Raw genomic sequence first — 57,671 nt, 5'->3', positions numbered from 1 at the left:
AACCCAATCAATCACCGTAACAATGATTTCTAAGAAAGCGAAGTATGCCATCAAAGCCCTCAAGGTTTTGACTGAAGAGTACGGCAAAGGCCCCGTACTAATCTCCTACATTTCTGCCAAGGAGAACATCCCTAAGAAGTTTTTAGAGGCTATTCTTCTTGAATTGCGAAACCACGGAATCCTGCAAAGCCAAAAGGGAAAAGGTGGTGGTTATTTGCTTCGTGTAGATCCGGGCCGGGTAAATCTGGCACAGGTACTACGGGTTATTGATGGTCCCATTGCACCAACCCCCTGCGTTTCGTTTAACTTCTATGTTAAATGCGATGATTGCAATGATGAAGTGACCTGTGCGCTTCGGCCCATCATGGAACGTGTTCGGGATGCGAACTTAGGCGTGTATGAGAACACAACCCTGCTGTCGTTTCAAAACCTGAGCTCAATCGAAACCAAAGAAGTAGCCATTGGCGCTGAGTTAGTTGATACATCCGTTAACCGGATGTCGGCTTAGGCTTAGTGAAGTAGTAAAATGGTGGCGTGGTAAATTAGTGAAATGGATGGTTTACAAGCCATTTCACTAATTTACCACGCCACCATTTTACTACCTGCTACTCTTCAACAGGCTGATGCTCTTTCCGCAGCAAATCGTTGACTGTCTTTACGGGGTTGAACGTAATAAGCGGAACTTCAACAAATATCGTGTTCCAGTCGGCCATAGCGCCGTTCCACAAGCCGGGCAACTCCTGTGCTTTAAGGTCTTTTCCATCTTTCGATTTGGCCGTTATGAATCCCGTGAGTGGATCCCGGTAGGCAGGTAGATCGTATTTCTTGCCGGCATGGTCTTTCAGGCCGCAAACCAGATCGACGGGGTTGAAGTGCGTCGCTTCGTCAAAAATGGCTTTCTGATCGGCATCAGTCAAATCGATCTGCGCCGATTCAACCACTTGCAGCGATATCGATCCGTCCTGGTTTTTCGCCCAGAAAGGCCCGCCACCCGGCTCTCCCACGTTTTTGACCATGCCACAGGTCCGGACCGGACGATCCAGTTTCCGGCGGAGGTAATCCAGTTTTTCGGCTTTCGACAAGGCATCAAAGCCCGCCGGAGGTAACGTATATAAGGTACGTTGGAGCAATTCGTCCGCTTCGGCCAGATAGCCGTCGCTTACTTCTTCCGAATTTAACAATCCCTGTAAACGGGCAATCTGCTGCTGTGCATCGAGCAATACAGAGGCCAGTACTTTTTTGTAAGTGATGGTTGGCTCCTTAATTTCATCAGGAACCACGTTGTCAATATTTTTAATAAAAACGATGTCAGCATCGATATCATTGAGGTTCTCGATTAGCGCACCATGGCCTGCCGGGCGGAACAACAGGGAACCGTCCCCGTTGCGGAACGGTGAATTGTCCATGTTGACCGAAATGGTATCGGTCGATTTCTTTTGCTCCGAAAAGCTGATGTCGAACGTTACGCCGAGCCAGGCTTCGTAATCCGCTTTCTGCTCCTCAATCAGTTTCTCAAAGCGGCTGCGGTGTTCGGGCGAGACGGTAAAGTGGATTTTTACCAGGCCGTCGGAGTTGGCATAGGCCGCCCCTTCAACCAGGTGCTCTTCTACAGGCGTGCGTGCACCATCGGCATAATTATGAAATTTCAACAGCCCTTTTGGTAAACTGCCGTAGTCCAGCCCATTTTCGGTCAGAATAAACTTCAGGACGGTAACCCGATCGTTTTCGGCAACGGCTTTATCCAGGTCCTGCCCTTTAGCCGCCATAGCCGCTTTCAAATCTTCGTAGAAAGCGAAATCCGTTATGCGGGCGAACACTTCATCGACCGATTTATCGAATTTGCCATCCAGCCCTGCAAACAGCGATTTGAACATCCGGGTTGCTGCTCCCGACGCTGGCACAAATTTTACCAGAGTGCGCTCGTGAGCGGCTACGTCGAAACGATGAATATAAGCGGGCAATTGGTCTTCGTCGATGCGGACGATGCCATCGCCTATGGTTGCGGCTTTAATAACGTTTAGATAAGGAAAGCCGTGAACGAAATAATTTATCTGCTGATCGATCTGGTCGAGTGAAACGCCCTGAACCAAAATCTGGTCCTGATCCTGCTCTGTGAACTGCATAGAGATGACGGTAATAATTGCGTTAAGAACGGGGGCAAATTGCGGAATTACCGCATGGTACGCAAATCAAATTAATGCAATGGCTGGTAACTGAATAAGATTCTGGCGAGTGGCTATCTTTGTTGCGCTATCCTGTTAACCGAGACGTCCATGAAACTAATCGCTTTTGATGCCGACGATACCCTGTGGGTCAATGAACCAAATTACGTGGATGTGAAACAAAAGCTCTGCGAAATGCTCTCCCATCATGTGGATGAAGAGACGCTGGCCACGCGCTTTTACGACGCTCAAATTCGTAGCCTCAACACGTTTGGCTACGGAGCCAAGAGCTTTATGCTCTCCATGATCGAAACCGCTATTGAACTTACCAACGGGACGATTACGGGGACGGAGATTCAGCAGATCATCGATGCCGGCCGTAAACTACTGGACTTCCCGATCGAACTGCTCGACGGAGTGGCCGAGGTGCTGGAATCGCTTTCCAAAAAATTCGATTTGATGGTGCTCACGAAAGGCGACTTATTCGATCAGGAAAGTAAAATTGCCCGGTCGGGGTTGGGGCATTACTTTAAACACGTCGAAATTGTGAGCGAGAAAAACGAACAGGCCTACCTGCGGATTTTACAAAAATACAATGTACAGCCCGCCGATTTTCTGATGATCGGGAACTCGCTTAAATCGGACGTCCTGCCGGTGGTTCATATTGGTGCACGAGCCATTCATATACCCTACGCAACAACCTGGGCCCATGAACAAGTGGCTGACGAACAGTTACTCGGAAAGTCGTTCACTACGCTGAACAATGCGCGGGAGTTACTGGAATTACTCGAAACGATTAAAGGGACAGCGTAAACGAGTCGGCATCGAGATTGGCCGGGAATTTGGTGCGGAAAGCGCGTAGCTCGTCCAGCGAGAGGGTTTGCTGATGAGCCGTTTCAATGTCCGTTTCCCTGAATAGCACTTCGCCCTTAAAGTCGACAACGGCGGAGTCACCGCTGTAAGGATGTCCGTTTCCATCCTGCCCAACCCGGTTAACGCCAACCACATAACTCAGGTTTTCGATGGCGCGGGCTTGCAACAGCGTGTTCCAGGGATTTCGGCGGGCGGCTGGCCAGTTGGCTACATATAGCAGCAAGTCGTACTCGAAGTCAGTAGACGGGCTAAAGTCCACCGGTACGTGGGTTGGTATAGATACATTACGGCTCCAGACGGGGAAACGCAGGTCGTAACAGATAAGGGGGCAGATACGCCAGCCTTTCCATTCCTTAATGATTCGGTGCGTTCCGGCGGTATAGACGCCTTCTTCGCCCGCCATGCGAAACAGGTGGCGTTTGTCGTAGGTGTCGAACTGGCCGTCGGGCTGCATCCAGACGAGCCGGTTGAAGAAGCTGCCGTTCTCCTTGACCACGTAACTGCCGGTTACGACTGCCCCCGTTTGTGCGGCCATCTGCTTCATCCACCGAAATGTGGTCAGATTCATCGGTTCGGCTACTGCGCGGGCGTCCATCGTGAAACCCGTCGTGAACATTTCGGGCAGCACGATCAAATCCGTTGGCTCCGCCAAATTGAAGATACGCTCCTCCAGCATGGCACGGTTCGCCACCGGGTCATGCCAATACAGGTCAGTTTGGAGGAGGGTGATGTTCACGTTTATTTAGAGAACTTCATCTTGTATTCTGCATCCGTTTTCCCTTTCGAGATGTCGGCTAGTTTTTTCTTGATGAGCGTCCGGCGAAGGGAAGGCAGGTAATCGGTGAATAGCTTCCCGTCGAGGTGATCGTATTCGTGCTGGATGATCCGGGCGGCCATGCCGTCGTATTCTTCTTCGTGCTCGTTCCAGTCGACATCGAAATAGCGGATCACGATAATTTCGGGACGGAACACTTCACCCCGAATACCGGGAATACTCAGACAGCCTTCTTCGAACCCCCAATCGTCGCCAGCTTCTTCAATGATTTCCGGGTTAATGAATACCTTCTTGAAGCCAACCAGACTCTGGTCGACGTCTTCCTCTGGCTCATCTTCGTTCAGCGGTTCACCATCAACAACAAACATCCGTACGCTCTGCCCGATCTGCGGAGCTGCCAGGCCGATGCCGGAAGCTGCATACATCGTTTCGAACATATTCTGGCTCAACGTTTTAACGTCGATACTGCCGGGTTCAATATCTTTGGCCCGCTTCCGTAATACCGGATCGCCGTAGGCAATAATTGGGAGAATCATAATCGTATGTTGTCTGAACCTGGATTTGTGGAATTAAACCGATTTACCTGATTTCGTCATGAATCAAAAGGTGATTGAATCATGTAAATCAATAAAATCTTATAAATCCCGATTCAGACGGTTGCTTTCCATGTATGACTGAAGAATAATAGCGGCACTGACCTTGTCAATATTGCCTTTCTCACGTCTGTCTTTTTTTGTGCTGCCGCCAGCAATCATCGCTTGTAGCGCCATGACGGAGGTAAACCGTTCGTCATGCCAATAAACCGGAATATCGGGAAATGCGTTCTGCAAATGCGTCACGAACTTCCTGACCCGTGGGGTGTTATCGGTATCATCGCCGTCCAACCCTTTGGGGAGTCCAACAATAAATGCTTCGACCGGCTCCCGCGTAAGGTAGGCTTTCAGGAATTTGAGCACCTCATGAGAGGCCACCGTTTCCAGTGCCGACGCAATGATCTGTAAAGGGTCCGTAACGGCTATGCCGGTCCGCTTCATTCCGTAATCGATTGCCAGGAGTCTTGCCATTCTGTCGGCAAAGGTACAAAGGGCATTGGCAAGGGGCAAGAGATGGTAAAGGGAAGAGGGGGAGTGGAGGGAGGAGGGGGAGTGAAGAACGGAAAATGAGGGCTGTTATTTTCCTTTCTTCACTCCCCCTCTTTACGCTCCGTTTTTCTCCAGTTTTCTACATCCTGCCAGGTATCGAGGTCGATAGTAGCCAGGGGAAAGGAAATTTCGGCGCAGTCGTTGGCGTATAGTTGAATAAGCTTGCGGGCACCCATATCGCCGGTCAGGCGCATGAACTCCGACTGGTAGCGGATGTCGAACAGGGCAGGAACGCCAAGGTGGCCCATTTCGCCGTATCGGGAGGCAACAATGCCGCGTCCTGTTTCCTGCTGGGTGGTAATAAGCTGACGAAGCCGGTCTGTCGTAACGTGCGGCTGATCGGTCAGCACTACCAGAAAAGCGTCGAGGGGTTCGTCCGATAAGGCAGTAAGCCCCACACGCAGCGACGAAGCCATTCCTTCAGCCCAGTTTGGATTGACCAACCAATGAAGTGGTAAGTCGCTGATTTCGGCTTGAATCCGATCCGAATTGGCACCCAGCACAACAATGACCGGGCCTGTCTGCAGCGAAAGAACGGCTTCGGCCATGTGCCGAACCAACGTTTTCCCGTTGGTGGTAAGCAGCTGCTTAGGCTCGCCCCCCAGGCGGGAGGAGGCACCGGCGGCCAGAATAATGGTAGCAATACGCATGTTCAGACCGTATCCAGGTCAATGGCATCCATGCCAATCCCGTTGGTGTGCCGGTGATGGTCATTGGTGTTTCCCGAGAGCCGTTCATGAATAGGGCCGACTTTATTTTTCAGGAAGCCAGCCGCTCCACGGGTGAAAAACGCTTTGATCTCGGCCATAATGGACAGCGCAATCTCATCGGGCGTTTCGGCGCCCAAATCCAGGCCGATGGGGGCATGAACCCGGTCAAGAGATTCCTCACTGAAAGCCAGACCGTCTTTTTTGAATTCGTCCTGCATCTTGTCGAACCGTTTGCGCGGCCCCAGCATACCAATGTAGGGCACATCGGTAGCGAGTAGCTTTTCCAGCACCGCCCGGTCGTAATTGAAATTATGCGACATCAGTACGGCGGCCGTTCGGTTCGTGATCGAAAGCTGGTCGATCACCACCTGGCGGTCTGCATACAGCACGCAGGTAGCCACCGGAAACCGTTTGGGCGACAGGTGCGCAATGCAATCGTCGGTAACGGTAACCTGCCAGCCCAGTTCACGAGCCAGTTTGGCCACGGGAATAACGTCGTAGCCTGCCCCGAAAATAATCAGTTCTATACCGGGGTCGATGCGCTCGATGAACACCTCCGCGCTTCCCGACAGAACCGGATAAGTGCGGGTTAACGGCTTGCCGGTCTCAAAGACCGTACGCATGTCGTCGTGCAGCCAGCCGGGGATCGACTCCGCGCTATCTTCGGTAAGGGTAAAGCGATTGCCGGGGACAAGACCGGTAAAGTCGTTGCTTTTGAGCACGGTAGCCAGTGCCCGTGCATCGCGTTTCTGCGTGAATTCTTTCAGGAGAGCAACGGGGTTTTGATCACTCTCGGGCGCGATGGGTTCAATCAGTACATCAATGATGCCGTTGCAGCCCAGCCCAACGCCGAAGCTATTGGCACCATCGTCCATGGTATCGTAAGTGACAACGATCGGTTGGCCGTCGAGCATCACCTGCCGGGCTTTGCGTAAGGCATCGCCCTCCAGACAACCCCCGCTGATAGCCCCTTCCCAACGCCCATCATCCGTAATGAGCATACGCGCACCCGGACGCCGATACGACGACCCTTCGACCCAGACAACGGTTGCCAGAGCGGCTTTTCGCTGCGAAAAATCGATTTGTTCGAAAACCTCAACAATACGACTGATCTCTTTCATAGTTTTTGGTTTGCGGGGTAGATTGTGAGTTGTCAGGTATGCCCGAAAACCCACAACCTACTCCGCCAGAAATTATACTTTCTCCAGATCAAAGGGCAGCTTACAGATGCGCTTGCCGGTGGCGGCAAAAACAGCATTCGCCAGGGCAGGCGCAAAAGGAGGTAAACCCGGTTCACCAACACCCTTGATCGTGGGACCACCTTCGGCCAGAATGTGGACTTCTACCGTAGGCATCTCATTAATACGAAGCATTCGGTTGACGTCGAAGTTCTTCTGCACGGCCTGGCCATTTTCAAACGTAATGCCATCTTTCGTAGCGGCTGTCAGCGCCATAGCGATCGATCCCTCAATCTGGGCTTTTACCGTGTCCGGGTTCACCACCGTGCCGAGGTCAATTACGCAGTAAACTTTATTAACCGTAATACCACCGGTCTTGTTCTTGGAAACTTCGACCACCTGCGCCGACAGGCCGGCGAAGAACTCCCATTGGGCAATACCGCGTCCTTTTCCGGCGGGTAGTGGGTTATCCCAACCCGAAACCTCCTTTAATTTCGTCAGTACCCGTTTGGCATCGCTGTCTTTCGTGAGCATGCTCATCCGGAACGCCAGCGGATCTTTCCCGGCTTTCTGAGCCATCTCGTCGATGAAGCACTCGTGCGAAAACGCCAGCGTCGAACTCGTTACCGAGCGCCAGTACGTGAGAGGCACGTGAATATCAGCGTGGACGTAGCGCGTATTCAGATTCGGAATTTCGTACTTCTGATCGCCCGTGCCTTCCAGCATGGTGTCGTCGGCCTTCGTCTTGTCGTATTTTTCGTTCATCGTCGCGTCGATGGACGGCGAGATGACCTTATGCTGGAGCGCAACCGCTTTGCCATCCGCCGACAACGCGCCCCGCATGGCCGAGAACGTCATGGGTCGGAAAGGACCAAGCTGGGTATCATCTTCCCGCGTCCAGATAACCTTTACGGGTTTCCCGATTGCTTTGGAAAGCGTGGCTGCTTCGGTGGCAAAATCCTGCGTGATACGCCGACCGAAACCACCGCCGTTGAACAGAATATGAACGGTGATATCATCTGGCTTTACGTTGAGCACTTTGGCAACATCGCCCCGAACGAGGTCACCTCCCTGCGAAGATACCCAAAGCTCCACTTTGCCGTCCGGCTTGTAATGAGCCAGTGCATTCATGGGCTCCATGGTCGAGTGGCTCACCATGGGCGTTTCGTAGAACGCTTCGACTTTGTTCGGGGCATCGGCAAACGACTTCTCGAAATCGCCGGTATTATGCCCCTGTACGCCATCCGTTTTAGCCAGATCGCGAAGTTTGTTCTCGAAACTGGCCGAGCTGAAGGTATCGAACTGGTTATGATCCCAGGTTACGCTGAGTGCTTTTCGGCCCTGTAGGGCTGCCCAGTAGCTATCGGCGATGATGGCTACGCCTTCGTAGCGGTTCTTGCCCACCACGCGTTCCACTTTCACGGCTTTCTGAACACCTTTGACCTTCAGGGACTTGGACGCATCGAAGCTGACCAGTTTGCTGCCCAATACCGGACATCGTTCAATAGATGCGTAGACCATGCCGGGTACTTTAGCGTCTATACCAAAGGTGGCTTGTCCGGTTACTTTGAGCGGAACATCGGGTCGGGGCGTCGACTTGCCGAGCATCGAAAACTGCTTGGGGTCTTTCAGCACGGGCTCTTTAGGAACGGGCAGTTTGGCGGCTACCTCGGCGAGCTGGCCATAAGTGAGTTTTTTGCCGCTGGGCTTATGGACGATGGCTGCATTTTCGGCCATGCATTCCTCAATGGGCACTGCCCATTGCTGGCTGGCGGCTTGCCGAAGCATCTCGCGGGCGGAGGCTCCCACTTTGCGCATCTGCATGTAGCCGCCCCGAACGGAACCGCTGCCGCCGACCGCCTGCGACCACATACCGCCGTATTTGGTTTCGCCACCGGTTTGCCGGATGGTAACCTTGTCGAGCGATACTTCCAGTTCTTCGGCAATAAGCGCCGGAATGGATTGGTAGGTTCCCTGGCCAATTTCGGGCCGTGGGTTCATCAGGGTAATACGCCCCGATTTGTCGATAAGAATATAGGGGTTCAGTTCAACGGATTCCGGTAGTGCCATACCCGGCTGACCACTCAGGTTCAGTACAGGACTGGCGAAGGAATCGGCCGACGAAAAGCCCAGCGCAAAAGCGGCTCCGGTAAGACCCGCAGCTTTCAGAAAATTCCGGCGACTAGTGCCGGTTTCAGTTCCGGTAGGGGTAGGTTTCGTGCTCATCGCTTGCCAATTTTAGGGGTGGACTTAGGCATTTTAGGGGCGCTGGCCATCTCTGCCGAAGCCGAGTGAATGGCTTTGCGAATGCGCTCGTACGTGCCGCAACGGCAAATGTTGCCCTGCATGGCAGTATCAATATCCTCGTCGGATGGTTTGGGGTTTTGCTTCAGCAACGCCACCGCCGACATAATCTGTCCGGACTGGCAATAGCCGCACTGCGGAACCTGGTGTTCGATCCAGGCTTTCTGAACCGGGTGTTCGGCGTTTTTCGATAACCCTTCGATGGTGGTTATTTTATGCCCCGCAGCGGCTGATGCCGGATAGCTGCACGAACGGATAGGGGCTCCGTCGAGGTGAACCGTACAGGCCCCACATTGGGCAATGCCACAACCAAATTTGGTGCCGGTCAGGCCAACGACATCACGAATGGCCCAGAGAAGCGGCATCTCGGGATCCACGTCGATTGTATGTGGCTGATTGTTAATAGTTAATTTCACTAAAGCCATAGCATGGGAGGATAAGGTATAAATGGGGGAGTCTTTTTGTGTGTAGGTAAGACCGAAAAAATCTGAACTAAAATTAACGTTTTCTACTGACAAATCACCTATTGGAATAGGCAACGAAAAGGCGCGGGAATACGCACCCGTTACGCAGCCTATGTACCCTTGCTATCTGCATCCTCAGGACCTGGAGCATTGAAAGAGGATTGGCCATTTGTGGGCTAAGGCTCCTGACAGGCTATCGACAAAGGTTGGCTAATTCAGAAAATACCAGTAATTATACACGAATTCATTCTCTATGTGTACGATTAACATAAAGAAAGTTGCCTTTGCGTATGACCTACTCCGACAAGCTTGTTTCGTATTACAAAATCATAGCCAACGAATGTGTCCTGGGCGTATCGCTCGACTGTGTCATCTTTGGATTTCATGATACCCGACTGAAAGTGTTGTTGTTGCGCTGGAAAGAAACGGACGAGTGGTGTTTGCCGGGTGGATTTATTTATAAGACAGAGTCGGTGGACGACGCAGCCAGTCGGGTGCTGTACGAGCGGACAGGCCTGAACCAGTTGTTTCTACAGCAATTTCACTTATTTGGCGAAGCCAATCGGTATGACCGGGAGGACACCTGGAAACGGCAGAAAATGCCTATGCCTTTTTCCGGAGCCTGGCCCGAACGCACCATTACAATGGGCTATTACGCCCTGGTCGATTACACGAAAGTGACTCCCACCGCCGACTTCCTGTCGGACGCCTGCGACTGGTTCGAAGTAGGCGAGTTGCCTTCGTTGCTGTTTGATCATTGCCGGATTATTGATGTGGCGCTTCAAACGCTTCGCCTGCAACTGAACTGGCAACCCATTGGCCTGAATCTGATGCCCGAGAAGTTTACGATTCCGGAACTACAGCGCCTGTACGAAACGGTGCTCGGCCGACAGCTCGATTCCCGTAATTTCCACAAAAAAATTACGGGTTTAAGCATCCTGACCCGACTGGACGAACGCCGGACGGGTAAAGCGCATAAATCACCCTATCTCTACCAGTTCGACCAGTTAAATTACCAAAAAGCCCTAATCAATGGCAATTTGATCTTTTTATGAGCAGAATAGCCGGAAAGCCAGTCTAAAACAGGGCATGCATTTAGGCTTCATGCCTTATCTTTGTCCGTTAACCTTCGCATTTCATGACTGCTTTTGATACCGTTTCCAAGTACTACGACGCGTTTAATCGTAAAGATTGGGATACAATGCTTGACCTGATTCACCCCGATGTTCGTCACGACAGCAACCAGGGTGATACACGAATCGGGAAAGATAAATTCAGCCAGTTTCTCCAGCACATGGACGACTGTTATAACGAAACGCTGACCGATCTGGTCATTTTGACGGAGCCATCGGGCACACGCGTCGGCTGCGAATTCGTTGTGAACGGGATATACAAGAAAACCGACGGCGATTTGCCTCCGGCAACGGGGCAAAGCTACGTGTTGCCCGCCGGTTCATTTCTTGAACTATCAGACGGGAAAATTACCCGGATTACAACCTACTATAACTTGCCGCACTGGGAATCACTGGTGTTGAAAAACCAATAAATTACCCATTGCTTTGGCGGAATCAGCTCCTTCATCACTCACATACATCCGGCTTGAGGGTGCCGCGTTTCGAACGGTTTTCGACGAGTTAGCGGCACTGCGTATGGCGGTGTTTTACGACTTCCCGTATTTGTATGAGGGGTCAATGGCGTACGAGAAGACCTACCTGGAAACCTACGCCATTTCGGAACGCTCTTTCCTCTTTGCCGTCTACGATGGTAAGCAGATGGTTGGAGCGACAACGGCTATTCCACTTTCTGACGAAATGCCTGAGGTGCAGGAGCCTTTCATTAAGGCGGAATACGATCGCGACGCCGTCTTTTACTTTGGCGAAAGTGTTCTGCTGCCTGCTTATCGGGGTCTGGGTATCGGAAATCAATTTTTCGATGAACGGGAAGCCCACGCCCGGAAATTTGTACAGTGTACAATGACCTGTTTCTGCGCCGTACAACGTCCCGAAGACCACCCGCTGCGTCCGGCCGACTATCGGCCTCTCGACGAGTTCTGGCAGAAGCGCGGTTACCAGCGAGATCGTAGTCTGCAAGGTGAAATGATTTGGCCCGACCGCAACGAGACCGTGGAAACGGCCAAAACGATGATCTACTGGACAAAGAAGCAGGTAGTTAAAAAAGCCTAAAAACCCGAACGCCTTACAACCAATAGTATCATGCCAATGTCTCTTGACAAACTAAAACATGATCATGATGAAATATTGTGTAGTACTGATAGGCCTTTTCTTTCCCCTGCTCGGATTCGCCCAGATAAATCCAGACAGACATCAGCTGGACTTACTGGGAAAGGGGCACCTGCATGTAGGATTGTCTGCTGGCCGGGGTTACAAAGGAAGTTATTCGACAACTAACGTCTATACCCCCCGAATCCACTATTTTCTTGCCGATGGATGGTCGGTAGCACTCGAAGGGCGTTACATACAGTCGAACTCGTTTTATTCCTTCTCTTATTTGGGCGCTGGGTTGTCAACCCGATATTACTTCTTGCGGAGTGGCCGGTTTGCGCTTTTTGCTCAACTCGGCGCAGCGTATGGGCAGAGCAAGTATGATAAGTATGATCCTGCAGACCCAGCCGCTTACAGGAACGGGATACACAATAACAATTGGCAAACCAGTGCCGGTTTGGGAGCACATTACCGATTAGGAAAGCGCTGGTCTTTGGAGGCAACAGCCGAACGAAGCTGGTTACAGTCTTCTTATTTAACCCCCGATTACAACCGCTGGCAAACCAGCATCGGTATAAATTATTGGTTGAAGTAAGCTCAAGGTAGATGCTGAAGAGTAATTCAGCATCTACCTTGAATCCATCGCTCCGGTGGTCCGATGTGTTCAATCCTGCAATCAATAACCGGGGCTATGCAAGCCAACAAGGGTATACTGCCAGGTACAGAATCTGTAAGAATGCGCCCAACGGTCAATACAGGCAGACAGCCTATATGACTAAAGATCGTATGAATAAAATTAACTACTCGTTTCAGGCACGATGAGAAGACTACGTTGTCGTTACCGATTGCTTCAGCAGGCTGGCTTCGCTACCCAATTGGAGCTGTCGTAAAGCGCAAAGCGTATCATTCTCCTAACATAAGTAGCATACAGGCGGTTGTTTTCACAGACACAACCTAAAATAGTATGGAAGCAAACGCGCCAAACGAACGCGAAATCGGAATTGGAGTCATTGGTATGGGCGGCTTTGGGCTGTTTGCCGTTCAGCAGTTCCTGCAAACACCGCATACAAGATTAGTTGCCATTGCCGGTTCGAAGCGGGAAGAAGCCATTCGAACGGCTAAACGGTTCGGAGCCGAACAATTGGCGAGCCTCGAGGAACTGGTCAATCATCCCGACGTCGATATCGTTTACATTGCCACCCCTCCCTTTCTGCATTACGAACAGGCTATGCTCGCCCTCAACGCCGGTAAGCACGTTATCTGTGAGAAACCACTGGCCATGAATCCCGAGGAGGGAGCCGAAATGCTGGCGCTGGCGAAAGAAAAGGGATTGCTGATGGTAACCAACCTGATGCAGCGTTACAACCCCATGTTTGCCCGCATTAAACACCTGATCGATAAGAACCTGCTTGGCGATTTCCTGCACGGCTATTTCGAGAACTACGCCGGTGACGAAGGCCTCTCGCCCGAACACTGGTTCTGGGACCGGAGCAAGAGTGGCGGTATCTTCATTGAGCACGGGGTTCACTTCTTCGACATGTTTGAGGGCTGGTTTGGTCATGGGACGGTAAAGGCGGCTCAGGTAATCAAACGGCCCAACAGCAACGACGTAGAAGACCAGGTACAGGCTGTTGTTGAATACGGGGATGATGAAACCGGGCGTAAACTGGTCAATTTTTACCACGGCTTTACACAAACGGGGCGTATGGACCGTCAGGAAATGCGGCTCGTATTTGAACGGGGTGACATTACCCTGTTTGAGTGGGTGCCAACCCGGATGATTCTCCGCTGCGTGGCCGACGAAGAAACCAGTCGGGCGTTAATGGATCTGTTTCCGGGAGCTCAGCTCAATGTAACAGCGAATGTGAGTGGTAAAGATTTACCCCTTCGCGGACGGCACAAGGAATTCAATGCCTATCAGCAGATAGAACTTCGCTTTGGTTTTGGGGAGGAGAAACAGCATCTCTACAGTGAATTGCTGCGGCTCATGTTCCGGGATCAGGTCAATGGAATGCAGTATCCGGGTACGCACCGGCTTATTACCGAAGATAACGGCTTGCATTCCCTGCAAACCGCAACCCTGGCCGATCAGCTGGCTCGTCAATGAACAAGCTGAGAAAGAGAAGAGTGAGTTAATAAAAAAATTTAAAAATATTAGCTTGCGGTAGAAGATCAGGTAAAAACTACCTGATTTTTTTCGACCTTTGCAGCATCTCATCTTTTTCTCCGCACAGCGCAACATGATTACGGAGTCTTTATTACTCGACAACCCAGACGGGCAAATTCCGGGTGCAGCAGCCAATGGCGGACCTATTCAGTCGGCCATTACCTACGAGAAAATCCCTACCCACATTTACGCCGATGCCAAAGATGCATCGCGGGCGGTGGCGCAGGAGATTGCAGATCTGATCCGTCAGAAACAACGCGAGGGTAAGCCCTGCGTGTTGGGCCTGGCAACGGGCTCATCGCCCAAAACGGTTTATGCGGAACTCATTCGGATGCACCGGGAAGAGGGTTTGAGCTTTAAAAACGTTGTTTCCTTCAATCTGGACGAATATTACCCCATGGAGCCGGACTCGTTGCAGAGTTACTGGCGATTTATGCGGGAGCAACTGTTCGACCATGTGGATATTGAACAGGGGAACTACCATGTTCCCGATGGTACGATTCAGACCGATAAGGTAGGCGAGTTCTCGAAACAGTACGAAGCGGCTATTGAAGCGGCTGGCGGGCTGGATTTTCAACTGCTGGGGATTGGCGGTAATGGCCACATTGGGTTCAACGAACCCGGTTCGCTCATTAACTCGCATACCCGCCTGATGATGCTCGACAACTCGACGCGGGCTGCCGCATCGGTCGACTTTGGCGGACTGCCCAAGACGCCCCGCAAGGCGATCACAATGGGGGTTGCGAGTATTCTGGGTGCCCGCCGGGTGGTGCTGCTTGCCTGGGGTGAGCGGAAAGCCCCCGTTATCCGGGGTGCCGTTGAGGGGCTGGTAACGGAGCTGAACCCAGCCTCGTACCTGCAAACCCACCCCAACGCACTCTTCGTGATTGATGCTGCTGCAGCCTCTGAGTTGACCCGCATGAAAACACCCTGGCTGGTGGATTCGGTTGAGTGGGACAACAAAATGAAGAAGAAGGCCGTCACCTATCTGTCTCTGGCGCTCGGTAAGCCCATTCTTAAGCTAACCGACCGCGATTATAACGACAACGGGATGAGCGACCTGCTGGCTCAGTACGGCCAGTCATACGACATTAACATCGACGTTTTCAACCAGCTTCAGCATACCATTACGGGGTGGCCGGGCGGTAAACCCAATGCCGACGATACCAACCGGCCGGAACGGGCACTGCCAGCTACAAAGCGCTGCCTGATCTTCAGCCCCCACCCCGACGATGACATCATCTCGATGGGCGGTACGTTCCAGCGTCTGCGCGATCAGGGCCATGAGGTACACGTAGGCTACCAAACATCCGGTAACATTGCCGTGGCCGATGATGAAGCCCTGCGTTTTGCCGATTACGTGGTTGATTTTAACTCGAAATTTGGCATCGACAGTCCCGAAGCAACCCGGATTTTCCAGGATGCGGCTCAGTCCCTGCGGGATAAGAAAGACTCAGAAATGGATACCGCCGAAGTGCGCTATGTGAAAGGCCTGATTCGGATGGGTGAAGCTAAATCGACCTGCCGGTTCGTTGGTATTCCGGTTGAGAACGCACACTTCCTGAACATGCCGTTCTACGAAACCGGCACCGTGGCGAAAAAGCCCCTGAGCGAAGAAGATATCAAGATTACGATGGCATTGATCGAAGAGATCAAGCCCCACCAAATTTACGCAGCTGGTGACCTCGCCGATCCGCACGGCACGCACAAAGTGTGTCTGGATGCCATTCTGGAATCGGTACGGCGTTTGAAACACAAGAATTTCATGAAAGACTGCTGGGTGTGGCTCTACCGTGGAGCCTGGGCCGAGTGGGATATTCACGAAATCGAAATGGCCGTTCCAATGTCACCCGATCAGGTGATGAAGAAGCGGTTGGGTATCTTCAAACACCAGTCGCAGAAAGACGGTGTCGTGTACCAGGGTACCGACTCTCGCGAGTTCTGGCAACGGGCCGAAGAGCGCAACGGAGCCACGGCGGGCTTGTACAACAAGCTCGGTCTGGCCGAATACGAAGCCATGGAAGCCTTCGTTCGCTGGCGGTTCTAGTGCCAGCCGATCTTATAAAAAAAGCCCCGTATACAACATACGGGGCTTTTTTTATAGAGTAGACATTGTGCAGCTGCCTGCCTGTAAACGAACCGTAAAAAGTTCGTATTTTTAGGCAATGCAGCTACTCAACGACAACCAACAGGTGCCGGTCTATACGCTGGAGCCCGACGAACTTACCGGCAGCAAACAGTTCAGGGTGTATAACTTCGAAGGCACGCTACCCAACCAGTCCGATCTTCTTGTTCCCCACCGGAAAGATCATTACCTGTTTGTTTTTATCAGGCGGGCCGGCAGCCGTCAATGGATCGACATGACGCCCTATCTCCTGAAAAACAATACGATCTACTTTACCGGCCCTGAACACATCATTGTAAAAGAAGAGTTTACCCAGTTGTGGAGTACCGGAATTGCGTTTACAAAGGAGTTTCTGTCGCTTCAGGAAAACGGGTCATTGAGCAGGCTGCCCCTCATCCAAAATCCTTACAACGGCCATGAGCTAATGCTTACACCGGCTGATGTGGACTTCGTTGAGGATATGCTGGCGAAGATCAATGCCGAGTACCAGCGCCCCAACGAATGGCAGCAACGCATGCTGACCGCCTACCTGACGGTACTGCTCACGTACCTGAGCCGACTGTATACCGAGCAGTTCAACAGTAAGCCGTTCTCGACGGACAACCTGCTGCTGAAGAAGTTTCAGGCCAGAATTGACGAGAAATTTCGCGAACTGCATCAGGTGAGTGAATACGCTTCGCTGCTCAATGTATCTGCCGGGTATTTGAGTGAGGTGGTCAAAGCGCAAAGCGGTAAACCGGCCATTGTGCACATTCATGAGCGGCTGGTGCTCGAAGCCCGGCGCTTGCTGTTCCATACGCAGCAGTCACTAAAGGAAATTGCCTTCGACCTTGGGTTTTCGGACGCATCTTACTTCAACCGCTTCTTCAAGCGTGAAACAGACCTGACACCGGCCGAGTATCGGGCCAGCATCCGCGAAATGTACCAGTAATACCGAAATATGTGTTCCAATAGCCACCTCAGGATGCGGTAGTTTTGCCTTCATAAACAACCGCAATATGAAAACAGTACTGATAACAGGCGCCAACAAAAGCATTGGCTTTGAAACCGCCCGACAATTATTACAACAGGGGTATTACGTTTACCTGGGTTGCCGGGACGGGCAGAAAGGACAGCAGGCAGTTAGTCAACTACAGGCCGAGGGCTTAACACAGGTGGAACCCATCGAGATCGATGTAGATAACGTTGACTCGATAAAGGCCGCCCGCGAAACACTCGGTCAGAAAACGAACAGGCTGGATGTGCTGATCAATAATGCCGGTATCCACGGCTCGATGCCGAATACAGCGCTGGAAACGGACATTGACGTATTCCGGCAGGTATTTGATACCAACGTTTTTGGTGTGATCAGCGTCACTCAATCTTTTATAGACCTCCTGAAACAGTCGCCCGAACCACGCATCGTTAACGTGACATCGGGTCTGGGCTCACTTACCCTGCATAGTGATCCTGCCTGGAAATACTACGCAGTTAAGCCAACCGCGTATGTTATGTCCAAAGCTTCTCTCAATGCTTATACCATTGTGCTGGCTCATGAACTGCGCGACACGGCATTCAAAGTAAATGCCGTTGACCCCGGCTACACCGCCACCGATTTCAATAATCACTCCGGCCCCGGAACGGTACCCGATGCCGCTGCCAGAGTAGTAAAAGCCGCCACGTTTGGACCAGACGGACCGACGGGTCAATTCTTTAGTGATGACAATGTGCCCGAAACAGGCATTAGCCCCTGGTAATCAACGGGATCTTCCCGTTGATTAGTCTGCCTGATCACTGCTGAGTCGCTGTCCTGTTCAGGCCTACAACCTGGTGCCTATAATCAGATGTGCGTATGCACCACCCGGATTGGCAGCAGGACCACCGTTAAGCGTACTAGAGTAACTGGTCTTCCATTTGGGCTGGTTGAGGGGCGTCAGGTAGCCTGCTCTGAGGCCAACCAGGAGTTTCCGGGTCAGTCCGCTCCGGCCCAGGCTGGGTTTGGCGATGTGAAGGCCGAAGTTGATCAGAAATTGCTCCTTCCCGATGTACAGTTGATCGGCTGGTCCGTTCAGATATCCGTCAACCGTCGAACTGCCCGAAGCCAGCTTCGATACGCGCGTGCCAAACCAGGAATAAACGACCCCGGCGTTCGGAATCAGTTGCAGCCGGTCGGTGTTGCGGATCACTAAACCCAGCGACGTACCGGCTGTACTGCCCCGAACCCAGCTGCTGCGGTTAGATTCGGTGTTGGTACCACTGTAGGAAGCAAAGGTAAAGAGGGTAGCGAGCCGGACCTTCGGGAAAATAGTAAAGAAACCCGCCCCGCGCGAAAACTGAACACCCGACAAAGGTAGAAAACCAGACTGCTTTAGTTGAGTGTTCAGATCTGATAAGCCGGGAGCAGCTACGCCCAGAATGCTGTTCAGGTACACACTGTTTTGGGCTGTCCCGTTCGTTTCGCTCTGGCCATGAGTGAAAAGGGGAATCAGAAACAGGCTTAGTCCAAGTAGATTTTTTCGGTTCATGGTGTAGTATTAGCTGGACATCTCTTTGGGACGAATTACCGTTGGGTTAGCCCGAAGTACATCCCGGATCTCGGTCAGGAGTACTTCTTCCTTGGTCGGTGCAGGCGGAACATCAGGGGCCGCTGCTTTCGCGCGCATGAGTCGGTTCATGGTTCTGATAAACAGAAAAATGATAAAGGAAAGAATCAAAAAATCGATGACAATGGTCAGGAAGCTGCCATAGGCAAAGACGGGTCCTAATTTGCGGGCTTCGCCCAGCGACAGGCCCATTTTGACGGTGTCTGTCAGGGGCAGGTACAGATTGCTGAAGTCAACGTTGCCAACGGCCCGCCCAACCAGGGGCATCATCAGGTCGTTGACCACCGAGTCCACAATTTTACCGAAGGCCGCACCGATGATGATACCGACGGCCAGATCCATAACGTTGCCCCGCATGGCAAACTCTTTGAATTCCTTAAGCATGATTTTAGCGAGTTAGCGTGTGTATTTGGTATGAGAAGAAATGGCTTATTACTTGGGCTCCGGCTTATCCACGAAGTTTTGGATAGAGTAAAGAAAGCCCAGAGCCAGCCCCTGGCTATACTGAACGCTTGTGTCCTGATCGCGGTCGTAGAGCAGCATGCCCGTCAGGTTCACACTGATGCGCTGGTTGACTTTAGCCGTCAGCATGACATTCAGCCGGTGGTCAATTGTGTTCAGGGCCAGCGTTTCGTAATTGGCATATGTCAGGTAGCTTACCTGTAGATTCATGTTTTGGGCAATGTCTTTCTTCAACTCAAGCTGTACTTGAGCGGCCAGCCATTCCGTGCGTGTGCTTCGGCCAAGAGGAACACCATAGCGCTCATTCACGCCCACGGCTTCGTCGGCCAGAAATGTAAAGCGCGGTGCAAAAGGACTAAGCCGGAGTGAAAACCAGGGTTGGGGCTTGTATTCGAAGCCCAGCCCAAAAGTCAGGAAGCCGGGAGACAGGAAGTTCGAGATCAGACGGTTATTGCCCACTCCATTCACATCATACTGAAAGCCCTGCGCAAACTGAGAAATGAAGTTGCCGGATACAAACGCGTTCCAGTGCGGGCTCAGTTGGTGGCCATATTTCGAGTCCAGAAAGATACGGTCTACACTTTTGCGCATTCCCTGTCCGGCATTGCGAAGAATACCGTACTGCATGTCGATCTGGTTGTCCCAGGAAACTTTCTCCCGGGCGTAGTTTGAGCGGGCGTTCAGGAAGAGACTCAAGGCAATCGAGCTAACACCCCCGGCCCGCCAGTTTGAACTGAAGGCCGCCTGATTAATATTAGCTCCGGCAGAAAACGATTTGCGCCAATAGGTTGTGTCGGAAGGGGTAAGCCGGAGACTGTCGATCTGGGCGTAGATCGTTGAGGGGGTAGTCAGTAAAAAAAAGAGCGTAGCAATTCGTTTCATATAAGTTGGTTGAGTTGAGATACCAAAGAAGCAACCGGAACAACACGGTAGCTTAAAACGAGTCCGACAGATTCTTCAGTTGAAAAATTCATCGAGGTCAATCTGGTCTACGTAGGGCAGTAAGTCCAACGGGTTGGCAAAAGCGCGCAGAAAGTGGCAATGGTCCGGGTCGTAAAAGCGCATTTCCACAAAGAAGTCATCCACCTGATACAGTTGAATCCAATCCCTGGCACCTATCGGGCGGCTGGCCAGGTGCAGGCAGTGATCCCAGACGTAAGCCAGTTGTTGATCAGAAGGAAGCCGGTTAAACCCATTCAGTGTAAGCATGGCCGTTCCAGTGTCGCAATTGATGAAGCGAAACTATAGGTTAAATGGGGTGGCGGCAACGGTCATCGGCCCATCTTTGTTACAATTTGTAAAGTTGTAACACCTTGAGTGAGTGGTCTAATTTATTGCTTTCCATTCAGTTGGGCCAGATACGTCGACGGACTGGTGCCGGTGAGTTTGGTAAAGGCCCGGAAGAAGGTAATCCGGTTCGTAAAGCCTGCTTCGAGGGCAATTCCCTCCAGGGTCATTCGTCGCCACTGGGGCTCTTCCAGCTTTTGCTTGATGTACTCCACCCGATACTGGTTGACAAAGTCACTGAAGTTCATGCCGAATTCCTGGTTTATAACGGCCGACACCTGGTGCTGGGGCAACTGGACTTTCTCGCACAGATGACGAATGCTGTAGCCGTTTTGGAGGTAAGGCTGCTGGCACATCATGTGCTCTTCAATAAGTGTCCGGTACACCCGGCGTTTCTCCGTACTTAGCGTGTACCCTCTGGTTATGTCCTCTTCGGTGGCGGCCGGAACCGGGGGCTCCGGGCTGACGACATTAGTCAGCCCGTAAAGAACCTGCGGATTAAACAACAGCAGCGTTGCACAGGCAATCAGGTAGCTGCCCAGCATAAACAGACCCAGAAGCGTATTGACATCCGCCGATAGCGGCAGCAGCAGCAGTCCCAGCAGCGGTAAATACAGGAGCCCGTTAAGAAGCGTAAACAGGGTCAGCCAGTTGAGCAGCACTTGGTTTTGTTCCCGCTGTTGCCCGGATAGTTGCTGCTTGAACCGGCTGAGCAGCCGCCATTGAAAAACGAAGTAAATACTACCCTGGATGCACTTCAGGGTAATGTGATAATAAGCTGGTAACCAACCTTCCTGCTGTTTGACGACACTTTGCAGGTCCGTTAGAAGAACCTGCAGGTAGCGGGTTTTTTCGGCCGTACCCATGGCGTAGAAGGGTAACAGCTCCAGCATGTGCAGGGCCGCCGGCACGAAATGGAGCCAGTCGTAACGACCAAAGCGCGTTTCCTGTCGAACAACGGCCCGTAGATAGAGGTAAGCACAGGGGGCAATAAGGTACTGAACCGGAGCCGACGAGCGAAATAAATGGGGAAACTGAAAGATGGCGTGATTGAGCAGGAGAGCCGACACCAGCGTAAACCAGGCCATGCTGAACAACGTCAGGGCCAAAAGTCGACTGGCATGGGGTTGCTGCTGATTGAAGACGACAACGACCAGACTGACCAGAAGGCCAAGAAAGGCACTTAAGGCCATCATGAAAAAGAGCAACTCGGCGTATGGCATGGTGAATGGATTTGTATCTATAGCCTGTCACCACGTGCTCCTGCTACTCCTCCCCAGGCTAACTAACGGTTTTCTTTAACCAGCCCTATAACGCCGGGTTCAATCAACAGGTTTTAACTAATTGCTTCTAATCAGTGGATAATGTTGGTCATCTCCAGAATATTTCTACTATATCGGTAGATTTTGATGAAAAATCGACGCCATGAGTCGCCGGGCGGACACCGCTTGTTGGTCAATGAAACCATACCGCTAGCGACCAACTGTCGTTACGCAGCCATCAGCTACGTTAAATACTTGTTTGTTATAATATAGATTTTGGATATAATTGCATCAATATATAATAGTTGTATTATAGCTTGACGTTTATCCAACTCTATGACCAGACAGAACAAGCAGCGAACGCTTCGGTTATTTGCGCTTCATGAATTCATTCAGGACCACTTTACAAAGTCTGACTGGATCAAGGTAGCGTACCTGACCGATAGCCTTGACTTAATTGAAGATCACCCGCGGCTGTTGCGGAGCCTTGACTTTAAAGATGATGATTATGAGGGAAATAGCTTGCAGGTTCTGTCTAAACTGATTAGTGAGAGCAGTAGCAACCTCATCGAGATAGAGCATTTTGTCGAGGCCAAAAAATCGACCATGCATCGGGTGGTTCGGGAAATACCGGACTTCATTTCGACCGTTCAGAGCCATTCGCCCGAACGGGTGATCACCTTTGCGCCCGATGTTTTCCGAATTCCGGACAAACCCGTCGAATCGAATGTATTATCCGTCATGATGCCGTTTGAAGGAAGATTTTCGGGTACATATACCGCCATTCGGAACGTATGCGACCGGCTGGGTATCGACTGCAAACGGGCCGACGATATTTGGGACAACAGCATTTTGATTCAGGATGTGTTCGATCTGATCTTTACATCCCGCGCCGTCATCACCGACTTTACCGATCGAAACCCGAATGTGTTTTACGAAACGGGGGTGGCGCATACGCTGGGCAAACTGGTTATTCCCATTACCCAGTCGGTAGGTGATATTCCCTTCGATCTGCGCCATCACCGCGCCCTGACGTACCTGCCAAATGCCGAAGGATTGCTGAAACTGGAAAAAGACCTGGAGAAAAAACTAGTGAAGGTGTTCAGCTAGCCGATTCGTGCTATATGCTCAACTTCATAGCCGCTGTGCCTGCCCGAACGCGACTGTTCGGGCTACAATTTTTACGGTTACTCGTTCGGTAAAAAGAGGGGTTCTTACGTTAAAATGGCGCCCGCAAATACCCTCCGCTCCGATTCGTTGCCCGTCCCGGCGGCCAGATTACCAGCATTAAGGCGCGTGATATTCGTAAATGCTGGGAAGCCTTACTGCCCGGTACCGACTCCGTAAACTTTACCCTGACCCTAACCGGCACCCGGCCGTTTCCGTCGCCCGTTGGCAAGACGCTCCCGAAGCTTACCGTTGGCCCGGACTGTTGGTACGCTGGTGCAGGCCGTTCAGGAAAAACAGTATGGGCTGGCTCTGACGAATACGCTGGCCCTGGGTGTTCAGTTAACGTTGACGGATACCGATGCCCGCCGGTTTATCCCCGCCGACACTCGTAAGTAGTTCCGTTACTGCTGAATTGTACAGAAAAATCCAAAATGGATTTGGTTGGGGAGCTGCGGCACCGCTAGGGATCGCCATTCACTGGGGTGGTATCGACGACCGATCAGGGATGAAAGAACCGCTTAAAGATTGTTCTTCATTCTCCATTTTCCTGCCCTGATCGACGTGGGCGGTGTTTTTGCGTTCCGGTTGCAGGACAGCGTAAGCACATTACCCGAATTAGCCTGGAAAAATATTTTTACGCCGGGCATTGGGGCTACGCTACGTATGGATTTTGTAACTCCCCCTCGTGCTTGGTACGTTTACCCAGTACGGGCCGCAGCTTCGAAAAGTGACGATAGAGGCCAATAAATACGAGCCTTCTGCGTGGCGCTATGGCCTTTCGCTTACCGCAGATATTCCGATCTTTAACTTATTCGCCGGAAAACAAACGAGATAACTCCTAAAACCAGTTATACTTGCCTTCGTAGAGCTTTTAAACATGGAAAGTAAAGTAATGACTTCTGAAGGCAAGTCGATAGCACGTCAACGGTTACTCTCCCTCGACTTTTTTCGTGGCCTGACCGTAGCGGCTATGATTCTGGTCAATAACCCCGGCGACTGGGGGCACATCTATGCGCCCCTCGAACATGCTCCCTGGCATGGCTGGACCCCCACCGATCTGATCTTTCCGTTTTTTCTGTTCATTGTCGGCGTGTCGATTACGTTTGCGCTGGAGGGCGGAACGGATAAAAAGGGGGTTGTCGGGAAGATAGTAAAGCGGAGTGTGACACTGTTTCTGCTTGGCCTGTTTCTTAATTTCTTTCCGAAATTCGACATTACCCTCGTGCGTATTCCGGGGGTTTTGCAGCGAATTGCCATCGTTTACCTCGTTTGCTCACTCATTTTCCTGAAAACAACCTCCCGCCAGCAACTGTATAGTCTCGTTGGCATATTGATTGGGTATTGGCTGCTCATGACCGTGGTGCCGGTGCCGGGTGTGGGATACGCCAACCTCGAACCGGCTACTAATCTGGCCGCCTGGTTCGATTACACCATACTGACCCCGGCACACGTTTATAAACCTGCCAAAACCTGGGACCCGGAAGGGCTGCTGAGTACACTGCCCGCTGTGGGTACCGGGCTTATTGGTATGTTGGTCGGAACGTGGCTGCGCAGCAGTCGACCTGTAGCCGATAAAGTTGCCTGGCTGTTTGCCGTAGGCTGTTTGTCCACTCTGTGCGGGTTGATCTGGGACGGTTTCTTTCCCATCAATAAAGCGCTTTGGACCAGTTCCTACGTGCTGCTGGCCGGTGGACTCGCCATGCTAGGACTGGCGCTGTGCTACTGGCTGATCGATGTGCAGCACTATCGGCGGGGCGTGCTGCCGTTCGTGGCGTTTGGTGTGAATGCCATTACGGTGTTCTTTCTGTCGGGGTTAATTCCGCGGATCATGAACCTGATTCACGTTACCCAGCCCGACGGAACCGAAATCGGGTCAAAGGAATACCTCTACCGAACATTCATTGCGCCACCGTTTGCCGACCCTAAAAATGCCTCGCTGGCCGGTGCGCTGACGTTCGTGCTGATCTGGTTCGGGATCTTGTGGTGGATGTACCGGAAGAACGTGATTATCAAGGTGTGATATAAAAGTCCTGTTTTTATCGTTTCTCCTCCAGCGCCACCCGTATCAGATCGGCGGTGTTTTTAACGCCCGCTTTGCGGATGATGCTGGCCCGCTGGTTAGCTACGGTATTGGGGCTGATACCAAACTTTTCAGCAATTTCGGGGCTGCTCATGCCGTCGATCAGGCAGGTTAACACCTGTCCTTCGCGGGATGTGATCCGATTCCAGATAGAGCTGGATGCACTTGGGCTCGACCTGGCGGGTTCTTTAGCCAACCGGGCATTTGGCAGAACAAGGCTCCGGATAATAACCGAGGAGGCATTGGGCGGATAGTATAAGTCGCCGTCAACAACTGTCCGGACGGCCCGCAGAATTTCTTCCAGCCCCGTATCTTTCAATAGATAGCCAGCCGCTCCGTGCTGTACGGCTTTGACGATGTAATCCGGGTTGTTGTGCATACTGAACATCAACGTCCGGACAGCCGGGTAGTTAGTCGAAATTACTTTGAGGGCTTCAATGCCCGACATCCGGGGCATGGTTATGTCTAACAACAGAACATCGGTACTGATACTGGCCAGCAGGTCAATGGCTTCGTCGCCGTCCGAGGCTTCGCCCACAATCTGAATATCGTTTTCGTCTTCCAGTAGCATTCGGATGCCTTTTCTCACTACAGAATGGTCATCGGCAATAAGAATTCGTATCGGCATAACTAGTTCGGGTTATCAGATAAGTTGACACTTACGCGCACTTTTGTTCCTTTTTTGAGCTTTGACGTAATGCTGAATTCCCCGTTAAGCAAACGGGTTCGGGTACGCATATTCTGAAGGCCGTTGATTAGCGGTAAAGCGGTATCATCTTTCGATGGCGGCTGTTGCATCACAAAGCCTTTGCCGTCGTCTTCAATTGACAGCACAAGCTTTTGGGCATTCTGTTGCAAGATAAATTTAATAGTTTGTGCTTCCGCATATTTCACGGCATTGTGCAATGCTTCCTGAGCAATGCGATAAATACCAATCTCCATAGCCGGGCTTAATCGTGTCGTATCGGTCGGGCCCATGAAACTAACCGAAATACCCGTCGACCGGGTCGTTTGGTCGGCCAGAAGTCGAAGGGTAGACCCCAGGCCAAAGTCGCTGAGGGTAGAGGGCATCAGGTTGTAGGAAACCTGCCGGGTGGTTTGAATGGTGTCGGCAATTAGATCGCACAGTTCGGCAAACCGCTGCCGTTGCTTTTCATCGGCAAATGAGGTGGATTTCAACTTTTCGGCGTGGAGCTTCAGGCCGGTGAGCATCTGGCCGATGCCGTCGTGAAGTTCTCGGGCGAAGCGCCGTCGTTCTTCTTCCTGCCCTTCCAGCAATGCCGCCGACCGAACGTTTTCTTCGGCTAACTGCAGCTGGTATTTCTCTTCGGTAGTTCGGAGAAGTTCTTTCTGGGTATCAACGAGTTTTCGGTTGGTATGGGCCAGATTTTGGTTGGTGGCCTCCAACTCGTGGTTGGCGATTTCCATGTGGCTATTCGCCATCTGCAACGCCTTTTCGGACCGGGCCAGCCGCCGGATCACATGCTGGGTATGCTTAACGACGGGTCTGAAAATAAATAGCCCTTCGATCAGAAGCGTTAACAAGGTGGCAAAGGTCAACAGCCATTCGATGCGTTCGAGCGAGCGGACTCGTTCAAAACTTTCGGTATCTACCTGAAACACAATGTCGTTCATCTGCTGCAGGTACGTGAACTCGTCCCGCAGCACCGCCTGAAGCGCTGCCTTTTTAACGGCTGGTGTCGTCTGCGGACTGTTGATCCGGGTAAAGCCGCCGTAGATGGACTGAAAAACAGGCTCGATTCGGGTAAACATGCTATCCAACTGCCTGCTCCTCCGAACGGTGTACACCTTCTCCATGTTCAGCCGGCCACTGCGTAGCTGGATGTGGCTCTGGCTCCAGGAGTTCAGCAGAGAATCATAGGAGGCCGAATCGGCGGTGGCCAGCCCTTCGAAACGCAGCAAGGATAACTTGATCAGCCGCTGACTCAGCATCCGCTGCCGCCCGGCTACGTTTACAACCCGGCTGTCGTCGTAATGATTACTAATCGTGTTCTTGATGAACAGTAGCCCGCTTACTGACAACACGGCAATAACCGTGAGGGCTATTATATAAAACCGGGTCAGTCGGCGGGCTACCTGTTCGTCGAGTCGAGTCATGAAACGTTGGAGAGAGGATTACACTCCAATATACACTATATCATCTATTATCTTAATGGGAAATGTGGCGATCTTATAGCCATCATCGTTAAGGCATTCGCCGGATTTGAGCGAGAACGTCTTTTTGTGAAAAGGGCAGGCCACCTTCGGCTCGTCGCCCTGGCTACCGATCATTCCCCTCGACAAGGCCATTTGCTGTCGGTGGGGGCATTCATTTTCCGTGGCGTACCATTCTCCCCGCCGGGAAAAGTTAAAGATAGCGATCTGACGGCCTCCCATCAGTACGCAGGCACCCCCATTTTCGGGAATACGGCTTGTTGGGCAAGCGGGCTGCCAGGTAATTTCGGATTTATGTATTGTGCGTGTTTCCATTGTGATTGATTCGTTTTGTGGCGGCTGGCGCGGGCATAGACTCGTGCCTTTACCAAAAGCCAGTATTCACTGGCGGTTGCAGTTGAATGCGTCAGCAAATGCTGACTTTATTAACAGGCACGGGTGAAGCGGAACGCCGGACCGACCCGCGCCAGCAAGGATACATACTCCACATACCCAACCACCCTATACCCATTCCTTCGCCCGCTTCTGGTCGCGCAGGGCGTCGAATTGAACGGTTGGATCTTTCTGCTCGGGGATGTTGACGAAGTGGGCAAAACGGGCGCGGAGGACCGGATTCTCGACGGCTTCTTTCCATTCGCACTTGAACGTATCGACCAGAAGCTGCATCTCGCGCTCCAGGTCATCGGCAATGTTCAGCACATCGTCGACGATCACCGCCCGGAGGTAATTCATGCCCCCATCCATTTTGTTAAGCCAGGTTGCCGTGCGGGTGAGGGGGTCGGCTGTTTTGATGTAGAACATCAGGAACCGGTCAATGTAGCGGATGCAGGTTTCTTTGTCTACGTCCGACGCCAGTAGCTGGGCGTGCTGGGGTTTTGAACCGCCGTTGCCGCCTACATACAGGTTCCAGCCTTTCTCGGTAGCGATGATACCGAAGTCTTTGCTCTGGGCTTCGGCACATTCGCGGATGCAGCCCGATACACCCGACTTCAGCTTGTGCGGAGACCGGATACCTTTGTAGCGTTCCTCAACCTCAATGGCAAACGAAACCGAATCCTGCACGCCAAACCGGCACCAGGTGCTGCCCACGCAGCTTTTCACCGTACGCAGGGATTTTCCGTACGCATGACCACTTTCAAAACCGGCGGCTATCAGCTCTTCCCAGATGGCGGGCAGATCGCCCACGTGCGCACCAAACAGGTCGATCCGCTGACCGCCCGTGATTTTGGTATACAGGCCATATTTCTTAGCCACCTGACCAATCACGATCAGTTTATCGGGCGTGATTTCGCCACCCGGAATGCGGGGCACGACCGAGTAGGTACCGCCTTTCTGGATATTCGCCAGAAACCGGTCGTTGGAGTCCTGAATGGTGGCCCGGCCCTGTTCCAGGATATTCTCGTTCCACAAACTAGCCAGGATTGACGCAACAGCCGGTTTACATACTTCACAGCCGTCGCCTTTACCGACGTGATCCAATACCGTGTCGAACGTTTTCAGGCTGTTAATTTTCACCAGGTCCAATAACTCCTGACGGGTGTAGTCGAAGTGTTCGCAGAGAATGTTGCGGACGTAAACGCCTTTTTGCTTGAGGACACCCTGAATGATGTCTTTCACCATGGGGGTACAGCCTCCGCAACCGGTGCAGGCTTTGGTAGCTTTCTTGAGTGCATCGACGGTTGTATGGCCGTTCTCACCAATTTCATGGCAGAGCATGGCTTTTGTCACGGCTTCGCAGGAGCAGATCAGCGCATCGTCGGGTAAACTCATAACTCCTGCGCCTGCATCCTCACCCCCTCGCGAACCCAGGATCAGGTCTTCAGGATCGGGAGGGAGGATGGTCTTGTTCTTGCAGGTTTGCAGCAGCATATTGTACTGTTCCGCATCGCCCACCAGAATACCGCCCAGCAACTCCTTGCCATCGGCCGATATATTGATCCGTTTGTAAACGCCTTTCGCCTTGTTTTCGTATACGATGGTTTTGCAGTCCGACGCAAATGGGTCGCCGAACGAACCTACGTCGGTGCCGATCAGCTTGAGCTTGGTGGACATATCGTAGGGCTTGAACTCCTTTTCCTCGCCGATCAGGCGCGAAGCCACGACCTCCGCCATTTCGTAGCCGGGGGCCACCAGTCCGTAAATCATGTGGTGCGCCACGGCACATTCGCCGATAGCGAAAATGGATGGGTCAGACGTTTGCAGGAAATTGTCGACCAGGATACCGCCCCGTGGATGCGTTTCGATACCCGAGGCTTTGGCCAGTTCATCGCGCGGACGAATACCGGCCGAAATCACCAGCATGTCGACAGCTATATGCGAGCCGTCAGCAAACAGCATACCCGTAATGGCCTCATCGCCGGTGACTTCCTGCGTGCTTTTCGACAGGTGGATTTTCAGGCCGAGCGATTCGAGTTGCCGTTGTAAAACACCCGAGCCCGCATCGTCAATTTGCCGGGGCATCAGGCGGGGGGCAAACTCCACCACGTGGGCCTCATCCAGCCCCAGGTCGAGCAGCGCTTTGGCGGCTTCGAGACCCAGTAAACCACCGCCTAATACGGCCCCTTTCCGGGCTTTTCGGGCGTAGGATTGAATAAGGTCGAGGTCTTCGATGGTACGATACACAAAGACGCCGTCTTTCTCGACGCCCGCTACGGGTGGCACAAACGCGCCGGAGCCGGTGGCTAGTACGAGGTAGTCATAAGGCACTACAACGCCATGGTGCGACCGAACCTCTTTTCGCTCCCGGTCGATATTGATAACCGGGTCGGTGAGGTAGAGCGTAATGCCGTTTTCGGCATACCAGCTTTGGGGAGCCAGCGTCAGATCGTCGGCGGTTTTGCCATCGAAATAAGCGCTCAAATGGACCCGATCGTAGGCTACACGCGGTTCTTCCCCAAAAACCGTCAGTGTAAATCGCTGGTCATTTTTTTCTTTGGCTACTAATTTCTCGCAGAACTTGTAGCCCACCATGCCGTTGCCAATGACGACGACACGCCTGTTTTTGTTTGTGTTCATAGTTAATGTTAACTATAACATTGTGAAAACCCCGTTTTATTATTGCACTAATCAAAGAAAATAGCCATTTCCCTCCCCGAAATGACTAGTCAAAAGTAAAAGGTGTTTTTGGTAAATCCTAACGTTTTATTCTGTTATAAGTTGATTATGAAACATATTTTTTCGGTTAGAGCTTGTTTTTACAAATTTCATCTCTACTTTTGAACCAGAAACAGGGAGTAGTTGAAATTGCCTATTGATAGTATAATAGTACTATTTCACTATAAGCGATAAAGTCATATGAAGCCAAAGCTTACACTCGTGGGGGCGGGTCCCGGCGACGGCGAATTGATCACCTTAAAAGGGATCAGGGCGCTTCGACAAGCAGACGTTGTTTTGTACGATGATCTGGCCAACGATACGTTACTGGAGTTTGCACCCGAGCAGGCCCTGAAAATTTACGTGGGTAAGCGGGCCGGTCAGGTTTCCTTCTCGCAGGATGAGATAAACGAACTGATCGTTCGCTTTGCTCAGGAGCACGGGCATGTGGTGCGGCTCAAAGGGGGCGACCCTTATGTGTTCGGACGTGGATTTGAAGAGTATGAGTACGTCCGGCAGTATGGAATTGAGTGCGTAGTCATATCGGGCGTGTCGAGTAGTATAGCTGTACCGGCCTCGCAGGGGATTCCGGTAACGAGCCGGGGTGTCAGCGAGAGTTTCTGGGTCATTACCGGCACCACACGCCGGGGTGAACTATCCGACGATCTGCGGCTGGCCGCTCAGTCGAAAGCGACTATTGTGGTACTGATGGGTATGAGTAAGTTAACGGAAATATGCACGCTGTTTTGTGAGGCCGGACGCGGCCACCTGCCTATGGCAATCGTGCAGAACGGTACACGCGCTGATGAGCAGTGTGTGATTGGCCAGGTCTGGAATATGCCGCAGTTAGCCGCAGAGCAAGGCGTGGGGGCGCCTGCTGTGCTGGTCATCGGCGAAGTCGTTGCACTGCACCCGTCCTATCTGGCGGAGTCCATGCGAAACTTCTCGATGGCCTGGTAACGATGGGCAGAGCGGGCTGTTTTTGGCGAACTATCCGATTCCGCAGTCACCGTAACCTACAAGGCCGAAAACAGATTACAAAAAAAGCCGATCCGGTGTGGGGGCACCTTTGGATCGGCCAAAACAGGGATTGTCTATGCGAAAAACACAAACGCTTCAAAGAAAATGAAAAAAAGCAGCTAAAGCAAATCGGTAGTACACCGCAGCTGGCCGCGGCATAGCCCGCCAGTCCTTTCTGTCTCGTCTTCAGAGCCACCTTTCTCTATTGCTCTACACCTCCTTACTCCATCTGGAGTAGGTCCGTTCCCTGTTGTCTTCACAGTCCATTCTCTGCTTAAACTGACTGCATTTTCTGATGGAAAATATACTGACAAACGTGTCATTGGCCTGTTTCATTCTATTGGCTATTGGACCAGATTCGTTCGCGCAGTTCTCCCTGGTTGGGCAGCTGCGTACCCGCACCGAACTGCGTAACGGCCTTGGCAACCTGGCGCCAAAAGATGCACCGGCTGCGTTTTTTACGTCGCAGCGTACCCGCCTGACGTTCGGCTACAAGTGGGATCGCGTACAATTTCAAACATCCATTCAGGATGTTCGTGTTTGGGGACAGGATGCGTCCACGATCAACAACATCGACGGAAATCGCCTGATGGTACACGAAGCCTGGGCCGAAGTGACCCTGGCTAATCGCGCCGATACGACCATCAAGTTCCGGCCCATTCAAAATCTGTCGCTCAAAATAGGCCGTCAGGAGCTTGTATACGACGATGTTCGCCTGTTGGGCAATCTCGACTGGCTCCAGCAGGGACGCCGTTTCGATGCGGCTCTGTTGAAAGGACAGCACATGGGCTGGGCACTCGACCTTGGCGTTGGCTTCAACCAGAACACCGATGCGTTTGGTACCGTGGGTGACAATTACACACCCGGCAACGTAGCGCTGTCGGCTTTATCGAACAAGAACGTGTCGCTGACCATTCCGACAGGTTTTATTCCAACGGCCGGAAAAGGAGGAGCACCGGTGCTGGCAACGCCATTGAGCACAAACGGGCAGAATCAGCAGTTCAAGTCGTTTCAGATGGCGTATCTGACACGAAAGTTCACGACCTCGTTCAGTCAGACAAAGTTCTCGGCCCTGTTCTTCAAAGACGACTTTCAGAAATACCGCGCCGATTCGCTGGGTAACGCGACAACCGGTTACGTATATGGGAGACGTTACGATGTGGCCGGTACGAACTCACGCCTGACTTACGGTGGGATGTTGGTCGGTCAGCTGGGCGATCCCTCCCCGAAATCCGGTAAAGTGCAGTGGCAGGCGTTTGCTTACGGACAAAGCGGTAAAGACCGTGATGGTCTGAATATCAAAGGCGCTTATCACTACGGTGGTAACGTCATGTTCCAGAAAGGGCTACTGAGTGTGGGCCCCGGTTACGAAGTGCTGTCGGGCAATAATGCGACGACCATTCAGGCGGGTGAAACAAGCCGTTTCGATCCGCTTTATGGTACGCCACACCGGCATTGGGGGTATATGGACTACTTCTACGTAGGCACAGGCTCGCCAGCGGGTGGTTTGCAGGACGCTTTCCTGAAATTCAAATACGCCACCCCCCGCCTGACCACCACCTTCGACATTCACTATTTCGCGCTGGCGGCACCTACTTACAACAAAATGGCCGACGCCCCTACCGGAGCCCTGTTGTCCTCTAAACTGGGTATGGAATATGACTTCGTGGCCAACTACGCCCTCAACAAATTCACCAGCCTGGAATTCGGCTACTCGGTCATGAACGGTACCAACAGCCTGGAATACTCGAAGCAGGGCACCATGGGGGAGAAGAACCACATTGGCACCTGGTCGTACCTGATGATCAACATCCGGCCGGATTTTCTGGCTGCAAAGACAGCCTCGAAATAGTAAAACGAACTGGATGTGTTGTCGGGCTCTAAACGCCAGCCCGGTCAGACTCGGCACTAATTGCTGACGCGAGCGTGTCAGGTCCCAGACCTGACACCACATTCTACCGTAGGAAAGATCTCTTTTTAAATACACACTCCTTATCTATAAACTCATGCAAACGAACAAACCTCTTGATTCCCTGAATGTTCTCCGTTTCAACGGTGTGCAAATGAGGACCTTCCACATTACGTGGCTCACTTTCTTCGTCTGTTTTTTCGGCTGGTTCGGACTGGCTCCGCTGATGCCCGCCATCCGGGCCGATCTCGGCCTGACCAAACCCGAAGTTGGTAATACCATCATTGCGGCTGTATCAGCTACTATTCTGGCCCGTCTGGTGATCGGTCGGCTATGCGATACCTGGGGGCCGCGCAAAACCTATACGGCCCTGCTTATATTGGGCGCCTGGCCGGTTATGTTCGTGGGACTGGCCCACGATTACACTACCTTTTTACTGTTCCGCCTGGCCATTGGCGTCATTGGCGCATCGTTCGTAATCACGCAGTTTCACACGTCGATGATGTTTGCCCCCAAAATCAAAGGTACGGCTAATGCCGTAGCCGGTGGCTGGGGCAACCTGGGCGGAGGTATTACGCAGCTGGCGATGCCCGTTATTATGGCCACCATCGTTGGTTTCGGCTACACCAAGCCCGAAGCGTGGCGGTTAGCGATGATTTTTCCCGGTGTGCTGATGCTCATTATGGCCTTCGTTTACTACCGCTTTACTCAGGATACCCCAGCAGGAAATTACAGTGAGATAGAGAGGTCGGTTAATTCGGCTGAGAAGGTGAGTTTCTGGGCCGCCTGTGCCGATATCCGCGTGTGGGCGCTGGCCCTGGCCTATGCCTGCTGCTTCGGTATGGAGATTACGTTCGATGGCGTGGCCGCGCTTTATTTCTTTGATAATTTCAAGCTGGCCGAGACCGAAGCTGGTTTCTGGGCCATGCTCTTTGGCGGCATGAACATCTTTGCGCGGGCGCTCGGTGGTATTGTGGCCGATAAGGTCGGTAATAAATACGGGATGCGGGGCAAAGGTATCCTGCTGGCCAGCATGCTCGTTCTGGAAGGGATCGGCATTGCCATGTTTGCCCAGGCCGGCAGCTTACCAATGGCTATCGTTTCCATGATCACGTTCGCGCTGTTTCTGAAAATGTCGAACGGCGGTACCTATGCGATCGTGCCGTTCGTGAACCCCAAAGCGGTGGGCGTTATTTCGGGCGTGGTTGGTGCAGGCGGAAACCTCGGCGGTATGCTGATGGCGTTCCTGTTCAAATCACAATCCATCAGCTACGGACAGGCCTTCCTGTACATCGGCTGCGCCGTAGCCGCCGTTGGTCTGCTTCTTTTCCTGGTCAATTTCAGCAAAGAGACCATCGCCGAACCCGCGGAGGTAGAATTACAATTAAATTAAAAGGAGAAGAGGAAGTAACGGGAGGAGGGGGGATAAAAAGGGAAAGCCCTCCCCCCGTTGTTCCCCTCTTCCTTTTACTCCCTCTTCTCCCCTTAAAATCATGACTCATCAAACGACCTGTTGCTATTGTGGTGTTGGCTGTGGTATTGTAGTCAAACAGGAGCCGACCGGACGATTGACCGTCGAGGGTGATAAGCAGCATCCGTCCAATAAGGGGATGTTGTGCTCGAAGGGCATGAACCTGCATTATACCGTCATGGACCAGTCGGACCGGCTGCTGTATCCGCAGATGCGGCTCAATCGCAACATGCCCATGCAACGGGTGAGTTGGGATGCCGCGCTGGAGCGTACAGCCGCGGTGTTCCGGACGTTTATCGAGAAATACGGTCCCGATTCGGTGGCGTTTTATGTGTCGGGGCAGTGCCTGACAGAAGAATATTATCTGGTCAATAAGCTCATCAAAGGCTTTATTGGTTCGAACAACATCGATACCAACTCCCGGCTTTGCATGAGTTCGGCGGTGGTAGGCTACAAACTGTCGCTGGGCGAAGATTCGGTGCCGGTCTGTTACGACGACATTGAAGAGGCCGACGTGTTTCTGGTGCAGGGTGCCAACCCCGCCTGGTGCCACCCCATTCTGTGGCGTCGGATTGAAGCGCACAAGGCGGCTAATCCAAATGTCAAAATCATTTGTGTCGATCCGCGCAAAACCGATACCGCCCGCTCGTCGGATCTGCATTTGCCGCTTCGGCCCGGAACCGACATTGTGCTGAATAACGCCATTGGCCGGTTGCTGATCGAGAATGGCGACATCGACGTCGATTTTATCACCAACCACGCCGACGGCTTTACGGCCTACAGCGAACAGGTGATGCAGCGCACCGTCGACGAAGCCGCCGACATTTGTGGGGTTCCGGCCAATGACATTCGGCGGGTGGCCGACTGGATTGGTCGGTCGAAGGGTTTCCTGTCGCTCTGGACAATGGGCTTGAACCAGTCGGTTATTGGCGTCAACAAGAATCTGGCGCTTATTAACCTTCATCTGATTACGGGGCGGATTGGTAAACCCGGCAACGGGCCATTTTCGCTGACGGGCCAGCCCAACGCCATGGGTGGCCGCGAAACGGGTGGCCTGGCCAACGTACTGCCCGCCCACCGCGATGTGACCAACGCCACTCACCGCGCTGAGGTGGAAGCGTTCTGGAACAGCCCGGTCAAGATTGCAGCCAAACCTGGCCTGACCGCCACGGAAATGTTTGAGGCCCTGGGCAATGATACCCTTAAAGCCATCTGGATCATCAACACCAATCCGATGGTGAGTATGCCGGATGCGAATACTGTCGAAAAGGCATTGAAGAACGCCCGTTATGTCGTCGTGCAGGATGTGTCGAACCGGGCCGATACGGTGCAGTTTGCCGATGTCGTACTACCCGCAGCCGCCTGGCTCGAAAAGGAGGGTACCATGACCAACGCCGAACGCCGGATTGCGTACCTCCCCAAAGTCATCGACGCCCCCGGCGAAGCCCTGCCCGACTCCGAGATCATCTGGCGCTTTGCCCGCAAAATGGGGTTCGGCGATGCTTTCGATTACCCGAACACCTCCGCCGTTTACGACGAATACGCCCAACTCACCGCTGGCACCAACGTCGATATAACCGGCGTAAACTACGCCTTACTCCAAGAAAAGCGCACCGTACAATGGCCGTATCCAGCAGGAGGTAGAGGACAAAAGTCAGAAGGTAAGGTGGGGATTTCCCCCCTCCCCTTTTCTCAAGGTGGTCCGGCATTCCGGGAGGGGGCGGGGCGGTCGGCCGCTGCCGTGGGGTCAACCTTCTTCGGTACCAAACGCCTGTTCACCGATCACAAATTTTACACACACAATGGCCGCGCGCAGATCCACGCCGTACCCGATGAAAATACCTCAGAGCCTACCGACGCTGACTTTCCGCTTATCTTAACCACTGGTCGTATCCGCGATCAGTGGCACACCATGACCAAGACGGGGCGTGTGGCTAAACTAAATCAACACAGCCCGCAACCTTTCCTGCAAATTCACCCCGACGATGCCAACGCCCGAAACATTGAAGACGGTCAGCTCATTGAGGTGCACGGACGCCGGGGAAAGGTTCGGGTGAAAGCCCAACTAACCGACGATGTGCGTCCGGGTCTGTGTTTTCTGCCGATGCACTGGGGAAAAGTACTGGCCGGAAAGCCTGGTGAAAGCAACCTGAACCGGGCCAACAACCTGACTAATGCGCTTGTTGATCCCCGTTCCAAAGAGCCGGATTTTAAATTCACCGCTGTAGAGGTGGTGCCGTTCAGCAAGCCGGTCGAGAAGATCATTATTATCGGGGCCGGTTCGGCCGGATTAGGGTTCATCAATGCCTATCGTGCCCTGAAATCGGGGCGAGTAGCGAGTCCCGAAACGCCCGTCAACGACGAGCTTCATATTTTCTCGAAAGAAATTTACCCGTTCTACAACCGCGTGTTGCTGCCCGATTACATCAGCGGGGCACAGTCGTGGGAGCAGCTTGTCAAGCTGCGCGAAGATCAGTTCGAGGAGGCCCGCATCATTGTTCATAAAGGCGTCGGCATTGCCCATATCGACCGGAAAGCGAAAGTGGTGGTCGATACCAACGGCGTCGAACACAGCTACGACAAGCTCCTGCTCGGCACGGGCAGCAATGCGTTCATGCCCAAAGGAATTCCCCGCCTGCCGGGAATTTTCAACATGCGGTCGCGGCTCGACGCCGATTCACTGATGCCATTCCTGAATCGGCCCGCCGATGGCTCGGAGCCTCATACCGTCATTGTGGGCGGGGGCTTGCTCGGGCTGGAACTGGCGGCATCGCTGCGGCAGATTAACGTTCGGGTGACGGTTATTCAGCGGGTAGGCCGGTTCATGGAACGCCAGCTCGACCCGCTCGCCAGCGAATTGCTCTACCTCGAATTGCTGGATCGGGGCATCGACGTGTATTTCAACGAAGAGGTTCAAACCTTTATGGGTACCGATAAAGTAGAAGGCATTCAACTCAAGTCGGGTAAAAAGCTCAACTGCCAGGTGGTGGTCATGGCCATCGGCACCGTACCGAATATCGAACTCGCCCGCGAAGCCGGTCTGATCTGCAACCGGGGCGTGGTCGTGAACGATTTCCTGCAAACGTCCGACCCCGATATTTTTGCCGCGGGTGAAGTGGCGCAGTGGAACGGGCAGATGTGGGGCATCACCCTGGCCGCCGAGCAACAGGCCGAAGCAGCCGCCCGTTTCATCGCGGGCGATGTGTCGCAGCCGTACAAAGGCAGTCTGTCCATCAGCATTCTGAAAATGGAAGGGCTTCACCTGTGCAGCATGGGCCTGACAGAAGTGCCACCCGGGGCGGGCCGAGAGTACGAAGAGATTGTGTTCATCGACAAGTCGAAGCGGTACTACAAGAAATGCATCGTTCAGGGCGACAAGCTCGTCGGGGCCATTTTAGTCGGCGACAAGAACGAGTTTGCCGAGTTTCGCGAGCTCATTGCCAACGGCACCGAACTGTCCGAAAAGCGGCTCCAGCTCCTGCGGGCCAGCAAACAGGTTGATCCGGTGGAGGGCAAGCTGGTCTGTTCCTGCAACACCGTTGGGCAAGGGAATCTGGAGCGGGCCATCCAGGCCGGCTGCACCGACTTTCAACAGTTATGCCAGAAAACCGGCGCCGGAACCGGCTGCGGCTCCTGTAGGCCGGAGGTGCGGAGTATTTTGGAAAAAATGAAGGAATTGGTGTAGAAACCGCACCGGCGGACCGGCAACCCCTTGCGTCCCTACAAAACAAAAAAATATGCGCGATTACTATACGCTAAAAGTCAATATGCCCGCCGGGATTGTTTCGCCGGGGGCGCTGCAAACGGTGCTGCGGCTGGCCTACGACGCGAAAGTGCGGAGGGTGCGCTTCGGTGCGCGTCAGCAGTTACTTATGACAGTGCATTACGAGGACATGCGGTTTCTGGAGAAAGACCTCAAGCAACACCAGATTTCGTATGAGTTGAATACAGATCAGTATCCAAATGTCATCAGCTCCTATTGTGGCGAAGATGTGTTTCGGACGGGGGCCTGGCTTCGGGAAAGTGAGTACCATACCGTACTTGACCAGTTCGATTACCAGCCCCGGCTGAAGATCAACCTGTCGGATTCTAACCAGAGCTTTACGCCCTTCTTCACGGGTAATTTGAATTTTATTGCCTCGCCGGAACCGCACTTCTGGTATTTGTACGTCCGCCCGAAACAGAGCAACAGCCTGTTCCGCTGGCCGGAATTGATCTACACCAACGACATTGGCCGAGTGGCTAAAGCCGTGGAGGAGGTCATGCTGGCACAGGACTTTCAGGGAGAAGATGCTTTGTATAAAGCCGTTACGGCGCACCAGCACTTTATCACGCAACCAGCCACGCAGGAAGTCGAACTGCCGGAGTTTTCATTGCCCTATTACGAAGGCTTCAACCGCTACGGCGAGCGTTCGTGGCTGGGGCTTTATCGTCGGGATGAGCAGTTTACGATTGCTTTCCTGCTCGATGTCTGCGCCCTATGCCTGAAAACCCGCATCGGCGAAATCTGCGCGACGCCCTGGAAATCGCTCATTATTAAAGGAATCGAAGCCAAAGACCGGGCGGCCTGGTCGCAGGTGCTGGGCAAGCATAACATCAACGTGCGCCATGCTGCCAATGAACTGGCCTGGCAAACGGAAGACCATACCGACGAAGGCACCGAGCTGAAGCATTACGTTATCCGGAATTTCGAGAAGAATGATACCCGCACCTTCGGGCTTTGTTTTGGGGTGCAGACCCGCGCCAAATCGGAAGTGTTCGGCTCCGTACTGATTCGGAAGCGGCCACTGCTGCGGCTTGGGCAATTGTCCTTGTTCAGCGTGTACGACTTATATTACACCGAAAATTTTAATCCAAATAGCCGAACGTATCATGTCTTTGAGAAAGGGTTGTTTCGCATGCATGTTCCGAACCAACTCAATCGATTGTGCCGCAAATTCAACGCCCGCTGGTCGCAGAACCGGGCCGAAACGACTTGGGTCGAAACCGATAAGCCGGAGCCTTCGCCGGGTGTCGAGGCCATCGTACACCAGTGTCCACATTGCTTCACCGTCTATGATGAGCAGTATGGAGATGCCCGGCGCGACATCCTGGCAGGTACGCCGTTCAGCCAGCTACCCGCTGAGTACACCTGCGCCACCTGCGATGCCCCGAAGCAGGAGATGAAAGCGGTACACCTGGTAGCGGTGCCGTAACAACCCCAACGGGGTTGATTGTAGATAACCCCGGACTGTGTCTGGGACAGGTGGCAGGAATACACCAATTTACCAACCCCGACGGGGTTGACTGTGGATAACCCCGGATGGCATCCGGGGCATATGGCAGGTGTGCTCTAGGGGTAGGTGGTGTGTGCCGAGGGCTGTGCTGTGTGCCGAGGTATGCAACCATCCGAGGGCTACACCCCCGGATATCCACAGTCAACCCCGTCGGGGTTGGTTGGCTCTTGTCTGGGCTATGTCCATCCGAGGGCTACACCCCCGGTTATCCATAGTCAACCCCGTCGGGGTTGGTGGCGGGTACTGCGTTTTTTTGCGGGAAAGTGTTATTATTAGGGTATGAGCACGCATCATGCCAACGACCTTAAACAACAGATTGAGGACATACTGCGCTGGGAGCAATCGTCTCACTGGCGGGCGCGGGACTACGTACAGCTGAGCGAGCTTGTAGCCCGTCATACACAACGGCAGGTTGACTCGCAGGAGTTACAGGCGTTTTGGGAAACGTCGACCATTCCTCCGAAACCGTCGCTGGATACACTGGCTCGTTTTATGGATTACACCGGTTGGGATGACTTCTGTGCCCGGAACGCATACGGAGTCATGGAAGCCGATGAGGAGACGACATTGCTTCATGCACCCATGTGGGAAATTCCCATGCGTTGGGTGATTGTCCTCTGCTGGCTGTCGGTTATAACCTCCATCGTGGTTGGGATTTTGTTAGTATGGAAAGGATAAACGATTCCGCGTTTCGTATCGTTATTGTCCATATTATTGTTCCAAGAACCACAACCCAATTTAAGCGACCGAATGGTACGTTTCCCTCTATGCCTGAGTCTGTTCCTCAGCGCAACGCTGGTGCTGGCGCAATCCACGCCCAAAGTTAAATCATCATCAAAACCCACTCAAACGTCTGCCAAAACCCAGACGGCAACGCCAAACCTCAACAGCCCGATTCCCCTCGACCCCGATGTGAAAGTGGGTAAGTTGCCGAACGGCCTGACCTATTACATTCGCAAAAATGCCGAGCCCAAAAACCGGGCAGAGTTGCGGCTAGTGATCCGGGCGGGGTCGGTGCTGGAGAACGACAACCAGCAGGGACTGGCTCACTTCATGGAACACATGGAGTTCAACGGCACCAAGAATTTCCCGAAAAACGAACTGGTCAACTTCCTGCAATCGGCGGGGGTGCGCTTCGGGGCCGACCTGAATGCCTACACGGGCTTCGACGAAACGGTGTATCAACTGCCCGTTCCGACCGATTCGGCCAATGTATTTACCAACGCCTTTCAGATTCTGGAAGACTGGGCGCACAACGCTACCATCGACCCTACCGAAGTCGATAAAGAGCGGGGCGTTATCCTGGAAGAGCGCCGGCTCGGGCGCGGGGCCGGTCAGCGGATGCGGGATCAGTATTTTCCCATCCTGCTGAATAACTCTCAGTATGCCAAACGGCTTCCCATTGGTACCGAACAGGTGTTGACTACCTTCAAGCCCGAAGTGCTGCGGCAGTTCTATAAAGACTGGTACCGCCCCGACCTGATGGCCGTTATCGCCGTGGGCGACTTCGATATGAAGCAGGTGGAAGGCATTATCCGGCAGAAATTCGGGCGGATTCCGGCGGTGAAGAACCCTAAACCCCGCACTGAATACGACATTCCGGCGCACAAAGACACTAAAGTCGTCATCGTAACCGACCCCGAACAGCCGAATACGGTAGTGCAGGTGATTTACAAGCGGCCCGAAATAAAGGAGAAAACCTTGGGCGATTTGCGCGAGAGCATCAAGCGCGGTCTGTTCAATACCATGCTCGGCAACCGGATTCAGGAGTTGACGCAACAGGCGAATCCACCGTTTCTGGGCGGATACAGTAACTACAGCGATTTTCTGGGTAATCTCGATGCCTTTACGTCTATCGCTGTAGCCAAGGAGGGTAATGTAGAACGTGCCATCCGGGCCGTGCTCGATGAGAACGCCCGCGTCAAGCAATTCGGTTTTACCCCCACCGAACTGGCCCGCGCCAAGCAGGAATTCATGACCAACGTGGAGCAGGCATATAGCGAACGCGACAAAACACGGTCGGTCAATTACGTGAATGAATACGTGCAGAACTTCACGGATAAGGAACCCTATACGAGCATTGAGTTCTATTACAATTTCCTCAAAAAAGAACAGGATGGCATCAAACTCGCCGAGGTGAACGCGCTGGTCGATCAGTTTATCCACAACGACAACCGGGCGGTTATTGTCATGGCTCCCGAGAAAGACAAAGCTAAATTGCCTACGGTTGAGCAGATTATCAGTTACGTCGACGCTGCCGGGAAGGGCCTTACGGCTTATGACGATAAAACGTTGGATAGCCCCTTGCTGGCTACACAGCCTACGCCTTCACCGGTTGTGAACGAGAAGCAGATCAAAGACATCGGCGTGACAGAGTGGACGCTGAAAAATGGCGTTCATGTGGTGTTGAAGCCAACGAATTTCAAGAACGACCAGATTCTGTTTTCGGCGAGCAGCCAGGGCGGAACGTCACTTTATGACCTGAAGGATTTCCAGTCGGCGCGGTTCTCGTCTACGCTGGCGGCTATGGGCGGCACGGGTGCGTACAACCAGATTCAACTCGGTAAATTTCTGTCGGGCAAGCAGGTAAGCGTGTTCCCGTATGTGGGTGAACTGAACGAAGGCGTTAACGGCAGCGCGGCCCCGAAAGACCTGGAAACGGCTCTGCAACTGCTGTACAGCTATTTCACCCAGCCCCGCAAAGATGCCGACGTGGTGAAAGGCTTCCTGTCGAACCAGCGGAATGCACTGCAAAACCGCATCAACACACCAACCCCGCAAGGCGTTTTTCAGGATACGGTGACGGTCACGCTGGGGAATAACAACCCCCGCCGGCAGCCGCTCAAGCCCGAAGACCTGGACAACATCGACCTCGACCGGGCGCTGAAAATCTACCAGGAGCGCTTCGCCAATGCCGGTGATTTTACGTTCTATTTCGTTGGTAATTTTAAGGAGGACCAACTGAAACCACTGGTTGAGAAATACCTCGGTGGATTACCATCGACGGGTAAATCAGAGAAGTTCACCGACCTGGGTATCCGGGCACCCAAAGGCCAGGTTAGCAAAACCGTTTACCGGGGCGTCGACCCCAAAGCCGCCGTACAACTGGTATATACGGGTGATATAAACTGGTCGCCGGAAACCTCCACTCAACTGGACGCGCTGGCCGAAGTACTGGAAATCAAGCTGATCGAGAAACTGCGTGAAGAGGAGAGTGGCGTGTATGGCGTAAGTGCGAGCGCGGCTTATGCCAAATACCCGGTGCCGCGTTATACTTTCCGCATCAATTTCGGTTGTGCGCCGGAAAACGTAGAGAAGCTCATCGCCAAAACGCAGGAGCTGATCACTACCCTGAAAGAGAAGGGTGCCCTCCCCGCCGATATTGCCAAGTTCAAAGCCGAAACCCGTCGTGAAACGGAAGTGCAGCTAAAGGACAACCAGTTTTGGCTGGGTTATCTGCAAAATCAGTACTACAACGGCGACGCCCCCGACGAGGTTCTGCATGAGGACGAGCAACTAAACAAAGTAACGGTCGAAAGCACCAAAGCAGCCGCCAACCAGTACCTAAGTTCGAACCTGATTCGGCTGGTATTGATGCCGGAGAAGAAGCAGTAAGAAAATTTGATGCGTTCTAGCCGTCAGTAGTTTATGCCGCTTATGGCAAACAAACTATTGACGGCTTTTTTGATATAGTTACGTAAAACCTCAAAAGCTATGGAAAGTATACTGCTTGAACCTACAGAAGAAAGAACCGTAGTCGGTATTCCGATGTCGAGGTAGCAGTTCCTGACTTGGAACCCCGATAATGGATTTCTGTATGAATTTGAGGATGGACTGGCAATACCCACCGATGGCAGGAGGAAAGAAGAACGGTGTCTGGTAAGAAATGTACAATGTTACGTACTTTAAACCGATACGTTTAGTGCTGCTCCGGCTGTACCGGACCTTCAGCTTACGGTTGATGAGTTGTTTACGGTTTAGTAGACAGAGACAGTTGCCATTGCAAATGAGCGTTCAGGGAAATAGAGACGGGTGGAGCGTATTCATTCAGACTGGTCATAAACAACAAAAGGCCTTGACGAAATCAAGGCCTTTTAAGTAGGGTGAAAGACGGGGCTCGAACCCGCGACCTCCGGAACCACAATCCGGCGCTCTAACCAACTGAGCTACAATCACCATTTTTGAGAGTACAAAAGTAACGATGATTTGTGAATTATGAGTTATAAATGACAATTTTTTTGCGGTCGAAACACGAAAAAACCGTCATTTATAACCCATACAAATTCACTTATTACGCCTGTTTACCCTGTTGGTACCGTTTTTCGGCAGCATTCCAGTCAACGACGTTAAAGTAAGCCGCAATGTAGTCGGGCCGGCGGTTCTGGTATTTCAGGTAGTAGGCATGTTCCCAAACGTCAAGACCGATAATCGGGAAACCCTTCACTTCGGCGATGTCCATTAGCGGGTTGTCCTGATTTGGCGACGATGTGATCGCCAGTTGACCTTCGGGCGTAACGATTAACCATGCCCAGCCTGAACCAAAACGGGTGGTTGCTGCTTTGGTGAACTCCTCTTTGAAGGCGTCGAACGAGCCAAACTTCTGATCGATGGCTTCGGCCAGGGTATCGGTTGGCTGACCGCCACCGCTGCCCGAGATTGTATTCCAGAACAAGGTGTGGTTGTAGTGACCACCTCCATTATTACGAACCGCAACGGGTGCTGAACTTACAGAAGCCAGGAGGTCTTCAATGGATTTGTTTTCCATTTCGGTGCCTGCAATGGCGTTATTGAGATTCGTCACGTAAGCATTGTGGTGCTTTCCGTGGTGAATTTCCATGGTTTGCTTATCGATATTCGGTTCGAGCGAATCGCTTGGGTAAGGAAGTGGGTCTAATACAAATGCCATTTTACTAATCAGTTAGATGGAAGAACAATCGGTTGAAGTAACAACCCTATTTCGAATTATGTTCTTAAGCGTGTAAAAAACTTAGCGAGCAAAGCCTGACTTTCTTCGGCAAGTACGTCTGTTTCAACCCGGGTTTTCGGGTGTAACAAGTTGGTTTCAACGCGGCTGTACCCCCGCTTGGTATCCGCGGCTCCTACCACGAGTCGGCCGAGTTGCGCCCAGAATAACGCACCGGCACACATGACACAGGGTTCCAGTGTTACGTACAGGGTGCAGTCTGGCAGATATTTACTGCCCAGGTATTGCGTGGCCGCTGTAATTGCCATAATCTCGGCATGGGCTGTTACATCCTTTAACTGTTCCGTCTGGTTGCGCGCTTTGGCAATAATTCGGTTCCGACAAACAACGATGGCTCCTACGGGAATCTCGCCGTTATCGGCGGCTTCTTCCGCCAGCGTCAGGGCTATACCCATGAAGTACTCGTCGTTCATTCCGTATAAAAGATAATTGCTGGCTGGTTGTTGATTCGTTGGAAACAGGAATCAACAACCAGCCAGCAACGAGCGGTTTGGGTTACTGTTTTAATACTTTTCGGGCTGTCTCCCGGTCGCCAACCCGGATACGCAGAATGTATAATCCGCTTGGTTGCCCACTTAAATCCAGTTCATTCATCTGGCCTCGGGTTGTGTGCTGCAGAACGGGCTGCCCGCGTTGATCGGTCAGGGATATAACTGCAGGATCACGAGTGAGGGGCAGATTAAGTTCAACAATAAGCTTGGTAACAGTTGGTACGGGATACGCCTTGACCAGCGGATCGAGCGAGTTATCATCAACACCCAGCAGCGGTAGTACCGAGATTGTTGCCGTACCCGAAACGGGGCCATTGCCACAACTGTTGCTTACGCTTGTGAGTCGATAAGCGGTGGTTCGGGCCGGACGAGCCTCCACAATGAACGGACTGGTGCTTGCTGTTATTGGATAGGTACGCAGGCTGTCGGCGTAGATGGCATCCCAGGGACCATCGCCCCCGAAGGTGATCGTTAGATTAGCCGGTGAGCCCTCGTAAATATTCTGCGATCCGGTCAGCGTAGCGCTTGCCAGAGAACGTACCGTCAGCAGCGTAGGGCTGTTGGCTCCTGTAATACCAATTTCCGGATTGTCGGCTTTTACCCGTACATAATACTGTCCGCTTGCCAGTGTAATCGGAATCGGACCAGTAACCGGCGAACTGCCTGCTGAACTCTGGAAGGTAAACTTTTTTGATGTGTCGGCTACACTGGCCACTTCAATCCGAAAGGCGTTACCCGGATTAAATTCGCCGGTTGTTGTAAATGGAACCGATAGTGTCGTGCCTGCACACAAAGTCGTCGTGGTCAATGAACTGGTCGATACCGTTGGTACCCGAACGGTAATGGTGGCCGTTGTGCCGGGTAATCCTACTCCGCATCCATTACTAACGCTGATAATCTGATACGTTGTATTGCCGCGTGGTAATACGGAGATCGTGGTATCGCTCTTCGTCTGGCCGGAGTACCCTTCGGTTAAGCTGTAGCTGTACGGACCGGCACCTGTGAACTTAAGTTGTAAAGGCGCTCGCTGGCCGAGGTTAACATTCGAAACCGGTGCTGCCAGGGCGAGTGTTGGGGGAGTATTGACAATGACCCGAATGGTTGCCCGGGCACTGGCGCATCCATAGTTAGCTACCTGATAAACATAAAACGGGTCGCCACCGGGCTGTACGTTCTTATTCAACGTGGAGGGGACTGGCGCATTAACGCTCACATTACCCGCCGGGTCAACCCATCGTAGCTGGGCACCGGTTTCGTTGATGCTAGCTTCCAGTGGAACTGCCTTGTCATTAACGCAGTAGGAAACAACTGGCTTAAGCACGGTAGGAAGAGCCGGCGTTAATATGGATACCTCCAACTGCGCTGCTGTACTTGTACAACCATTTACCGTTTGGGTAACCAGGAACACCTGAGTGCCTGCCTTTTCAATAGAAGGGATTGGCGCGCTGGAAAACAGGTTTCCATCACTGAGCGACCATTTCAGCTCCGATCCATTCGCTGTTAACGGTGGTACGTTTTGTTCGATCTGGTCGATTTGCTTCTGGCAGTAAACAAGTGACTTAACACCGGGCGGGGCGGGTAAGGGTTTAATCGTTACCGTAAGGATTGCCTTGGTCTTGCTTTCACAGCCATCAACCGTTTGCGTAGCCTTATATACCTGGTTGCCAACGGTGCCGGTAGGCGGCTCCGGCGCTTTTGAAAGCGGACTGTCAGATGCATCAAACCATTTTATGTTTGTTCCAATGGCGGTTAACGGTTGTGTGGCCGCGTTATTGCAAAGACCGACTGGACTTACACCGGGTGCTCCCGGCGTCGTTTTAACCTTGACGGTAATGGTAGCCCGGCCCGAAGTCGTGCCTAAGCCCGATTCGCAGCCGTTTAATGTCTGGCTTACGTAATATGTATAGGTTTTATCAACTGTATTGGGAACCGTAGGTGGATCATCTGTTCTCGTACCTCCCGAATCACTTTCACCATACCAGTTTAATTTAGCTCCACTAACAGCCGTTGCACTGAGCGGCAGCGCATCATAGTTTTGACAAAAGCTAATATCCTTCGTGGTGGGCCGGTCCGGCGTATCTTTTACTTGCACAGGAATTGTCTGCACATTGCTTATACAGCCATTTTGCGTCTGGGCAACGTAGTAATTTCTGGTGCCAATGAATAAAGCTCCCGTTTCCGGTCTGGATGCAGTTCCGCTGGGCGTGCTGGTGGAATCCAGGCCGAACCAGTTTAAGGTACCGGCAGCGGTGGCTGTTAACGGATCGGCCGTCTGCCCTTCGCAATATACTTTGGGCGTTGGAAACGTAGGCCGATCAGGGACTTTATTTACCGTTACGGTTATGGATGCCGTGGTACTTGTACAGCCGGTACTGTATTGTTGATTAGCGTAGTAGGTAATTTGTCCGGTCGCATTGGTTGGTGGCGAGGGCGCGCCTGTGAGCGCAGTACCACTGGCGTTGAACCAGTTCAACGTAGCACCGGGACTGGCATTGGCCACCAGGCTATGGCTGTCCCTGTTCTGGCAGAAAGTACCGGGGTCCTGAATCGTGGGCACGGGAGGTACTGGGTTTATGATGACAGAAATAGCTGTTCTGGGTGAGCTTTGGCAATTCCCGACTTTCGAAATCTGGGTTACATAGTAGGTTGCACTTTGCGTGTTGCTGACGGTCGGAGCGGTTAAGGTTGAGGTGCCGCCTGATGACGAGTTACCCCACCAGCGTAACTCATAATCGCTGGCATTGGTTACCGTTGCCGTTAACGAACCAATCGGCGAACCTGAGCAAACGGGGCTTGGCCCTTTCACAATGGGCTCAGGTGGTGTTTTGATAATGGTAACGGAAATAGCCGCCCGACTTGTACCGACACAGCCTTCGCTGGTTTTCTGGCCAACGTAGTACGTGTTACTGGTCTGACTGTCAGGCCGGGGCGCCGTTGCCGATGAGGTGCCACCGGTTGAAGCAGTACCCCACCATAAGAGCGTATTACTACCCGTAGGCGTAGCTGTCAGCAGATCTGTTGTAACGCCCTGACAGTAGGATGGACCCGGTGATGGCACTGAAGGGGCCGCCGGAAGCGGTATCACTTTAAAGTCAACCGATGTACGATCACTTTCACAGCCAAACGCGTTGGTTTGACTAACATAATAAATCGCGTTACTCGAAGGCTGGGGCGTGCTTGCCAGCCTGCTGCCCCCCGAAGAGGCCGTATACCAGTTTAGCTGGGTACCACCATCACTCAGGGTAGCGGTTAGTGGCTGTGGCGAGTCACCGCTGCACAACGTTTGTGGGGATGGAGCCGCTGGGGCATCCGGCTTGCTAACCGTTAGTTTTGCTGTACTGGTTGATGCGCCGGTCAGCGAACTCGAGGGCGTAACGCGAAAAACATAGTTTGTTCCTTTTGTCAGTGTTCCGGGCAGAGTAACCTGAGAAGACCCTGTTACTCTACCTGTAAAAGGTCCAAAGTTGGTAGGGAACGTAGTGCCCGAGGGGTCGGATAAAGAGATCGTGAATGTATTGCCAGCAGCCAGCGTACCACTCACTACGTACGTAACCGTTACCGCGCTTCCTGGACAAACAGTTGATGGAGAAAAAGTGACACTGGTTATCGTCTGTGCCAGACTTTTGTTAGTTAGCCCGGCAATACACAAGCAGGCAAGTAAACAGGAGTAGAATATACGTCCCTTCATAAACAGAAAAGTGAATCATTTAGACCCCTAAAGTTAGTGTATTTATGGACTACTTAACGATTCTGATGAATCGCGGGACAAGGGGTATTAATCCTACTATTCATTTAAATAAGGAAATTTGCCGTATACGATTTAGGCGTTTTGTAAAGATAAAATGAGTCGTATTCAATAAATAGGCATATACAGGTACATATGTCAACAAAAAACCACTCCCAGGGGAGAGTGGTTTACTGGCCCGAATGGGGCATTTGTTGTGCGAAGTATGTTTGAAATAAAAACTAAAATCAGTTATTGAATGGCACTATAAATAACTTCGTGGATGCGTCGGCGAAGCTTTGTTGTGTTAATGGAATTGTTTCCGGCAGTTGGGTAAATACGGTTCGATAGGAAAATGAATATCAACTCCTGATCGGGGTCAACCCAAACAACGTTGCCTGTGAAACCCGTATGGCCGAATGAGCGGGCCGAAGCCTGCTGCGCCATATACACACTGCTGGCACTTTCAGGATTGGGTTTGTCCCAGCCGAGGGCGCGGTGACTGCGACTGCTCAGGGTCTGGGTAAAATAAGGTACCGTCATTGGCTGAAAAATCCGCTCGTCGCCATACACGCCTTTTTGTAAGTTCATCTGTAGGAGCGTAGCTATGTCGCGGGCATTGCCAAACAGTCCGGCATGACCGGAAATCCCGCCCTGTACGGCTGCCATCTGGTCGTGCACGGTACCCACCAGAAGCTGATTTCGGTAATAGGTGTCCTGTTCGGTGGGTGCACACTGCGGGTTGGACAACCGCTGCAAAGGCGTAAACCCAAGCTGGTGGAGCCCCAGCGGTTTGTACACGTTTTCGGTAACGAACTTATCCAGCGGCTGCTTGCTAACCCGTTCAACGATCTTCTGTAGCATCAGGAAGTTCAAGTCGCTGTACACGAACGCTGGTTTTCCCGATTCGTCTGTCTTGCGCGACATGGGCGATTGGACCACCCACTTCCAGACCGAATCTTTCAGGGCGGGTACCCCCCAGAGCGTTGGTGCAATCTGAAGCGTGTGCAGACTATCGCGAACGGCGCCGTAATATTCTGCTTTCAGCCCCCCGCCGGGTAAGCGGGTGCGGTCCCAGGTAGTTGGGTAGAAAGAAACCATGCCAGACTGGTGCCAGAGCAGATCCTGAAGTGTAATATTCTGCTTGTTGGTGTTGCGCAATTCCGGCAGATATAAGGAAGCTTTCTGCGTGAGGTCAATTTGTTTGCGGTCGTATAACACCATGACCGATTGTAACGTAGCCAGCACTTTGGTCAGTGAGGCCAGGTCATACAGGGTTTCGTCGGTCACTTTCTCGGCACCGGCCGCGTAAGTTAAGGCACCGAAGTTTTTGCTGTAGACAACTTTCCCTTTCCGGGCAACCAGAATTTCGCAGCCGGGCACGACATGGTTTTTAACTGCCCCCTGCGCAATGGCGTCAATCTGGTTGAGGACCGTCGTTTTCATGCCAACGCTCTCCGGCGAACCCGTCGATAGTCGTCCTTCCGGGTTGAGTGTATGGCCAAGACCCACTTTTAAATCACCAATCGAAACGGGAAGCATTCCCTTGGCACCCAGCCCACCAAACAGCACTTGCGGAACCACCCGCTCCATGTCTTCAAGCTCCTGGTAGGCGCAAACCAGGGCGTCTGCTGCCGAAAACTGGGGTAAGCTATAAGGCGATCCAAAGGCCGTTACGATGACGTTTTTCCCTTGTTGCTTTAACCGGTTAATTAAGTCGAGGGAAGGTTTCGTAATTCCGTATTTCCGAAGTCCGGACTCACTCATCCGGTGAAAACTAACCAAAACGGTGTTGGCTTCGCTCAACTGAGCAACGATATGAGAAAGGTCTGCTTCCGAAACGGGCTTTTCGGGATAAGCCAGCGTCTGGAAAGGCGCATATTGATTCAGGGTTTTCTGAAACACATTCCCCGGCTCGGCCCCAATGGCTACGGACGCCAGTTTCAGTGTATCCAACTGTTTCAATGGCAATAGGCCTTTTTTGTTGTCGATAACCGTTACGGATTGTTCGCAGAGTTCCTGTTTTAGCAGCTGTGCTTCGGGAGAGTTAAGTTCTGCTGACAGACCCGCCAGATTAATGGGTTTGTAATGGTGAAGGCCAACCCAGTACTTGGCCCGAAGGATTTTCTTAACCTTTTCGTCGATGAACTCCTGCGTAATGACTCCCTGCTGAATGGCGTTCAGGATGTTCACCGTTGCCTCCCGAACATTTTCGGGATAGAGCAAAATGTCATTGCCCGCCATCAGCGCCCGCAGATTGACATCCATTGCCTTCGGCGACCGGCTGATGCCGCCCATGTTCATCGCATCGGTAAACACCAGCCCTCGAAAGCCCAGCTCTTTTTTGAGCAGTTCGGTAACGATTTTTTCGGATAAGGTTGCCGCCAGCGCGGGGGTATTGTCCATCACCGGTACGTGCAGATGGCCCGTTACAACGCCCATCAGACTGTCGGCAATGAGCTTGCGGAAGGGGTACAAATCAATGTCCCGCATCTGCTCCGACGACCGGCTGACAGTTGGCAGCGTGTGGTGCGAATCGGCGTTGGTATCGCCGTGGCCCGGGAAATGCTTGGCGGTCGCAATGACGTGCGTCTGCTGCAATCCCCGCATATAAGCCGAGGCTTTCAGAGCTACATTTTCCTTGGACTCCCCAAAGGAGCGAACCCCAATAACCGGATTGGCCGGGTTGCTGTTGATGTCGGATACCGGTGCAAAATTGATATGAATACCCAGCCGCTGGCACTGCCGACCAATTTCGGCACCCATTCGATAAATCAGCTCGTTGTTCCGAATCGCCCCCAGCGACATTTGCTTGGGGAAGTTCATCGTACTGTCCAGTCGCATACCCAGGCCCCATTCGCCATCAATGCCAATGAGCAGCGGTACCTTAGACGCTGCCTGGTAGCGGTTTGTCAGAATAGCCTGCCGATAAGGCCCGCCCTGGAAGAAGATCAAGCCACCAATGTGGTTTGTCTGGATGAGGTGTTCAATGTACTGGTAATGGTTGTCGTGGCGGTTCGAAAAAGTTGCCACCATGAAGAACTGACCAATTTTCTGTTCGGGGGTAAGCGAATGAAAGACACTGTCCACCCAATGCTGGCCGCTGTCAGACATGGTGAATACCTCAACCGGACTCGCATCCGGCCCAAATTTGTATGAAGGAATAACAGCCTTAGGAACAACGGCTACGGGCCGTTTGACTATCATTCGGTGCGCTTTTTTAGAGGCAATTCTCGCCCATATGTTACGCCCCGGCTTCGTGAAGCCGAGAGCAGTAAGCAAACTGACGAGCAGGAGGCCGACGAGTAAAATTGGTCTTAAAACAATGTTCCGCATGGGCACTCAGTAAGTAAATAATGACAGTCAGCTGGCGGCAGTTAGAGGCCAAACCATAAAAATAGCCAATGACTATCGTAAACCATAGATAATCGATGAATTGTCTAATTTTTTAACGAAATATTATAGGATAATAGTTTGTTGTACTAGATTAATACAATATTAAATGTATAAGCAGGATTTTATTTAGTCCAGTAAATGAGTCGATTAACAGCCCTATTTTTGAAAAAATAAGCACAAACGCAAAGTCGGCTCGCTGGAAGAATTTGCCGTTGGAAATGCCTCTGAAAATTGGCTGAAAATGGGGCTGCAACAAGCTCATCAGCTAGCCTACAGAAAGAACAAAATGAAGCGGAAAGAGGAGAAATGAAAAAAGCCCAATGATGGGCAAGGCAAGGACAGCTGGTGCCTGGCTGACAACGAATTGAGACAGGGAAAAAACAGATAAACTACGGTGGCCGCCTTACTGAACTGCTTGAAAAGCGGAGGATGCATGAGTAGTTTCAGGACATGAACCTGATAGACAGACAGGGCTGAACGGGAATCAGTAGGGACGGGTTGGCCGTACCTGTGTGAGCGCAGCGATCAGGCGCTCGCTGATGATTAGTTTTGTTGTTTGAACCGTCTGCTGCCAGCAGGTCGAAGCAGTTTCTTTGTGCCTGGCTGCCGACACGGATGACTTCGCCCGCATCTGCTTCCGGGCTGCAAACATATTGTGTGGATGCCCCATGCCAAACGACTGTCCGCTGATGCCCACGAGTAAAATGCCGATGACGAGAAGAGTTTTCATGACCTTTGGTTTCTAATAACAATACAAAGATATGGGTTTAGTTTGGTATCTTGCAATACATAGTACTATATTTTTGAAAAATATTTTTTGAATCGTGGTGTCGGATCCTGGAACGCCAGCCCCGTCAGACCCGACACCACGGCACTTCACTTACTCCACTAAGTCCACGTACACCACTAGTCCACAATGACCCGCTTCACCGCACCGTCTTCATTCTGGGTAACGGTAATAAAATAAGCGCCCTGTGCCTTTTTGCCCAGATCGATCTGCCCGACAAATTCGCCGGAGAAATCTTTAATATCCCGACGCGCTACTTCTTTCCCCTTTGGGTTAGTCACAATAATACTCACATCGCCTTTGGCAGGGGCTGTAAATCGGACGTTCAACTGGTCGCGATCCGGATTGTTGGGGAAGGCATCCAGCCCACGAATGGTAGACGGTTTACCGCCAACATTCCGGGCCCAGTCTTCAAACGGACGAACCAACTGCCGATCGAAATCACGGGGGATCGTTAGTTTTAACCGGTTAAGCTGATCGGCTAAAGAATCTGTTCCGCGCCGGAATTCATACCGCCAGGTCTGGTTGTTCCAGAAATCCTGATCGTTCCGGGGCCCTCTGTTCCGTTGGGCATACGCATCGGCTGGTGTGCGTCGTTTGTTAGGCGTAACCCGCTCGCGTGTAACGACACGGTCACCAGCGCCATCTTCGATAATAATGGTCATCTGGCGTTTGCCGCCATCGGTACGGGTCGCTTTCAGGGAGTCGACCAGTTTCATGACCAGCTTATCCCGATCCGGGTCTGTCATTCCATCCATCCGGTAGGTACGTTCAATTTCACGCACCTCACCGCCGTTACGCTCGATGATGCGGACGTTCACTTCTCCTTTCTCTGGTTTCTGAGTTGGGCCGGTCTGCTTCTGAGCAAGGGCATTCCCGCTAAACACAACGGCCAGCAACAGGGCCGATGCGAACTGGTACCCGGCAAATACTGTTTTTTTCATGGTAAAAATGAGTTGCAAACGAAAGAACGATAGGTTGCTAAACTGATTGATACAGGGCTTGTTAAAGTTTGTTAACGAGCCAATGTGTAGCGGGGCCGGTTCGTACTTTTACTAAACCTTGAGCCCACTTCCCAATAGATGATAAAGTTGGTTAAAGGTTGCATGAGCGAGTAAAAAAATGTCGAAACAACGCATACGCTGGATTGTCGCATTGATGGCCATTGGTCTTTTAGGGCTGGTGGGGCTGCAATTGTACTGGATCAGCAGCGCCTTACAGCTACAAAAAGAACAGTTTGCCTACAAAGTGACGGACGCCCTGCAGGAGGTTGTCCGGGCACTGGAGCGCCAGGAGGTTTATTACCAGACAAATCAACGCGTTAAGGCCCGCCAACAGCAGGACCGCCTGATGGCCATTGCCAAGAAAGAAGGCCGGGCGGTGCCTAAGGTAACTGGTGAGCCCGTCGGCGGACCTTCAAAAACCACACCCCTCGTCAAAACCAAACGTGCCCGGCAAGCATCAACAGACCAATTGGCGGCCCGGTATGGTTTGCCGCCCGGAATGACGGCTGCCGGAACGATGGTTGTTCAGTCTGATGTGTTACACCCAATCGTTCGGCCGCTCTCGGCGGAACAGATGGTGGTGGTTGAAGAGTTTTTTCGGCAGCAGGATGAACTAATGGCTGTAGGCGACTGGCAGGCTCAACTAGCCCAGCAGCAACAGTTTGACCAGTGGGTCGAAAATGTACTCAACACCGAATTAACCCGTATCAATAATCAGATGGGGCATCAGGCCGGGCAGGACTCATCGGTTCGGGCGGCCAAAAACCGGCTGCGTCGGGCCGCGCAACAGCGAAAAACACAGTCGGGCAATGGGGTTGCCACGTTAAAGCCCGGTTTGCCCACCCGTCCCGCCAGCGTAAGTCAGAACCGGGCCGAGGAACAGTCGCACAGGATTAAAGACGTGTTGAAAGGCCTTCTGATGTCGGATCGCCCGATCGAAGAACGCATCAATCGGCTGGCACTCGATACATTGCTACGGCAGTCGCTGTCCGAACGAGGCATCGATATTCCGTTTGCCTACGCCGTTCGAACTCGCCAGCACCCTCAATTTCTATTTACGTCTCTTGGTATTGATGCACAGCAGTTTGATAAAAATGGCTATAAAGCAGCTCTTTTTCCAATTAACCTGATGGAAAGAGGCAACTATGTCTACGTTTATTTTCCGACCCAGCAGCAGTTTATTCTGAGTCGGCTGGGTTTCACCTTTGGGGCATCGGTCGTGCTGATTCTCGTTATTCTGGCTTGTTTTTACATTGCGATCAGTACAATCGTTCAGCAGAAAAAGCTGGCCGACATCAAGAACGACTTTATCAATAACATGACTCACGAGTTCAAAACGCCAATTTCGACAATCTCGCTGGCGGTTGAGATGGCGCAGGAACAGATGAACGCGGGGAAGGGCACCTGGGCCAACGAACCAACGCCCGGCCCCCTGGGCGACGAACTGACGGGGCGTTTATCGCGGTATATGGGTATCATTCGGGACGAAACCCGGCGGCTGGGCTCGCACGTCGAGAAGGTGCTGCAAATGGCATTGCTGGATCGGGGCGAAATCAAGCTCAATCTGTCGTCCGTGAATGTGCACGACGTCATCGAAAAAGTGCTGAACAACGTAGGGCTTCAAATCGAGCAGCGAGGGGGCGAAGTGGACCTGCATTTCGATGCCGACCGTGAAGTGGTAGAAGCGGATGAACTGCACCTGACCAACATTATTTATAATCTTCTCGATAATGCGCTGAAATACTCGCCCGAGAGTCCGCACATCACCATCAGCACACGAAGTTTGCCCGATGTATCGGCGGTGCCCGGCGCAGCCGCCACGCTTCCGGGAGTAAGCATTACCGTCGCTGATCGGGGGATGGGCATGACGAAAGAGCAGACTAACCGAATTTTTGAGAAATTTTACCGGGTACCCACCGGCAACCGGCACGATGTAAAAGGATTTGGTTTGGGACTCAGCTATGTAAAGAAAATGGTCGATGAACACCACGGCCAGATCATGGTCGACAGCCAGCCCGGCAAAGGCAGTTCATTCGAAGTCATTATACCCTATAAACAAGAAATAGTGTGAAGTAAGGGAATAAGTGGTGTAGTAAAAACAAATTCGCGGACCTGCTTCACTCGTTCTCCACTCCACCAATCACTAAACTTATGCCAACGATTTTGCTTGTTGAAGACGATCCGAACCTGGGTCAGTTAGTGCAGGAATACCTGACGATGAAAGGCTATCCAACCGACCGGGCAACCGACGGTAATCAGGGCTTGCAATTATTCATGGCGGGTAAGTATGACCTCTGTATTTTCGACGTGATGATGCCCAAGAAGGACGGATTTACGCTGGCAAAGGAAGTGCGTATGGACCATCGTGATGTACCCATCATTTTCCTGACGGCCAAATCCATGCAGGAGGATACTATTCAGGGGTTTAAGGCCGGGGCCGACGATTACATGACAAAACCCTTCAGCATGGAGGAACTGCTGCTCAGGATTCAGGCAATCCTGCGCCGATACCAGCGCTCCACCGAATCGGCCGAGCCTACTACGTACCGGATTGGCTCGTTTTCGTTCGATTACCCCCACCAGTTGCTCTCCCGAACCACGGACGATGCCTCACTTAATGATCAGGAATTGGCCCCGCAGAAACTAACCAGTAAGGAATCGGAGTTATTAAAACTGCTGGCACAAAACCTGAATCAACCGGTCAGTCGTAGTTTTGCCCTGAAAATGGTTTGGGGGGATGATTCGTACTTCAACGCCCGAAGCATGGATGTGTACGTGACAAAACTGCGCAAGTACCTCCGGGAAGACCCCGCAGTTCAGCTCGTGAATGTGCATGGCGAAGGATTTAAATTAATCGTGTAGTGAGTAGCACACTTACTCCACCAACTTCAAAGCCAAATGAACCTAATACGTCGTCCGCGTCGGAACCGCCAATCGGCTGTTATTCGCGACATGGTGCAGGAAACGCGCCTGTCGGTCACTGATTTTATACTACCGGTCTTCATCATGGAAGGCCAGAATGTTCGCTCGGAAGTATCGTCCATGCCAGGCATCTATCGGTATTCGCTCGATTTGCTGCTCAATGAAATACAGGAGTGCGTCGACCTTGGTGTTAAAACATTCGATCTGTTTCCTAACCTTCCCGAGTCCCGAAAAGATAAATACGCTACGGAAAGCTACAACCCCGACGGCCTGTACCCAACCGCCATTCGGGCTATTAAAGAGCGTTTCCCCGAAGTGGTGATTATGACCGACGTAGCTATGGACCCTTACAGCTCCGATGGGCACGATGGTATTGTTGAGAACGGAAAAATCCTGAATGATCCAACGCTCGAAGTTCTGGGCAAAATGGCACTGGCACAGGCACAGGCAGGTG

General features: G+C 52.3%; 47 protein-coding genes and 1 tRNA gene (1 of these 48 cut by a window edge). 24 read left to right on the top strand and 24 right to left on the bottom strand.

What is annotated here, in order from left to right; all coding sequences use genetic code 11:
* Positions 1 to 22 precede the first annotated feature (22 nt).
* Positions 23 to 508 (top strand): RrF2 family transcriptional regulator, encoded by a 486-nt coding sequence (locus ACYVJM_RS22455; protein WP_461150470.1) that lies wholly within the window; start codon positions 23 to 25, stop codon positions 506 to 508.
* 97 nt (positions 509 to 605) lie between these two features.
* On the opposite strand, the gene ACYVJM_RS22450 is transcribed toward ACYVJM_RS22455, so the two are convergent.
* A complete protein-coding gene (locus tag ACYVJM_RS22450) occupies positions 606 to 2,123 on the bottom strand; it encodes a DUF4301 family protein (protein WP_461150469.1) in 1,518 nt (505 codons plus the stop codon).
* Between the two features lie 150 nt (positions 2,124 to 2,273).
* Between ACYVJM_RS22450 and ACYVJM_RS22445 the strand changes: the two genes are divergently transcribed.
* Entirely contained in the window at positions 2,274 to 2,975 is a 702-nt protein-coding gene (locus tag ACYVJM_RS22445) for an HAD family hydrolase (protein WP_461150468.1), read from the top strand.
* On the opposite strand, the gene ACYVJM_RS22440 is transcribed toward ACYVJM_RS22445, so the two are convergent.
* The 7 genes from ACYVJM_RS22440 to ACYVJM_RS22410 all read right to left on the bottom strand — a co-directional run bounded on the left by ACYVJM_RS22440 (position 2,959) and on the right by ACYVJM_RS22410 (position 9,569).
* Positions 2,959 to 3,771, bottom strand: coding sequence for an amidohydrolase (locus tag ACYVJM_RS22440; RefSeq protein ID WP_461150467.1), 813 nt, complete (start codon positions 3,769 to 3,771; stop codon positions 2,959 to 2,961). The two genes, ACYVJM_RS22445 and ACYVJM_RS22440, sit on opposite strands and share 17 nt — an antisense overlap.
* Positions 3,772 to 3,773: 2 nt before the next feature.
* Entirely contained in the window at positions 3,774 to 4,346 is a 573-nt protein-coding gene (gene def / locus ACYVJM_RS22435) for a peptide deformylase (RefSeq protein WP_461150466.1), read from the bottom strand.
* 99 nt (positions 4,347 to 4,445) lie between these two features.
* Positions 4,446 to 4,874 carry a Holliday junction resolvase RuvX gene (gene ruvX / locus ACYVJM_RS22430; RefSeq protein WP_461150465.1) on the bottom strand — a complete coding sequence of 143 codons (429 nt, stop codon included), beginning with the start codon at positions 4,872 to 4,874 and terminating at the stop codon, positions 4,446 to 4,448.
* A gap of 119 nt (positions 4,875 to 4,993) precedes the next feature.
* Complete coding sequence (locus ACYVJM_RS22425) at positions 4,994 to 5,602, bottom strand: nucleotidyltransferase family protein (RefSeq protein WP_461150464.1); 609 nt, start codon at positions 5,600 to 5,602, stop codon at positions 4,994 to 4,996.
* A gap of 2 nt (positions 5,603 to 5,604) precedes the next feature.
* Positions 5,605 to 6,783 (bottom strand): XdhC family protein, encoded by a 1,179-nt coding sequence (locus ACYVJM_RS22420; protein ID WP_461150463.1) that lies wholly within the window; start codon positions 6,781 to 6,783, stop codon positions 5,605 to 5,607.
* Positions 6,784 to 6,855: 72 nt separating this feature from the next.
* On the bottom strand, positions 6,856 to 9,066 hold the full coding sequence (locus tag ACYVJM_RS22415) for a molybdopterin cofactor-binding domain-containing protein (RefSeq protein ID WP_461150462.1): 2,211 nt from the start codon (positions 9,064 to 9,066) through the stop codon (positions 6,856 to 6,858).
* On the bottom strand, positions 9,063 to 9,569 hold the full coding sequence (locus ACYVJM_RS22410; RefSeq protein ID WP_461150461.1) for a (2Fe-2S)-binding protein: 507 nt from the start codon (positions 9,567 to 9,569) through the stop codon (positions 9,063 to 9,065). The genes ACYVJM_RS22415 and ACYVJM_RS22410 overlap by 4 nt, the downstream gene beginning before the upstream one ends.
* Positions 9,570 to 9,898: 329 nt before the next feature.
* On the opposite strand from ACYVJM_RS22410, the gene ACYVJM_RS22405 reads away from it, so the two are divergent.
* The 8 genes from ACYVJM_RS22405 (at position 9,899) to ACYVJM_RS22370 (ending at position 17,858) form a co-directional block, all read left to right on the top strand.
* Positions 9,899 to 10,663, top strand: coding sequence for an NUDIX hydrolase (locus ACYVJM_RS22405; RefSeq protein ID WP_461150460.1), 765 nt, complete (start codon positions 9,899 to 9,901; stop codon positions 10,661 to 10,663).
* An 83-nt stretch (positions 10,664 to 10,746) separates the two neighbouring features.
* Positions 10,747 to 11,154: a ketosteroid isomerase-related protein gene (locus ACYVJM_RS22400; protein WP_461150459.1), complete on the top strand. Its 408-nt coding sequence runs from the start codon at positions 10,747 to 10,749 to the stop codon at positions 11,152 to 11,154.
* A 13-nt stretch (positions 11,155 to 11,167) separates the two neighbouring features.
* Entirely contained in the window at positions 11,168 to 11,791 is a 624-nt protein-coding gene (locus ACYVJM_RS22395; RefSeq protein WP_461150458.1) for a GNAT family N-acetyltransferase, read from the top strand.
* A 64-nt stretch (positions 11,792 to 11,855) separates the two neighbouring features.
* Positions 11,856 to 12,425, top strand: a complete 570-nt coding sequence (locus ACYVJM_RS22390; RefSeq protein ID WP_461150457.1) for an outer membrane beta-barrel protein — start codon at positions 11,856 to 11,858, stop codon at positions 12,423 to 12,425.
* Between the two features lie 369 nt (positions 12,426 to 12,794).
* Positions 12,795 to 13,937: a Gfo/Idh/MocA family protein gene (locus ACYVJM_RS22385; protein WP_461150456.1), complete on the top strand. Its 1,143-nt coding sequence runs from the start codon at positions 12,795 to 12,797 to the stop codon at positions 13,935 to 13,937.
* A gap of 133 nt (positions 13,938 to 14,070) precedes the next feature.
* Positions 14,071 to 16,044, top strand: coding sequence for a glucosamine-6-phosphate deaminase (nagB, locus tag ACYVJM_RS22380; protein WP_461150560.1), 1,974 nt, complete (start codon positions 14,071 to 14,073; stop codon positions 16,042 to 16,044).
* Positions 16,045 to 16,162: 118 nt separating this feature from the next.
* Positions 16,163 to 17,053 carry a helix-turn-helix domain-containing protein gene (locus ACYVJM_RS22375; protein ID WP_461150455.1) on the top strand — a complete coding sequence of 297 codons (891 nt, stop codon included), beginning with the start codon at positions 16,163 to 16,165 and terminating at the stop codon, positions 17,051 to 17,053.
* 67 nt (positions 17,054 to 17,120) lie between these two features.
* Positions 17,121 to 17,858: an SDR family oxidoreductase gene (locus ACYVJM_RS22370; RefSeq protein ID WP_461150454.1), complete on the top strand. Its 738-nt coding sequence runs from the start codon at positions 17,121 to 17,123 to the stop codon at positions 17,856 to 17,858.
* 63 nt (positions 17,859 to 17,921) lie between these two features.
* Here ACYVJM_RS22370 and ACYVJM_RS22365 read toward each other — a convergent pair whose 3' ends face one another.
* From ACYVJM_RS22365 to ACYVJM_RS22345, 5 genes are all read right to left on the bottom strand, one after another.
* Positions 17,922 to 18,626, bottom strand: coding sequence for a hypothetical protein (locus ACYVJM_RS22365; RefSeq protein WP_461150453.1), 705 nt, complete (start codon positions 18,624 to 18,626; stop codon positions 17,922 to 17,924).
* Between the two features lie 9 nt (positions 18,627 to 18,635).
* Complete coding sequence (gene mscL, locus ACYVJM_RS22360) at positions 18,636 to 19,088, bottom strand: large conductance mechanosensitive channel protein MscL (RefSeq protein ID WP_461150452.1); 453 nt, start codon at positions 19,086 to 19,088, stop codon at positions 18,636 to 18,638.
* A gap of 48 nt (positions 19,089 to 19,136) precedes the next feature.
* Positions 19,137 to 20,048, bottom strand: coding sequence for a DUF3078 domain-containing protein (locus ACYVJM_RS22355; protein WP_461150451.1), 912 nt, complete (start codon positions 20,046 to 20,048; stop codon positions 19,137 to 19,139).
* A gap of 75 nt (positions 20,049 to 20,123) precedes the next feature.
* Positions 20,124 to 20,375 (bottom strand): hypothetical protein, encoded by a 252-nt coding sequence (locus tag ACYVJM_RS22350; RefSeq protein WP_461150450.1) that lies wholly within the window; start codon positions 20,373 to 20,375, stop codon positions 20,124 to 20,126.
* A 122-nt stretch (positions 20,376 to 20,497) separates the two neighbouring features.
* Positions 20,498 to 21,676, bottom strand: coding sequence for an AraC family transcriptional regulator (locus ACYVJM_RS22345; protein WP_461150449.1), 1,179 nt, complete (start codon positions 21,674 to 21,676; stop codon positions 20,498 to 20,500).
* A 375-nt stretch (positions 21,677 to 22,051) separates the two neighbouring features.
* Here ACYVJM_RS22345 and ACYVJM_RS22340 point away from each other — a divergent pair, with 375 nt between their 5' ends.
* From ACYVJM_RS22340 to ACYVJM_RS22325, 4 genes are all read left to right on the top strand, one after another.
* Complete coding sequence (locus ACYVJM_RS22340; protein WP_461150448.1) at positions 22,052 to 22,825, top strand: hypothetical protein; 774 nt, start codon at positions 22,052 to 22,054, stop codon at positions 22,823 to 22,825.
* 282 nt (positions 22,826 to 23,107) lie between these two features.
* Entirely contained in the window at positions 23,108 to 23,281 is a 174-nt protein-coding gene (locus ACYVJM_RS22335; RefSeq protein WP_461150447.1) for a hypothetical protein, read from the top strand.
* A 129-nt stretch (positions 23,282 to 23,410) separates the two neighbouring features.
* Positions 23,411 to 23,632, top strand: a complete 222-nt coding sequence (locus ACYVJM_RS22330; protein WP_461150446.1) for a hypothetical protein — start codon at positions 23,411 to 23,413, stop codon at positions 23,630 to 23,632.
* Between the two features lie 130 nt (positions 23,633 to 23,762).
* Positions 23,763 to 24,905 carry an acyltransferase family protein gene (locus ACYVJM_RS22325; protein WP_461150445.1) on the top strand — a complete coding sequence of 381 codons (1,143 nt, stop codon included), beginning with the start codon at positions 23,763 to 23,765 and terminating at the stop codon, positions 24,903 to 24,905.
* Positions 24,906 to 24,921: 16 nt separating this feature from the next.
* Here the strand turns inward: ACYVJM_RS22325 and ACYVJM_RS22320 are convergent, their stop codons facing one another.
* The 4 genes from ACYVJM_RS22320 to nirB form a co-directional block, all read right to left on the bottom strand.
* Positions 24,922 to 25,593: a response regulator transcription factor gene (locus ACYVJM_RS22320; RefSeq protein ID WP_461150444.1), complete on the bottom strand. Its 672-nt coding sequence runs from the start codon at positions 25,591 to 25,593 to the stop codon at positions 24,922 to 24,924.
* A 2-nt stretch (positions 25,594 to 25,595) separates the two neighbouring features.
* Positions 25,596 to 27,083, bottom strand: a complete 1,488-nt coding sequence (locus tag ACYVJM_RS22315; RefSeq protein ID WP_461150443.1) for an ATP-binding protein — start codon at positions 27,081 to 27,083, stop codon at positions 25,596 to 25,598.
* A gap of 18 nt (positions 27,084 to 27,101) precedes the next feature.
* A complete protein-coding gene (gene nirD, locus ACYVJM_RS22310) occupies positions 27,102 to 27,455 on the bottom strand; it encodes a nitrite reductase small subunit NirD (protein ID WP_461150442.1) in 354 nt (117 codons plus the stop codon).
* A 186-nt stretch (positions 27,456 to 27,641) separates the two neighbouring features.
* Positions 27,642 to 30,155, bottom strand: a complete 2,514-nt coding sequence (nirB, locus tag ACYVJM_RS22305) for a nitrite reductase large subunit NirB (protein ID WP_461150441.1) — start codon at positions 30,153 to 30,155, stop codon at positions 27,642 to 27,644.
* Positions 30,156 to 30,434: 279 nt separating this feature from the next.
* On the opposite strand from nirB, the gene cobA reads away from it, so the two are divergent.
* From cobA to ACYVJM_RS22270, 7 genes are all read left to right on the top strand, one after another.
* Positions 30,435 to 31,193, top strand: a complete 759-nt coding sequence (cobA, locus tag ACYVJM_RS22300; RefSeq protein WP_461150440.1) for a uroporphyrinogen-III C-methyltransferase — start codon at positions 30,435 to 30,437, stop codon at positions 31,191 to 31,193.
* Positions 31,194 to 31,548: 355 nt separating this feature from the next.
* Positions 31,549 to 33,105, top strand: a complete 1,557-nt coding sequence (locus ACYVJM_RS22295; RefSeq protein WP_461150439.1) for an alginate export family protein — start codon at positions 31,549 to 31,551, stop codon at positions 33,103 to 33,105.
* A gap of 154 nt (positions 33,106 to 33,259) precedes the next feature.
* Entirely contained in the window at positions 33,260 to 34,555 is a 1,296-nt protein-coding gene (locus tag ACYVJM_RS22290; RefSeq protein ID WP_461150438.1) for an MFS transporter, read from the top strand.
* Between the two features lie 100 nt (positions 34,556 to 34,655).
* Entirely contained in the window at positions 34,656 to 38,318 is a 3,663-nt protein-coding gene (locus ACYVJM_RS22285; RefSeq protein ID WP_461150437.1) for a molybdopterin-dependent oxidoreductase, read from the top strand.
* Between the two features lie 52 nt (positions 38,319 to 38,370).
* Entirely contained in the window at positions 38,371 to 39,828 is a 1,458-nt protein-coding gene (locus tag ACYVJM_RS22280; protein ID WP_461150436.1) for a rubredoxin, read from the top strand.
* A 360-nt stretch (positions 39,829 to 40,188) separates the two neighbouring features.
* Positions 40,189 to 40,587: a hypothetical protein gene (locus ACYVJM_RS22275; RefSeq protein WP_461150435.1), complete on the top strand. Its 399-nt coding sequence runs from the start codon at positions 40,189 to 40,191 to the stop codon at positions 40,585 to 40,587.
* A 72-nt stretch (positions 40,588 to 40,659) separates the two neighbouring features.
* Complete coding sequence (locus ACYVJM_RS22270) at positions 40,660 to 43,524, top strand: M16 family metallopeptidase (RefSeq protein ID WP_461150434.1); 2,865 nt, start codon at positions 40,660 to 40,662, stop codon at positions 43,522 to 43,524.
* Positions 43,525 to 44,010: 486 nt separating this feature from the next.
* Here ACYVJM_RS22270 and ACYVJM_RS22265 read toward each other — a convergent pair.
* The 7 genes from ACYVJM_RS22265 to ACYVJM_RS22235 all read right to left on the bottom strand — a co-directional run bounded on the left by ACYVJM_RS22265 (position 44,011) and on the right by ACYVJM_RS22235 (position 54,235).
* A tRNA-His gene (locus tag ACYVJM_RS22265) sits at positions 44,011 to 44,086 on the bottom strand.
* 114 nt (positions 44,087 to 44,200) lie between these two features.
* Positions 44,201 to 44,815 carry a superoxide dismutase gene (locus tag ACYVJM_RS22260; RefSeq protein WP_461150433.1) on the bottom strand — a complete coding sequence of 205 codons (615 nt, stop codon included), beginning with the start codon at positions 44,813 to 44,815 and terminating at the stop codon, positions 44,201 to 44,203.
* 56 nt (positions 44,816 to 44,871) lie between these two features.
* Positions 44,872 to 45,306, bottom strand: a complete 435-nt coding sequence (locus tag ACYVJM_RS22255; protein ID WP_461150432.1) for a nucleoside deaminase — start codon at positions 45,304 to 45,306, stop codon at positions 44,872 to 44,874.
* Between the two features lie 82 nt (positions 45,307 to 45,388).
* Positions 45,389 to 49,072 carry an Ig-like domain-containing protein gene (locus ACYVJM_RS22250; RefSeq protein WP_461150431.1) on the bottom strand — a complete coding sequence of 1,228 codons (3,684 nt, stop codon included), beginning with the start codon at positions 49,070 to 49,072 and terminating at the stop codon, positions 45,389 to 45,391.
* A gap of 288 nt (positions 49,073 to 49,360) precedes the next feature.
* The gene (locus tag ACYVJM_RS22245) at positions 49,361 to 52,444 is read right to left on the bottom strand and encodes a glycoside hydrolase family 3 N-terminal domain-containing protein (RefSeq protein WP_461150430.1); all 3,084 of its coding nucleotides are present in this window, start codon (positions 52,442 to 52,444) and stop codon (positions 49,361 to 49,363) included.
* Positions 52,445 to 52,988: 544 nt separating this feature from the next.
* Entirely contained in the window at positions 52,989 to 53,234 is a 246-nt protein-coding gene (locus ACYVJM_RS22240; RefSeq protein WP_461150429.1) for a hypothetical protein, read from the bottom strand.
* 176 nt (positions 53,235 to 53,410) lie between these two features.
* Positions 53,411 to 54,235, bottom strand: a complete 825-nt coding sequence (locus ACYVJM_RS22235) for a T9SS type A sorting domain-containing protein (RefSeq protein WP_461150428.1) — start codon at positions 54,233 to 54,235, stop codon at positions 53,411 to 53,413.
* A gap of 178 nt (positions 54,236 to 54,413) precedes the next feature.
* Between ACYVJM_RS22235 and ACYVJM_RS22230 the strand changes: the two genes are divergently transcribed.
* The 3 genes from ACYVJM_RS22230 to hemB all read left to right on the top strand — a co-directional run.
* The gene (locus tag ACYVJM_RS22230) at positions 54,414 to 56,366 is read left to right on the top strand and encodes a sensor histidine kinase (RefSeq protein WP_461150427.1); all 1,953 of its coding nucleotides are present in this window, start codon (positions 54,414 to 54,416) and stop codon (positions 56,364 to 56,366) included.
* Positions 56,367 to 56,446: 80 nt separating this feature from the next.
* Entirely contained in the window at positions 56,447 to 57,157 is a 711-nt protein-coding gene (locus ACYVJM_RS22225; protein WP_461150426.1) for a response regulator transcription factor, read from the top strand.
* Positions 57,158 to 57,193: 36 nt separating this feature from the next.
* On the top strand, positions 57,194 to 57,671 hold the 5' portion of the coding sequence (gene hemB, locus ACYVJM_RS22220; RefSeq protein WP_461150425.1) for a porphobilinogen synthase. 503 nt of this gene lie beyond the right edge of the window; the window shows 478 of its 981 coding nt (coding positions 1-478); its start codon is at positions 57,194 to 57,196; its stop codon lies beyond the right edge, outside the window.

The sequence above is a fragment of the Spirosoma pulveris genome (assembly GCF_054781875.1).
This window is presented reverse-complemented; position numbering and strand designations above follow the sequence as displayed.

Excerpts from the sequence above, each read along its gene's own strand:
- ACYVJM_RS22455 (WP_461150470.1), top strand. The coding sequence starts at position 23 with ATGATTTCTAAGAAAGCGAAGTATGCCATCAAAGCCCTCAAGGTTTTG.
- ACYVJM_RS22450 (WP_461150469.1), bottom strand. The coding sequence starts at position 2,123 with ATGCAGTTCACAGAGCAGGATCAGGACCAGATTTTGGTTCAGGGCGTT.
- ACYVJM_RS22445 (WP_461150468.1), top strand. The coding sequence starts at position 2,274 with ATGAAACTAATCGCTTTTGATGCCGACGATACCCTGTGGGTCAATGAA.
- def (WP_461150466.1), bottom strand. The coding sequence starts at position 4,346 with ATGATTCTCCCAATTATTGCCTACGGCGATCCGGTATTACGGAAGCGG.
- ruvX (WP_461150465.1), bottom strand. The coding sequence starts at position 4,874 with ATGGCAAGACTCCTGGCAATCGATTACGGAATGAAGCGGACCGGCATA.
- ACYVJM_RS22425 (WP_461150464.1), bottom strand. The coding sequence starts at position 5,602 with ATGCGTATTGCTACCATTATTCTGGCCGCCGGTGCCTCCTCCCGCCTG.
- ACYVJM_RS22420 (WP_461150463.1), bottom strand. The coding sequence starts at position 6,783 with ATGAAAGAGATCAGTCGTATTGTTGAGGTTTTCGAACAAATCGATTTT.
- ACYVJM_RS22415 (WP_461150462.1), bottom strand. The coding sequence starts at position 9,066 with ATGAGCACGAAACCTACCCCTACCGGAACTGAAACCGGCACTAGTCGC.
- ACYVJM_RS22410 (WP_461150461.1), bottom strand. The coding sequence starts at position 9,569 with ATGGCTTTAGTGAAATTAACTATTAACAATCAGCCACATACAATCGAC.
- ACYVJM_RS22405 (WP_461150460.1), top strand. The coding sequence starts at position 9,899 with ATGACCTACTCCGACAAGCTTGTTTCGTATTACAAAATCATAGCCAAC.
- ACYVJM_RS22400 (WP_461150459.1), top strand. The coding sequence starts at position 10,747 with ATGACTGCTTTTGATACCGTTTCCAAGTACTACGACGCGTTTAATCGT.
- ACYVJM_RS22390 (WP_461150457.1), top strand. The coding sequence starts at position 11,856 with ATGATGAAATATTGTGTAGTACTGATAGGCCTTTTCTTTCCCCTGCTC.
- ACYVJM_RS22385 (WP_461150456.1), top strand. The coding sequence starts at position 12,795 with ATGGAAGCAAACGCGCCAAACGAACGCGAAATCGGAATTGGAGTCATT.
- nagB (WP_461150560.1), top strand. The coding sequence starts at position 14,071 with ATGATTACGGAGTCTTTATTACTCGACAACCCAGACGGGCAAATTCCG.
- ACYVJM_RS22375 (WP_461150455.1), top strand. The coding sequence starts at position 16,163 with ATGCAGCTACTCAACGACAACCAACAGGTGCCGGTCTATACGCTGGAG.
- ACYVJM_RS22370 (WP_461150454.1), top strand. The coding sequence starts at position 17,121 with ATGAAAACAGTACTGATAACAGGCGCCAACAAAAGCATTGGCTTTGAA.
- ACYVJM_RS22365 (WP_461150453.1), bottom strand. The coding sequence starts at position 18,626 with ATGAACCGAAAAAATCTACTTGGACTAAGCCTGTTTCTGATTCCCCTT.
- mscL (WP_461150452.1), bottom strand. The coding sequence starts at position 19,088 with ATGCTTAAGGAATTCAAAGAGTTTGCCATGCGGGGCAACGTTATGGAT.
- ACYVJM_RS22355 (WP_461150451.1), bottom strand. The coding sequence starts at position 20,048 with ATGAAACGAATTGCTACGCTCTTTTTTTTACTGACTACCCCCTCAACG.
- ACYVJM_RS22350 (WP_461150450.1), bottom strand. The coding sequence starts at position 20,375 with ATGCTTACACTGAATGGGTTTAACCGGCTTCCTTCTGATCAACAACTG.
- ACYVJM_RS22345 (WP_461150449.1), bottom strand. The coding sequence starts at position 21,676 with ATGCCATACGCCGAGTTGCTCTTTTTCATGATGGCCTTAAGTGCCTTT.
- ACYVJM_RS22340 (WP_461150448.1), top strand. The coding sequence starts at position 22,052 with ATGACCAGACAGAACAAGCAGCGAACGCTTCGGTTATTTGCGCTTCAT.
- ACYVJM_RS22325 (WP_461150445.1), top strand. The coding sequence starts at position 23,763 with ATGGAAAGTAAAGTAATGACTTCTGAAGGCAAGTCGATAGCACGTCAA.
- ACYVJM_RS22320 (WP_461150444.1), bottom strand. The coding sequence starts at position 25,593 with ATGCCGATACGAATTCTTATTGCCGATGACCATTCTGTAGTGAGAAAA.
- ACYVJM_RS22315 (WP_461150443.1), bottom strand. The coding sequence starts at position 27,083 with ATGACTCGACTCGACGAACAGGTAGCCCGCCGACTGACCCGGTTTTAT.
- nirD (WP_461150442.1), bottom strand. The coding sequence starts at position 27,455 with ATGGAAACACGCACAATACATAAATCCGAAATTACCTGGCAGCCCGCT.
- nirB (WP_461150441.1), bottom strand. The coding sequence starts at position 30,155 with ATGAACACAAACAAAAACAGGCGTGTCGTCGTCATTGGCAACGGCATG.
- cobA (WP_461150440.1), top strand. The coding sequence starts at position 30,435 with ATGAAGCCAAAGCTTACACTCGTGGGGGCGGGTCCCGGCGACGGCGAA.
- ACYVJM_RS22295 (WP_461150439.1), top strand. The coding sequence starts at position 31,549 with ATGGAAAATATACTGACAAACGTGTCATTGGCCTGTTTCATTCTATTG.
- ACYVJM_RS22290 (WP_461150438.1), top strand. The coding sequence starts at position 33,260 with ATGCAAACGAACAAACCTCTTGATTCCCTGAATGTTCTCCGTTTCAAC.
- ACYVJM_RS22285 (WP_461150437.1), top strand. The coding sequence starts at position 34,656 with ATGACTCATCAAACGACCTGTTGCTATTGTGGTGTTGGCTGTGGTATT.
- ACYVJM_RS22280 (WP_461150436.1), top strand. The coding sequence starts at position 38,371 with ATGCGCGATTACTATACGCTAAAAGTCAATATGCCCGCCGGGATTGTT.
- ACYVJM_RS22275 (WP_461150435.1), top strand. The coding sequence starts at position 40,189 with ATGAGCACGCATCATGCCAACGACCTTAAACAACAGATTGAGGACATA.
- ACYVJM_RS22270 (WP_461150434.1), top strand. The coding sequence starts at position 40,660 with ATGGTACGTTTCCCTCTATGCCTGAGTCTGTTCCTCAGCGCAACGCTG.
- ACYVJM_RS22260 (WP_461150433.1), bottom strand. The coding sequence starts at position 44,815 with ATGGCATTTGTATTAGACCCACTTCCTTACCCAAGCGATTCGCTCGAA.
- ACYVJM_RS22255 (WP_461150432.1), bottom strand. The coding sequence starts at position 45,306 with ATGAACGACGAGTACTTCATGGGTATAGCCCTGACGCTGGCGGAAGAA.
- ACYVJM_RS22250 (WP_461150431.1), bottom strand. The coding sequence starts at position 49,072 with ATGAAGGGACGTATATTCTACTCCTGTTTACTTGCCTGCTTGTGTATT.
- ACYVJM_RS22245 (WP_461150430.1), bottom strand. The coding sequence starts at position 52,444 with ATGCGGAACATTGTTTTAAGACCAATTTTACTCGTCGGCCTCCTGCTC.
- ACYVJM_RS22240 (WP_461150429.1), bottom strand. The coding sequence starts at position 53,234 with ATGAAAACTCTTCTCGTCATCGGCATTTTACTCGTGGGCATCAGCGGA.
- ACYVJM_RS22235 (WP_461150428.1), bottom strand. The coding sequence starts at position 54,235 with ATGAAAAAAACAGTATTTGCCGGGTACCAGTTCGCATCGGCCCTGTTG.
- ACYVJM_RS22230 (WP_461150427.1), top strand. The coding sequence starts at position 54,414 with ATGTCGAAACAACGCATACGCTGGATTGTCGCATTGATGGCCATTGGT.
- ACYVJM_RS22225 (WP_461150426.1), top strand. The coding sequence starts at position 56,447 with ATGCCAACGATTTTGCTTGTTGAAGACGATCCGAACCTGGGTCAGTTA.